This window comes from Streptomyces tropicalis (genome assembly GCF_029269835.1).
Taxonomy (GTDB): domain Bacteria; phylum Actinomycetota; class Actinomycetes; order Streptomycetales; family Streptomycetaceae; genus Streptomyces; species Streptomyces tropicalis.
In genome coordinates, this window is the sequence record NZ_JARJBB010000007.1 from 57,672 (window position 1) to 115,342 (window position 57,671).

The following is a 57,671-nucleotide window of genomic DNA, read 5'->3' on the forward strand; positions in this document are numbered from 1 at the left end:
TCGTTCGGGCTCACCCATGTCGTCTCACGCTGCGAGGCGGGGAGCTTCTTGCCGCCCTCGTAGGTTGAGGCGAACGGGTACTCATCACAGTAGGTGCGCCCGGCTCGCTTCATGTCCGGCGGCGCCGTGCGGCCCCCGCAGACTGCCCTGCGGTTGTCGTTCTTCTTCTTGGTGTTGATCATCCAGTGCAGGGGCTTGCCGCCGTTCGGGTCGCCGTAGTGGCCGCCGCGGGCACGGAGCTTGCGGATCCCGTCATCGATCCACGGGATACCCACCATCGACACGGCGGTGGGCGCGTCGGTCATGGCGCAGCCGGAGGTGCCGTAGTAGTTGTCACACCGCCAGGTCGCCGACTTGTAGCCCGTCGAGCCGGAGGTGTAACCCGGTTTGGTGAAGCTGAAGACGTACCGGGTCTGGGTCTTGCTGTTGATACGTCCCTTGCGCATGGCCCCGGTCGTGTAGGTGACGCTGCCGCTGGAGCCCGTGTCGAGCAGATGCGGCCCGTAGTGCGTCTTGGCGCTGGTGCCGTTCCCGGCCGTGGCGGTGACGTTGACGGTGATGCCCTTGCCCTCACCGGTGGTACGGGCCTTGGAGAGCTGGAACTTCTCGCTCCAGTTCGCCGATTTCGACTGCAGCGTCATCGAGTGGCGGGCGGTGAACGTGGCCGTGCCGACCTGTCGCGGCACGCCGTTGATGACGCGGACGACGTTGACGCGGACGGTGGCCCACTCGCATTCGCTGAACCGGTTGATCGAGATCGTGTCGACCCTGCAGGTGGCGTTCGCCGCCGGAGCCCCGGCCACCGCCCCCGCGGCGGTGGCCGGTGAGGCCGTCTGCACGGCCACCGGCGCGATGTCGGCCTGGATCACCGCCGAGCCGGCCGGCGGCTCCACGGCCGCCTGCGAGGCCGCGGCCGCCGGGACAAGCAGTCCGGCCGCCACGGCGGAAATGGTGAGACTCCTGACGATGTGTTTTCGCAAGACGTGTCTCCCTGAGTCGGTGGCGCGAGAAAAGCACAAGCAACTGCGTGCCTTTCGCACCGCGTGGGCCGCATCCAAGCACGGCCCTCCGACCAGAGGCATCCCACTTACGACAGTCCAGGACTTACTGTCCGGAGTTTCGGCCACACTGCCCCGCGTGACCACTGACCTCACCAACGACATCGCTTCAGGTGCGCGACACACAAAGCACGCCAGCCGCATGCGCGGCCAGGCCGCTCGCGTCAGCGGATACGCCGCGCGCACCACGCGCGCTCGACGCGTCCCGCGAACGCTCCGCAAGACGGCAGCCCGCTCCAGGAACAACCCCGGGGCGTCGCGACCGTATGAGCAGGCCCAAGCCCCGAGATCAGGGAATCCGTACACGCCAAGCACACCCCGAGTGGAAGTTGTCTCAACTACGACTCACTCCAAAGGGCACCTCTCCTGCAAACAGGTACTCCTGTACCAGTGCTGAACCAGGTGCACTGACTCCCTCCCGGCAGCCTGCCAATGCGGAGCGCCGGCAGCGCCGGAGGGTGGCGGCACCCAGCCGAACCCACTGCATCCGTACGGACGTCGGAGCGCAGAAGGAGCTGCTGTTCGGTGCAGGTGGCAGCAACACCTCCTCGCGAGCCTGGCCAGACCGTGGTCGAGGCCGCCTGCCTCCACCCTCCGGGACAGCGACCATCAAGGCCTCGTAGTCCACCAACAGCACCTGGGCTCCGGCCGTGTTCTGGCGGTGAGGCGGCGTCGCCCGGCGCAGACCCGGCGGCTTCCTCCGCGACGCGACGGGCGGCGGGCGCGTCCTCCGGGACAAACGCCTCCAGCTATCTCCAGGCTGATCACTCGGCGCCTCAGCACCTCTTGCACCTCTCAGCCAGTGCCGTCCGCGCTCCCTCCATCTCGGCTCCAAGATCCTCAACCCGTAGCGCCGTGGCCTTCTGCGACTCAAACACCGCCGCATCGATGGCATCCGCCCCCCAGGGGTCTCGGTCAGCAACGGACCTAGATATTCGTGCCAGCTGCCATCTCATGCCGGACCAGTGGAATCCGCACGCGGGATCGACGCCCGGCCGCCGGCGGCGGACTGGGTCATCGAGCAAGGGCAAGCGGGCCCGCCCGCTCACCCGGGAACAGGCGCTGCGGCACTGGCCGAGGGTGTGCCTGCGTGCCCGCACTGCCGGGCCGACTCCCGGCTCGGCTACCCGGACGGATGACGCCGGGGACGTGGCGCTCAGGCGGTCTTCGGCTTCCGCCCGCTCGCCTTCTTCGCCGTGGCCTTCTTGGCAGCCGTCTTTTTCGTGGCCTTCTTCGCCGCGGGCTTCTTCTTCGGCATCTCGTGAACCTCGGCGTCTTCCCCGCGGGCCGCGCGCGCCTGGGCCACGGACTCGTTCAACGCGGCCATCAGGTCCAGCACCTTCCCCGGCTCCTCGACAGGCTCCGGCGCCTGGGGCAGCGGCTGCTCGGCACGCTTGGCGTCGATGATCTCCTCCAGCGCCTCGGTGTAGGCGTCGGCGAAGTCGGGGCCCTCCAACGTGTCGCAGCTCATCGTGTCCATCAGCGCCAGCGCGCCCTCGATCTCGGACTCATCGATGTCGACGGCCGGCGGGGCCGCCTCGGCCCAGTCGCGGATCTCGTCGGGCCAGCGCATCAGCTGCAGTACCAGGACATCGCCGCGGACGCGCAGGATGCCGAGGCGCTCGCGGCCGTGCCACGCCCACTTCGCGACGGCGACCTTGGCGGAGCGGCCCAGGGCCTGGCGCAACAGCTTGTAGGGCTTGGCGGCGACCTGGCCGTCCGGGGCGAGGTAGTAGCCCTCGCCGATCCGGATCGGGTCGATCGAATCCAGCGGCACGAACGCTTCGATCTCGATCGCCTTCGCCGTGGGCAGCGGCAGCGCGCGGAGTTCCGCGTCGCTGATGGGGATGACCTGCGTCTTCGAGTATTCGTAGCCCTTGCCGATCTCCGCCTGGGAGACCTCCCGGTCCTCCAGCTCGCAGACCTTCCGGACGCGGACGCGGCCCATGTCCTTCAGGTGGTACTGGTGAAACCTGATGCTGTGGTCCTCGGTCGCCGACTCCACGTGCACGGGCACGGTGACCAGGCCGAACGACACGGCGCCGGCCCAGATGGCTCGGGGCATGGCTAGACCTCCGCGACGGCCCCGAGCACGCTCAGCCTATGAGCGGCCCGCCGGGGCCGCACGCGAGACGGCCACCACGGCACCCCCGTCGTACATGGCCCTGCCCGGCCGGCGCCGGCGTCCCTGCGGGTGATGTGCGGAGCGTCGTCTCCGCGCCGGCGGCGGGGGCCGTCAGGTGGGCGCCAGCAGGTCTTCGCTTTCCCCGACGACCAGCTCCAGGTGCCGTCGCAGGAGGCGCACGGCCCGCGCCTTGCTGTTCTTGGCGTGGGGGATGACCGTGCCGGTCAGGACGCGGTAGCTGCGCGTGCACTCGCTGCGGATCCACATGATCTCGTAGGCCTCCACGACGTCGACCAGGAACGCGGTCCGGTGGAGATGCCCGTGGGGTCGTAGGAGAAGACGGCCGAGCCTTTGGTGGCGGAGCGGACCCACGCACGAGTCCTCACGGGCGGATCCTGAGGCCGTCCAGGGTGAGGTCGAGCAGGCGCTCCGCTTGCTGTCGGTGTTCAGCACCTGCCGAGGTGAGGGCGATGCCTTCCAGGGCGGCGCCAATGTCGGAGGGCTGGATATCAGTGCGGATCGCCCCGGCGGCCATGCAAGCGTCCATGAGTGAGGTGATGGCGGCCTGGATCATTTCCCGGCTGTGACCAAAAGGATTGCTTCCCGTCGCAGCGATGGCGCGCAGGGCGTCGATCATGCCGTACTTGGCGGTGACGTAGTCCAGGTATAGGCGTGTCCACGTGCGCAGGGCCTCGTCGGGCGACTTCCGCGCGAGCAGAGCAGGGGCGGCATCGCACAGGTGGGCCACCTCGTTGCGGTAGACCGCCTCGATCAGTGCCTCCCGGGTCGGGAAGTTCCGGTAGAGGGTGCCGGAGCCTACGCCCGCTTCCTTGGCGATGCGCTCGAGGTGCGCGTCCAGCCCCTCTTCCGCAAAGACACGCACGGCCGCGGAGAGGATCTTGTCCCGATTGCGCCGCGCGTCGGCCCGCAACGGCCGTCCGGTGCCTGTGGTCACGTGGAGCTCTTTCGTCGACGAGTTGCTAAGCGGCGGCGCCTCCACTTACAGTCGAACGGAAAGCGGCGGCGCCTCCACTTCCGAGTGTAGAGCAGGCACCCCGCCGTCCGCATGGCGTGGACACACCCACCCTGAGGAGAAAACAATGAGCTCCCCGCTCGAAGGCAAGGTCACTGTGGTCACCGGCGGCGCGTCCGGCGTCGGCCTGGGCATCGCCCAGGAATTCGTAGCCCAGGGCGCCCACGTGGTCATCACCGACCTGCAACAGGACCCGCTGGACCAAGCGGTCGCCACGATCGGCCCGAACTGTTCGGGCATCGTGGCCGACGTCACCAAGCTCGCAGACATGGAGGCGGCGTACCAGGAGGTCATCGCCCGACACGGACACCTCGACGCGGTCATAGCCAACGCCGGCATCGGCGCACACGCCCCGCTCGGCCAGATCACCGAGGAACAGTTCGACCGGACCTTCGACGTCAACGCCAAGGGCGTCCTGTTCACCATCCAGCCGGCGATCCCCCTGCTGCCGTCCGGCGGCACGATCGTCATCATCGGGTCGACCGCGTCCATCCAGTCCCCCTACGGCATGGGCCTGTACGGCGGCTCCAAAGCCGCAGTACGCGCCTTCATTCGCTCCTGGATCCAGGACATCAAGGGCACCGGCATCCGCATGAACGTCCTCAGCCCCGGCGCCGTCGACACCGAGTCCCTGCGCCACGCCCTCGGCATGGCGCAGGGCGCCGACCAGGTCGACGCCGCCGTCAAGCGCATGGGCGAGGGCAACCCCACCGGTCGGATCGCCGACCCCCGCGAGATGGGCAAGGCCGCAGCCTTCCTCTCCAGCGACGCCTCCAGCTTCATCACCGGCATCGAACTCTTCGTCGACGGCGGCATGGCACAGGTCTGACGACACGCCACGCAGCCCGGCTGCCGCTCGATGGGCTGCCGGTATGAACCGCGTCAACGTCCCTCAGACTGCTGCAGCCCGAGCGTGATCGATCTCAGCGCCAGCCACAGGTTCGATTGATCCCCGGAGCCGAACTCCCGCAGCAGCGCCGCGGGGACCGCGACCGTCCTCCGCACCTGGAAGCCCTGACCGGCGGCACCGGGTGGGCGGCTGCACGAGAGCGGTGCCGCAGAGACGGGAAAGGCCCGCGCCGACCGCGAATGGGCAGGTCGGCGCGGGCCGACGACCAAGGGCAGACACGCGGAGGAGTCGCCTGGCCGGCTCGCGGGTGTGGTCCTACTTCAGGCCGAGCTTGGCTTCGGCACTCACCCAGTTCGTCGCGATGGCCTTCTGCGCCGCGGCGAGGGTGACGCGGCCGCTGCAGATGGCGGTGTGCAGGTGGGTCTCGACCTTGTCCTTGTCGTTGTTCGCCCCGGAGCCGGGCCGGTGGCCCGGGCTCGGCGGCTCGACCCACAGGTTCCTCGGATCGTTGGGGTCACCGCCGAGTTCGAGCGAGACGAGGTGGTCGTACTCCGCATCGTGCAGGCTGCCCGTGAAGCCGTAGGACCGGGCGTTCGCCGTCTTCTCCTTGCCCGTCACCGAGACCGGGGGCCGGATCCGGGACGTGTAGCCGTGCGGATTGCAGATGGTGGACGCAAGAGTCCTCGCGGTGACCTTGGGATTCAGGGCACCGGGCGTGCAGCGACCATCCGGCATCGCCTGCCCCTGATAGTGACGTACGTGGCAGGTGCCCGGCGCCGGCTGCTTCTGCACCGTGTAGTGACTCTGCGGCCCCGGCCCATAAGGCAGGCCCGTCCCAGCAGCCCCAGCGGGACCCGCTCCGAAAACCAGTGCAGCGCCGGCGGCAAGGGCCCCCGCGAGCATGCGTGAGTTGGTCATCAGCTCCCCGTTCTCAAGGCCGGCCCGCGGCAACCCGGGATGGTCTGCCCCGACCTCTACCGGGACCGGCACACGACTGCGACCGGGTGATCACCCGGTCCGGCCAGGAAGCTACCGCCCCGTGAACGAGCACACCAGCCCCTCCTCTTGAGGGCGGGTCACTCGTGCGGCGCTGCCTGTCGCCCTGGCTGGGTGCGGAGGGGGCGGCGGCCGTATCGACCGCGGCCGATCACAAGCGTTAGGTTCCTGAGCGGAGGTTCGAGTGAGGTTACGAGAAACGATCGACAGCGCGGGGATACCCGTGATCGGGCCCGGGTGTCCCGGTGGAGAGGGCATCGTTATGCAGCACGCCACGACCACCTGTGTGGCGGGCCCACTCACGAAGGCAGGAGGAGACCGGTGAGCGACCGCAGCGCGATCGAATGGACGGAAGCAACCTGGAATCCGACGACCGGCTGCGACCGCGTCTCTCCCGGCTGCGACAACTGCTACGCCCTGACCCTGGCCAAGCGGCTGAAGGCGATGGGCGCAGCGAAGTACCAGAACGATGGTGATCCCCGCACCTCCGGGCCAGGGTTCGGCGTCACCCTGCACCCGGAAGCCCTGGACGTCCCCTACGGGTGGAAGAGCCCACGGACGGTGTTCGTGAACTCGATGTCCGACCTGTTCCACGCGCGGGTGCCGCTCGACTACGTGCGCCGCGTCTTCGGCGTGGTCGCCGATACCCCGCAGCACACCTACCAGGTGCTCACCAAGCGGGCCCGGCGTCTGCGGCAACTCGCCCCGAAGCTCGACTGGCCGGACAACCTCTGGATGGGCGTGTCGGTGGAGTCCGAGAAGGAGCTGGCGCGCGTCGATGATCTGCGTGACGTTCCCGCGGCCGTGCGATTCCTGTCTTGTGAGCCGCTCCTGGGACCCCTGCCCGGCTTGAGCCTGGACGGCATCCAGTGGGTTATTGCGGGCGGCGAGTCCGGCCCGGGACACCGCCGGTTGGACGAAGCCTGGGTCACCCAGATCCGTGACACCTGCCAAGGCGCCGGCGTCGCCTTCTTCTTCAAGCAGTGGGGCGGCCGTACCCCGAAGGCTGGCGGCCGTCTCCTGCAGGGCCGTACCTGGGATCAGATGCCGCTGCCCGTTGCGGCCTGACGGCTCTGGTCGTGACGGCTGGGCCCGTTCGGGCCCGGCCACCGTTCACGCCACGAGATTGCCGGGGTGCAGGGTGATCTCCCGGGTCTTCACCCCCACCCCGTTGCTGAGCGTGCGTCCCTGCTGATGCAGCAGATGTACTGCCCTACGTACCACCGGCTCGGTGACCTGTCCGTAGAACGCCCCGAAGACCTCCAGCGTGTGGTCGACCAGTCGGATGGGCCGACGCACCCGTGTCAGCAGCTGCGTCAGGTTCGCGGCGATCTCCGGTACTGCCTTGGCCTCGACCTCTTTCGGGTCCGGACGCGAAACCGAGGCCATGGTGAACAGTGCGTCGTCGGCTTCACGTTCCTCGAGCGTCTCCCACCACGTGGCCCGGGCCCGAGCCACGGTGTCGCCGAAGACCCACAGGCCATACGGACTTCGGGTGGCGAACACCAGCCGGTACACGGCCCGCTTGCGCGGCGAGTGCGACACCGGCACCGACTGCACCAGCATCCCGGTGCGCCGTTCGAGACGGCGCGCGTACTCGGCCGCCACTGCCTCGATCGCGTCCGCGGCCGCGCCGTCGGTGTCGCGTGAGGCCACGGCGTCGGCGAAATACTCCCGCCACCACGAACCGCCGCACACGTCGTCGAACCGCTGCAGCGACCTGTCGTTGCCCCTCGGAGACCGGACGTGCCCGCCCAGCCGCCACACCGCCATCATGCTGAAGTTCATCAGCAACTCGGTCGCCGGCCGCTTCTGTGCGCGCTTGCGCGCGAGGACGTCCACGAGACGGTCTTGCGGCAGCACAAGCCCGCACGGGTCCAAGAAGAGGAACAGCGGCTCCCGGACAGCCCGCTCGACGACCTGGTCCAGGACCCCGTCCACCTCACCGCGGTGAGCGTGCGCCCGCACGCCCTGAGCCAGGTACTGCTGGACGACCTCGTGCAGCCGGTCGAACGACTTGGCCTGCGGCTCGGAGAAGAAGCACTCCAGCGTCAGCCCAGGCCTGCCACGCAGGAACGTAGCGACCCTCAGCGCGATCTCCGCCGACGCTGGATCACCGTTCTCGTAGCGGCCCTCGCCGGCGTACCCGTCCAGATACACCACGCGCCTGTCGTGAGACTGCGTGCCTGTCATCCCGCCGAACTGCGGCAGGTACCGCCTCAGTAACTCATGCTTGAAGACACTGGGCAGCGCCTTGTCCGCCCAATATCCTCCACCCGTTCCCGATGACATCTCGCCCCCCAGCAATGCTCACCTGGTCACAGATGGTGAAGCACGATGCTGTACCCGGCAAGACCGTGCCGTGTACTGCTGGTCCACCGGCGGCCGGTGTCGGAGAACCGGAGCGTGCGGATGGGCTATACAGTCCGGCATGAGCATCGTCGACACGTCCATAGCTGCGGCCTCAGCATTTCTCAGCGGCGCTGCCGCCTTGGCCGCGTGGAGGGCATCCCGCCAGGCCAACGAAGCCGCCACGAAGGCGAACGAAAACGGCCGATACCGTGTGGCGGTCGAGCAGGAGCGCTGGCACAAGGAACTGACGCCCCAGCTTCGAATCAAGCTCCAGGCGGAGCCCCATGAGATGTTGTACGTGCGCTTCGATGGTCCGGCCAAGCTCGGCGAACTCCACGTCGAACTGTGCATCCAGGACGACTTCGATGGGGCCAGGCCGCCCCACGCCGTCGGCGCTCTGACACCCGAGCAGCTAGCAGACGTCGTCTGGGGGCCGTACCACTTCAGGCCTGGAGTCGATGACGCGGACGCGCTGGGACGGGCAGTCCCGGCGTTTCCACTTCTCCCCGGCGGCCGCACTCGGCTCGCCGTCGACCCGTCCCTGAAACCGTCCTGGTACGACGGCGTCGACGGGGAGCAGAGGTGGCGCGACCGCTACCGCACCTCTCCCATCCGCCTGTGGGCAGTCTGTACCACCCCGGACCGCGATCCCTGGCACCTCGCCTTCGCAGTTCCCAGGGACGGCGGCTGGGCCCTGGGCGGCGCCTGACCCAAGACGGGTGTGGGAGAACATCCGCTCGTTCGTCCGGTTCGCCGCAGCAGTTCTGCACCCCGGCTCCCGGCACTATCGAGCACCTCGCGAGGAGCCCACCATTACCGGGACGTCGCCTTTGACCTGTGCAAGGCTGCCTTGGGGGCCTCACGCGGCATGATTCCGGCTCTGCAGTCAGTAGGCCGCTCTGCAAGAGCGTTATAGATCCAGGACAGTCCGCCAAGGTCCAGACGCTGGCGGGTACGGGTGACAGCTACGTAGGCCAGGCGGGCTTCGGCGTCGTCGATCGGCTCGTGGGGCGTCGCGGGGTCGTCCGATCCCTCCTGCTGGTGCTGCTTGGGACGGGCGAAGTCGTCGGCGATCAGGACGCAAGGCCATTCCCGCCCCTTGGCCTTGTGGGCGGTGGAGATGGTGACATGGGCGTCCTGTTCGGGGATGAGCCGGGCGACGGCGGTGAGGATGGCGTCGGTGCCGTGGGCGTCGACGAGGTTGACCAGCGGCTGCAGGTCGCGTCCTGCCGGGTCGTGGGCCGCGTAGTCCTGCAGGTCGCCCCAGCAGGGGAAGAGGATGAGTTCGGGATGGTGGGTGCGGCGTCCTTCTTTCAGGTCGCGGGCTGCCTGGGCCAGGGCGCGCAGCTCCTCTCCCCCACCGGTCAGAGCGACGTGGTGTCCCGCGGCCATGAGCTCCATCACGTGGGCCATGGCGCCGACGTTGGTGCGGCACAGGACGGCGTCTGGGCTGGTGACGGGGCCGATTTCGGTCGGCACGGCGGGGGTGCCGGTGAGTCGGATCGGGGCGTCGGCCAGGTGCAGCCAGCGGTTGGCTTCTTCGGCGAGGCGGGGGCCGAAGCGGAAGGACTGGGACAGGGTGAGATGGGTGCCGTCAAAGCCGGTCATGACGTCTTTGGCGCCGCGCCAGTGGTAGATGGCCTGGGCGGAGTCGCCGACCATGACGAGTTGGGCGTGGCTGCGCTGGCTGAGGAAGATTTGTTCGACGACTGGGTTGGTGTCCTGGGCCTCGTCCAGGAGGAGGAAGTCGGCGTTGAGTGTCGGCTGGGTGAGGGCCCAGATCTTCAGGTAGTGGTCGTGGTCGAAGCGCACGGCACCGTCGTCGGGATGTTGCAGGTCGCACCAGGCCTTGTGGGCGAAGGGCACGATGTGGGCGGCGAGTTCTCGGTGGAGGTCTGTGTCTTCCAGGCCGCGCAGCTTCGGTACGTGGTGGCGGGTGATCTTTTCGTCGGCTGTGTGGCAGAAGCGGGTCACGGTGCGCAAGACGGCGTTGGACAGAGCGCGTTGGGAGACCTCGCGGTTGCCGATGCGGACTGCTTTGGTCAGGTCGAGGGCCTGGCCGGTCTGCCAGGCGGGGCGGCGGGGTGCGTTCAGGCGGCTGGTGTAGCGGTGGCCGACCGCGGCGTAGGCGAGGGCGTGGGCGGTCTTGCACTGGACGGTGTTGGGGAATCGGGCAGTGGCGTCCTGTGCGATGGCGCGGTTGTAGGCGAGGTAGCGGCCGCGGCGTTTGGTGGCGCGGGCGAGCAGGGCAAGGGTGGCGGTCTTGCCGGTGCCGGCGCCGGCCTGCAGGGCCAGGTGGTCTCCGGCGTGGAAGGCATCGGCTGCGGCGGTCTGCTCGTCGGTGGGCTTCATGGGATGGCGTCCTTGGGGGCGTATGAGTGCATGGCTGGCGGCGGCAAGCAGATGGGGTGGTGCGAGCCGGCACTTGGCTCGTTTCCTGGTGGGGGCGGTCATTCTGCTGTTCAGACTGGTCTGCCCGGGCCGGTGCACAGCCGGTTGCATGAGGTGTTCCGGCGGCAGGCCCGTTCTATGGGCCTCAGCTTTGAGGTCGGCGAGGGTGGGGGTGGGAGCCCCACGTCGGACAACCCCTTGTGATCAGCGGCGAGCAACTCCACGCGGCCACGCCTTGCGCCTTGACACGCATTGGGACGTGAGTGGTGGCCGGTTCGTCGGGATGCAGGGCGACCTGGCGCTGGTCGGCGCGCTGATAGCGGTCGAAGCGGCGGGTGCGGCCGACACGTAGCTGGCTGGGGTCGGCAGGGGTGACCCGCGTGGAGCGGGGGTGTCGGTTGCTGCGTGGACTGCCATCCCAGTGACAGCCAGCAGCGGATGAGGTGGGGTGCATGGCGGGCACCGTGCCAGGTGGCGCGCTGACGGGCGCAATGTGTCGGCGTCGATGTCCCACGACCGGCCCAACCGATTCGAACATTTAGGCCGTGGATCGGTCAGGCGTTTGGTGCCGTTTCGTCGGTTCGGGTGATCTGCAACCCGGGAGCACCTCTGCCGGGACGGCGAGAATCAGGAGTTGCTTGCGTCGGGCGGGGCGTGTTCGTCGCAGAGGGTACCGAGCAGCTGCGCGATCGGTACGTCGAAGGTGTGGGCAAGGGTGTGCCAGGTGGTGAGGCTGCCCGTGGTGTGGCCGTGTTCGAGGTCGATGAGGGTGCGTCTGGCCAGGCCGCTGCGTTCGGCGAGTTCGTCGAAGGTCCAGCCGCGCTCGCTCCTCAGCCGCGCGAGTTTTACGCGCAGGGCGGTGAGGTTGGGGTCGGGCGGCAAGATCGTCACTCCACCATCCGACGGTGCAGACCCCTGCCCTGTCAGTGCAGACTTCTGCACTACTTGTCGGGATTGGAGTGACATTCGCGGTGCAGAGATCCGCACTACGGTGCGGTCGTCTTCAGCTACTGCTGCCGGGGACCCCTGACATCGCTGCATGGCCAGACGGGAGGACGACCAGCCGATGAGGCTTGCCGGCGCGCATTCGGCGGTGCGGCGCATCTGGACTGTGGAGCTGCGTCCGGGAACGGGTGGGCTGTCACTCGTCTGCGCGCACTGCAATCCACGCATCCCTGCACTTGAGGCTTCCTCCGCGCGTACTGCGGCCCTGGAACATCTGGCCGGTCATGCCCGGCGGGGCGTGCTGCCCGGGCACCTGCGCACCTGTCAGTGCCAGGAGCGCGGATGCATCTGGCATCCGCGGCGTCGCGGCTGCGCCGGTCCGGTACTTCTCGCTCTCACCCGCGATCGCAGCGCTCGTACCTGGCGACTGGCAGACACCTGCGCGGCGTGCGCGGCGGCCACGACCAACACCGCAGTCGTGCCGGACACCCTGATCGGCGCCCGGCAGTCAGCCGCTCCCCGTCGTGCCGCGGCACCCCGCTCCCACCATGACGAGCACCGGCGAGTGCGGGAAATGCTCACCTACCTCGCGGCGGCCCTGCCTCAGATCACTTCCCCCGCTGCGCGGCTGCTCGCCGTGCAATGCAGCCTGCGCTGCGACGCCCAGGGCCGCGTACGTCTACCCGCAGGGCTGCTGCGCGGCATGCGCCTGTACCAGCGCGGGGAGCTGTGGGAAGAACTAGCCGACGCCGCCTGGCTGCGCCTGCCCGGCAGCAGACCACCGCACAACGAGGCGTGGCTGCGCGATGCCGCCGTTCTGGACCAGGCCCCCGGGCGCAGCGCTCGCCGCCGAGCTGCCCACTGGGCCCTGCGCCCCACTCCGTTGCTGTGGCCTACCGCAGCGCCCCCCGCGCTGCGACTGGCTGCCCTGGCCTTGGCTGTACATGGCGTCGCGCCCGCGCGGGACCAGGCCGACATGGACACGCTGTCCCGCCTGTGCGGGCACTCGCCCCACCAGTTGGGAGAACTCTTCGACCGGCTGCTAGTCACAAACACTTTGAGCGCCTGCTATTACAACCGTGAATCCGGCGTAGTGCGATGGCAACTGCCCCTGCATCTGGGCCAGGAGTGAATTCGGCGGCCTCCGGCGCACAGCAGTCATCGGTGGAAGCTGTCACAGTGACCGTGCTGGAAAATCCTTACTCTCCCGGAGGGCAACCAACGTCGCTCGTCCGTACGATCTTCTCCATTTGATATCTGTAGTGCGGGTGACGCACGTGGGCTCACCCGCAGCGCACCCGGCATCCATCAGCCGATGAACTACGCCACGGCCGCGAACCCAGGAGGCCAGCATCATGTCCGAGACCACAGCTCCCACCACTGAACTGACATCGCAATACATCACCCAAGTGACCGGTGATCTCGAGCGCAACGTCAAAGAGCAGGAGCGTGTCGGCGCCGAAATTGTAGCCCTGCAAGAACAGTTGACCGCACTGCAGCGCGACCATGCCGTCCTGGTCAACGTGCACCAGGCGCTGAGACTCGCGCCCGCGCCCGCGAAGCCTACGGACCCCAGCCCCAGCGCCACCGTTCCGGCTCCGCGCACCAAGGCAGCTGCCAAGTCCGGCACACGCAAGCGGTCACAGGCCAAGAATCCGTCTGGAACCACGGACCGCTCAGCTTCCCGGAAGCGGGGTCCCGGGAAGCCGTCTGCGCCCGCGACGACGGCGCGGCCCACCCTGGTCCACCTCGTGCGGGAACACCTCGCCGAGCAGAGCGAGCCACGCTCCGTGGCAGAGATCGCGGAGACGCTCCAGCAGACTCACCCCGACCGGGGCATCCAGACCACCCCCGTACGCACCACCCTGGAAAATCTTGTCGCCAAGAGCCTTGCGCAGCGCAGCAAGCAAGGCTCCTCGGTCTTCTACACCGCTTCCAGCTCGGCGGAGGCGACGGCGGCCTCTGGCGAGGCCCGGCCCGAAGCATCCAGCTGAACCGCGTGTCGGGCGCCTACGAGGTCCTGCTTGGACGGCTAGGTGCCCTCAGACCGACATCACGATTCAACTTCAGTAGCTGCCTCCTGCCGCGTGATGCGCGGGGCCGGACCGGCAGGGACCAGTCACCGCGGGCGCCACGTGCGCACCTCAAGGTGGTTGATCTGGGCGTCGACACGGATGCGTCCGGTCTCGACCAGCCACTGATGCACCGCCGCGGTGACATCGCCGCCGGCTTCGTCCACGCGACGGGCGAAGTCGGCGGCGTCGAAGCCGCCGGTCTGGGCGGAGCCGTAGGAGCGTTCTTCGGTGTGGTCGGCGCGCTGGATGACGTCGCGGCGGATGCCGGGTGAGTCCGTGCGGCTGCCCGAGGGGTGCACGTAGGCGGTCTTGGCGAGGCGGACGGTGAAGGCCAGTCGCAAGCCCTGGCGGGCGGCTTCGGCGATCAGGGGGCGCAGGCGGGCGGAGCCGGAGGCGATGGCCTGGTGGCCGACACGGCCGGTGCCGGTTCCGGTGGGGGTGATCAGGACAGCTTTGGTGCGGACCCTGGCGCGTGCGCCGGATGCGGTGGTGCGGCGGGTGATGTGGCGGGCGGCGATGGCGGCGAGTTCGGGCAGGTCGGTGATGCCGCCGGCCTCCACTGCGGTGAGGACTTCGCGGAGGGCGGGGACGAAGGCTGCGCCTTTGTTGCGGGTGTAGAACTGCGAGACGAGGGAGGGGTCGCGGTTGATGATGCGGGCGATGTCTCGCTTGTTGTAGCCAGCGGTCTGGAGTCGCTCGGCGATCTGTGCCGCCTCGTTCAACTCTCTTTCGTTTCGGAGCCGGTTGCGGCGTGAGCGGGGCGGCATCAGGCCTCCTGGCCGGTGCTGGTGAGGGTGGCTCGTCCGGCGTCTCGGAGGGTGAGGAGTTCTTCCTCGGTGGTGGGTGCGGTGACGGGGCCGGCGAGGTGGCCGCGCAGGAGGTAGTCGCCGGGCTGGTGATGGTAGGGCCAGTTCTGCGGCTGGGTGAGGTAGAGGGCGTCGGTGCGGAAGGCGATGACGCTGCCGGGCGGGGTGTGCAGGGCGCCTGCGTGGGTTCCCTCGTCTCGGTGGCGTTGGGTGAGCAGCGCGGCTCGGGCGCCTGACCAGATGGCGGCGGCCCATTCGGGGTGGGCGTTGGGGTCGCGGCTGAACCCGGTGGGCTTCTGCCAGGTGATCAGCTGGTCGTTGAAGCCGATGATTTCGGCGTCTGGGGGTACGTCGCGTTCGGCGGTGCGGGGGGTGGTGCCGGTGACCATGCGGGGGCGCTGGGCGAAGGAGCCGATGCCGTACAGGAGGATGGAGCGCACAGCGCGGGAGGCGAGGTGGGCGGCCCTTGCTTGCTGGGCGTCGCCCTGGAAGTGGGCCTGGGCGGAGAGGTTGGTCCAGGTCTCTTTGAGTTTTTTGGCCCAGTCGTCGAGGGGTTTGCCGTCTTCCCAGAGGATGCCGTCGAGGATTTCGATCTTCCACGGCGTGAACGGGTTGGTCAGAGTGGTGTGGAGTTCGGGGCCGCCGGCCCAGGTGGTGAAAGTGGTGCCGGGTGTTGCCGGGTAGTGCCAGGCGCGGTCGCCGGGTGCGGGGGCGGGCAGGAGACCGACGTGGTTCCAGGTGTCGGGGACTGTCACGCGGACCTGCCAGTGTCCGCATCCGTACAGGGCCCGCATCTGCTCCTTTTCGCTCCAGGTGGCGAAGGTGGTGGCGGTGATGCGGCGGGGGGTGCCGACCGGGGACTTCCAGGTGTGCTTGGCGTAGGCAAAGGTGCGGTCGTATTCGACGAGCTGGGGCAGCTGCTCCGCAACGCGGGGTGGGGTGAGCAGTTCGTTGCGGCCCTGGCCCGCGGTGGCGTGCAGCAGGCTGCGCAGCTCTTGTGACAGGACGGGGAAGCCTTCGGCGTGCTGGCCGCGCTGCGGGATGGTGCGGGTCCACAGGTCCCGGCCTGTCTGTGAGGGAGAGCCCATGATGACGGCGTCGGGCCAGTGGCGGCGCAGGGCCTGCCACAGGAGCACGAACGCGTCGCGGATGACGTGCGGGTCGTCGCCGTCGACGTCGAACCACTCCCCCACCGAGCGGATCTCGACGTGGACGTCGCTGCTCTCGCGCTGGTAGCGGCCGACGGGGTTTCGGGCGTGGACGAAGTGCCCGGCCATGCGGTCGCGGCCGCGGCCGGTGTCGGTGCGCCAGCCCGGGATGGGGGCGTTGAGCCAGGCGGCGACGGCGTCACGCAGGTAGGGGTGGCGGTCGGTGTCGCGGTGCCAGGGGTCTCCGGCGGTGATGTAGATCCGCTCCACGCCCTCCGGGACGGTGTGGAAGACGGCGGTGAGGATGTCCGCGGCCGACCTGCTGCCGAGGTCGAGGTGGTGAGTCTGCTGGCGATGGACCAGGATCCCGGTGGTGGTGTCCAGGAAGACGGTGGAGCGGGCCTGCTGAGTGAAGTTGGGACGGGTGGAAGCCAGGCCCTGGGTGTGGGTGAACCATGCGTCACCCGCCTCGCTCCCGGGGATGGAGGGCAGCGTCCGCGACGTGTCCGGCTCATCCGAGGCAGCCGGGGCGGGGTCGGGGCTGTCGGCGGGGTCGGGGCTGTCGGCGGGGTCGGGCTGCGGCTGAACGGAGCACATAGTCGGGGCTTGTGCTGTGCGCTGCGTGGCGGCCTCGGGCTCGGTGTCCTTGACGGGTGGGGTTGCGGCGGGAGTGGGCTGCTTCGAGGCGCCGATATCCTCGGCGAGGCTGTCGGGGGCCAGGGCGGGAGCGAGGGAGACGATGTCGGCCACGCTCAGTCCAGCTGCCGGAGCGATGCGATCCGCTTTCGCCTTGGTGTAGGCGGCGAGCTGGGCGATCTTCTGGTCCCGACCGGCCTCCAGCCCTGCCAGTTTCTTGCGGATCTTCCTGATCTCGTCCCGCACGGTGCGCAGTTCGGCGAGCGCGGCGTTGTAGCTGTGTGCGTCCATCGGGAGATCCTTGTCCGGGTGGGCGGCTCAGGCGGCGTTGGTCGTGGGAACGTAGGCGACGGCCCCGCCGGAGTGGGAGGCGAGCCGGGCACCCAGCAGGAGTTCGGCGAGGTGCCGGTCGTCGCCGTTGCTGGAGGTTAGGGCGATCCGAGGTGTGGCGAGGTCGGTGACGTAGCCGGCCAGGCGGGCGTCGGGGAAGGCGTGCCGGCCGTCGCCGTTCTTCTCCCAGCGTTCCAGGCCCGTCAGGACGGCTACGACGTAGCCGGCCAGGGTCACGGGCAGCACTCCCCCGGCGGCGACGCTTGCCGCATCACACCGCCACCAGCCACGGAGCGCCTTGAGGAGATCATCGGGTGCAAGGGTGGCGGCGAAACCGATCCATTCACGATCCAACTCCTCGGCCGGCTGTGCCGTGTCGACCCTGAGAACAGCGATCTCGTCGGTGCTCAGCTTCTCCAGTCGTGCGGGCCGGCGGGTGCTGAGGGCCTGAACGACTGGGAGCGGGATCATCACACGCACGCCGCGGTGGGACAGGCCGGGCAGGAGGTCGGCCTGTACCAGACGACGGAAGGTTGTGACGGCGCAGCCCAGTTCCTGAGCCGCCTGCCCCGTGGTGAGCAGCATTCCATCCCCTCCGCCTGTCCGAACTCTGATATTAGATCAGGCATGTATCCTAGGGTCGTACGCGCGAAGCGGTCAACGACCACACCGGCACTCCACGCAATGCGAATTCGAGCAGCGACGCCATCGATCCCACATGCCCCTTGCCGACTGGGCTCTGTACGGAAGGCCTGTGAGTGATGTCCGCCGCGGTTCGAGCTTCGGACTGCAGCCGCTCGCCGGAAGGGAGCGGGATGAGGCCGCCGCCGAGGGCTGGCGCCTAGCGTCCGAGGCAGCGACAGGGACCGCGCTTGCGTCAAGGTCGCACGCTGCAGGCTGGACGCGCTGAGGCAGGCAGACAGACCACGGTCCCGAGCTTTGAGCATTCGGATAGCTGCTGAGCAGCGCACGGCGGAGAAAGCGAGGGCGCGGCACCCACGGGGGAAGGCGCCGCACCCACGCTCCGACGATAGCGATCCGTCCTCCTTCAGCGCGGCACATACCGGCCACGGCCCTGGTGTCGTCGCCCTGAGGCGGGGAGCAACAGGAAGCGCTCGCTTCTCCACACCCCAGCGCAGCCATGCGTTGCCCAGCGCGGCGAGACCTGCATCGGGCAGCGAATTGCCTGACTGGCGGCGTGAGCCGACCGTGCTGACAGGCGCGGCCGGTTCTATCGGTAGAAGACGGCTACGCCGCCGTGATGCGAGCAGGCTCCCTGATGGTGTGCGGCGTAGGAGTAGGTCCCGTCATTACACATCGCCGTGGCGCCGCCCGCCGCGTCACTGGAACCGCCCGAAGAGCTCGAGCCCTCGCTTCCCGAAGTCCCGCCCGACGACGTACCGCCGTCGGCCCCCGAGCCCGACGGCGCGTACGCAGTGACGGTCACCTTGACCTTCACGGTCTTCGTTACCGTCGGACCAGGCTCCGGCGCAGCGGTCTGCGTGGCTGTGGCGGTCGCGGTGACCGTGGCAGCCGGCTGCACCTTCTCGACTGCCGGCTTCGCGTCCGTGCCATTGCTCGCGTTGCCCTGCCCCCCGGCACCGGCGCCAATGCCGAGGAAGAAGGCGAAGCCGATCGTCGGGAGCACGTACCGCTTGCGCGCCCACTTCGGAGCCGGTCTCGCAGGTGGCTGCGGCGGCATGGTGTACGGATTCCTCATGGTCCCCCCTGGGCGTATTTGAAAGCACTGACCGTAGCGTCAGCAGTGACACCTGATACGTCGCTTCGATGTAGCAGTCACCTATTCGTGACACATGCCAGTGCCCGTGCCCGCCCCGCTGTCGACCGCCGCGTGAAGGCGGCCTGACAGCTGGCCGAGCACTCAGCATGCAGTGAGAAGCCGAGCAAGGATGCCGACGGGGTCGTGCAATATCCGGGCGCCGTCCGCAACGACGCGCTGCGTCCCAGGGTCGACCGGATCCGTCCGTGCCCACTCCGGGGACCCGATACCCATCTCGACCTCCAAGCCGGAGGCCCTCAGATAGCGCCGCTCTGACATCGGCCCCCAAGACCGCGTACGGATCAGCCCGCCCAGCCCGATTTCCAGCGCCCAGGCATCCTCGCCCAGGTACTCGCGCGGGTTCCTGGTGAGCAGAACGATGTCAACGTCGGAGTCCGGGCGCGCGGCACCGCGGGCACAGGACCCGACCAGGAGCACGCCGGCGATGTCACGGCGATCCCTCGCCCAGCCAGCCACCCTCCCGACCACTGCATCGATCTCCGCGCTTCGTTCCGGCGCCACGCCGGCCTGATGATGCACAGGATCGCCGTCAGAAAGCATGTGAAGTCTCCTTGCCGCGCCCGGGCGGATCTGACTACGACAGCTTCCCCCTCCTGGAATGGAGATTCGCAGGTGGTCACGCCAGCGCGCTACCGAAACAGTTCGGCGCAGCCGCACTGTAGGACAGGGCGATGGCCACCCAGAGGCCGGCGAAGGGCGCAGCCGAGGAAGTGCTGGTTCGAGGCCCCGCGGTCGCGTAACCCCGATGTCGGTGGTCCCGCGCGGCGTGCGAACGGAACGCGGGACCACCACGTCCCACCGTCCTGTAGAGCGAGACAAGGCCAACGTATGAGCAGCCATCAGATAGCGCACACTCAGGGCCCCGCACGAGTGAGCTGCCGCCCGATAGTCCGCCACCGCTTCGCCTCTCGATCGCCAGAGCGCAGGAGGCACGGCGAAGTGGCGCGTCCGCTGATGGTCCGATTCGGTGAACCGTTCCGCACACTCCGCCGCTTTGGGAGCCGCATCGGTCGGTCCCCCGAAGCTGGCATGGAGGTACTGGCTCGGCACCCGGCTCTGAACTCCTTGGGAGGAGGCTCCTGGGCGCTGCCCGAATGTATGGGTGACGAGCCGAGGTGAGTCTCATACTGAGCAGATGCATCGCATCGGGGGGTTTGCCGTCGAGCGCACGCTCGGCGAGGGCGGTATGGGGACGGTCTTCCTGGCGCGGACGCGTGGGGGACGCGCGGTGGCAGTAAAGGTGGCCAAGCCAGAACTCGCTGCGGACCCCCTCTTTCGTGAGCGCTTTCGCGCGGAGGTGGCAGCGGCACGCACCGTGGGCGGCTTTCACACGGCACCTGTGGTCGAAGCCGACGTCGACGGTAATCCGCCCTGGCTGGCCACGGCCTACATCCCCGGCCCGACCCTCGCCGAACAGTTGGCCACGTGGGGGCCGATGAGTGAGCCGCAGTTGCGCATCCTCGCCGCGGCACTCGCCGAAGCCTTGGCGTCCGTTCACGCCTGCGGCCTGGTCCATCGAGATCTCAAGCCAGGCAACATCATCATGGCTGGCGACGGCCCGCGCGTGCTCGACTTCGGCATCGCCCGAGCCTTGGAGACATCACGGCTTACCGCGACCGGCACAGCCTTCGGCACCCCTGGCTACCTCTCCCCCGAACAAGCCCTGGGACAGGACGTAACCGGGGCCAGCGATGTATTCGCACTGGGCTCCGTACTGGTCGCTGCCGCCGGCGGCAGTGCTTGGGGAGAAGGCAACTCCATGGCACTGATGTACCGATCAGTTCATGAAAGCCCTGACCTCACCGCAGTGCCTCCCGGCCTGCGCCACCTGATATCAGCTTGCCTGCACAAGGACCCAGCAGCCCGCCCCACGCCCAATGCCCTACTCGACGCAATCGCAGGGCGCGAACACCACAAGCCAGGCGGACCTACACCGACACTCGCAGCCCCAACACCGCCCACCCCACCGGCCTACCCACCGACACAGCCTGCACGCCCGCCGGCCCTCCCGTCAGCATCGGCGACACCGCAACCCGAGCAGCTCGTCATCGGTGACCTGTCAGCGAGCCTGACCGCAGACAGCAACGGAATCACCCTGCGAGTTGACGCAGATGAAGCGGACTTCGAATGGCCCGAAATCTCCGCCATCACCTGCTCCCCCGACCATCGAGGACGCTTCACCGCCACCGTCCACCTACACGACGGCACCTCCTACCCCTGTGAACTCAACGCCCGGCGCACGAATCTGCGCAATGAATGGATCAACCAGCTCCACCACATCGTCAGCTGCTACCTCCCCCGCTGACAGGACCAAAAAAGCATGTGGCCGCACCCAGACGAAGAACACAACGCCCCTGCCGCTCCGGCTCGATCCTCGAAATCGAAGGGACGGTTCAGCGTGCGGTGACGGGGTCTGCCGCGTGGCCTGGGAACCGCCAAGCAGCACCCCTTCGGCATCCCGCTCCGCTTCCCCCAGTCATGGGTGGGGTTCGCCTGGCACCCTCGCCACGACGCTGACTCTGCTCACGCCTGGCTGCGCGGCCCAGCGGCTCGTCGCCAACCGGCTGCTGTGGGAAGGGCGGGCCGAGCGCAGCGTAAGCGCCTCGTCCCCTGCATTGAAGCGGCTGGTGAAAGAAGCGGGAGAGCCAGGGCGTCAGGAGTTCCGGCCGCTCTTGAGGACCTTGTAGTAGTCGCCGGATCCGAGCTCGAGCCGGAATACCATGCCATGCTCCTTGCGAAGGGCCGAGACTGTTCCCGAGACTGGCTCGCGCAGGAACCGCTGCAGCGGCGGATCGCTCTTCAGAATGAGAGGTTCATCGACCAGGCGCTTGGGATTGTGGTCACGCACCGGATCCCAAGTGAGCATGCCTCCCCAGGCGAAGATTTCGCTTGGATCAAGCGCTCCCGGCCCGTTTGGGTTGGCTCCCTCGTCTCGGTAGTAGGCGAGTAGTCGCTTGCCGGTGTCATCATGGGTGAACGGTATCTGCGGGTCGCTGTCGCCTGCGGTGAGGATGCTGTCGATGACATCGCCCATGCGGTGCGGGTTGGCGCCGTAGTAGGCGGTCACGCGCATCGAGCACTTGATTTTGTAGCTGTCGCTGCCGTCCTGGAAGAACGCCTGCTTGCGCAGACCCGTTTGGCAGGTGTCCTGCACCGCGACCAGTCCGAGGCTCAGGCGGGTGTGGTCCGCGTAGGCCTGAACGACCTTCCGGAGTTTCTGCTCAGCTTGCTGCCGGGCCTCGACCGCTGGAGGGCTGCCGGCCAGTGTCCGGGCCTCCTTCGGGCTGACGGCGCGATCTCCGGACGAACACGCGGTCAGCGCGAGCAGCAGAAGGACGGCGACGCCGCCTTTCGCCTTGTTTTTCATCGGGCCTCTCATCGCTGGGGGCTACCTCCAAAGGGTTCCGCAGGGGCTACTGTCCAGCAGACCTTTGGGGCAGGGCATGAGTACGGGTACTCATGCAGGTCCGGGGCAGCCCTCACGGGCTGCCCCGGAATGATCACTAGAGCTCGTTACAAGCCCATGCCGGACATGGTCCGCTCCAGAGAGTTCGCGTACAGTCGCGCGCCCCCGATCTTCGGGTGAAACGACTGGGCCGACAGGCCGAAGTTCCTGAGCCATGGCCAGTCATTGCTGGGATCGTCGGACTGCACGAGGGTCTTGACGATGCCGTGCACCTGTTCCGGGTTACCGCACACGCCCTTGCCCGCGAAGTCGCTCGTCGGATCGGAGAACCATACGTTCGCGCCCTGCTTGTTGGCGTCGTCGGCAGCGCCCTGCATCGCCGTCGCCAGCGTGCCGGCGGTCGCGTTGAGCCAGTCCGCGGAATCCGAGGACAGGCCGATGGTTCCGATGCTCAGACAGGAGCCTTTGTCGGAGAGCAACGGCGGGTACCCCATGAGGACAATCTTCGCAAACGGCGCCTTGCCGTGAATCTGGAGCAATGTCTTGGTGATGTCCGGGCGGACAATCTCGTTGATTATGCCCGGAATCGCGGTCTCCAGTTTCTGGCCAACGAACTTCGCGTCCCGGCCGCCGATCTCCTTGTCCTTGTCTCCTTCGTCGAACGTTTTTTCCTTGCAGTTGCCGCTTCCGAAGGAGACCAGGCATTTCTGGAAGATGTTGGAGAACCGGGAGTCGTTGCCGCCGATGGATATCGTGACCAGGCTGGTGTTGTGGTCCAGATATCCCTTGTCGATCTGCGGCATCTCTCGGCTGTTGTCCTGCGTCACACCTTGTTGCAGCACGTTGTAGGTGCGCGCACCCGAGCAGGCGATCAGGTGGTAGTCCATGCTGGGGTCCAGCGAGTCGTCCAGCTGACCGATCGACTTCGACGCACCGGGCATCGTGGCCTGACGCGACCATGCCTGGGTGGACCGGTGGCAGGCGTTGCGAGCTGTGTCGTCCAGCTTGCTGCGGTAGTTGGTCTCCGGGTAGTAGTCCCGGTCGCCCTCGGATGCGCCCTCGCCGGAGGAGTAGGAGTCGCCCATCGCGACGACCGCGTTCTTCGGCTTGCCCGGTAGCGGCTGGAATGCGACGGATCCCCAGGCGATGTCCTCGTCGGCCGTACCGTCATCGGTGACGTTGGACAGCACGACCATCGGCCGTCCCGTGAAGTGGAATGCGCCCAGGCTCACCCAGCGTCCCGCACGCTGCTGCACGGACCTATCGGGGCTCGTGCTGTCGTTGTTGAGGACGTGGTACTTGGCCTGTCTCGTCTGCGCTCCGGTGTCGGGCAGATGCACCAGGACACGTGCCCAGCTGAGATCCTGCCCGAGGGTCCAGACGCCGTTGATGGCCATAGGGCCGCCGTCACCGCCGAGGTGGTCCGCGTTGCGGGTCTGGGCGTACCAGTAGTGGCCGCCGTATCCGCCGCCGATTTGGTGCAGGTCTTCCTTGCCCTCGTAGTTGCCGTCGGAGTCAGGGAAGAAGCGGAAGCCGAAGGTTCCCGCCGAACTTGTGTTGCCGCAGTCGGACCATGTCGGTGTGCCGTTCGGGACCGAGGCCACGACCTTGGCCCCGGAGGGGGCTCCGGTGCAGACCGGGGTGCCGTCCTTCAGGCGATGCCCCTGCCCTGGCTCCGAGATCAGCGTCTGGTATTTGATGTTCTCGTGGCCGCAGGTGGTCTTGCACGTGGACTTCCAGGTCGCGTTGGACTGGTTCCACCAGTACTGCTTGTAGCAGTCCTCGTTCGGGCAGTTCGGTGGAACGTTCGGGTCGCAGTTGTTCTTGGTGTTGCAGAACGTGTCCAGCGGCGGGGAGACATTGCTGCGGTCGCCCTTGGTGATCCACCAGGCGGGCTGGAAGCCTGCCGAGTTGAAACCGGATTCGCCGGGCCAGTCTTGCTTGCCGTCGGTGCCGTAGGAGAAGCCGGTGTCCATGGACCAGGCAGCCCAGCCCATCACCTTCTCCTCGTAGGGCCAGTCCTGCGGATGGGCGGCGTCCTTGTTCGCGGTCGGGCCGTCCACGTCGGTATCCATGAACGGATGGCCCCAGCTCTTCTTGTAGAAGGGGTTGGCCGGGTTGTTGTACCAGCCCAGGCCCCAGTGGCCGGTGTTCTTGCCCGCGTCGGCGGACGGGTTGAAGCCGAGGTTGTAGTTCCACACGGCGGTGAACCAGTTCTCGACCATGGACGGGTCGTCGTCGTTGACGGTGACTGTCTGCCCGGCGGCGTGGACCTCGTTCCATTTGTCGGCCAGGATCTGCATCGCGGCGGCGATGTTCGTGGCGTAGTCGATGGCGATGGCCTTCTGCAGGCCCGGCGACAGGGCCTTCTCCTTGTGCCCGTTGGCGTCCGTCTTCTCGTGGCCGGCCAGGCGCATGCCGTCGGTGACCTGTCCCACGCCGTACCCACAGTCGGACTTGTCCCAGTGGATCTTCCAGTAGGCGTCCGGGTCGTTCTGCACGGCCTTGCGGCCGTAGTAGCCGTCCATCGCGGCGAGCGGGTTGCCCATCTGGCCGGGGATCGAACCGCCCTCGGCCTGCCACAGGTTGGACTCCTGCGCCATGATGCCGAGCAGCACGTTCGCCGGAATGCGTCCCTTGCCGTCACCGCCCGCCAGTTTCGGCACCGGGAACAGGCCCTGGGGGTCGATCGTGCCCAGTCCGGTCTGGCTGCGGTAGCCGCCCTGCCGCAGGTACTGGGAGTGCAGCTGGCCGCGTACGGCCATGTCGACGGCCCACTCGACCTGGTTCGGTGTCGGCTGCAGCGCCTGTGCGTCGACGTCGTTGCGGGAGATGGCGCAGATGCGGTCGGTGTCCCGCGGGTCCAGCGCCGTGGTGGGGTCGTTGACCCGAGCCACCGAGGATCCCTTGCTCCTGCGGCCGGCGATGGGGAGAGCGGGGCTGGGGTTCTTCCCGCTCGGTGCCGTCGTGTCCGCGATGGACTGGGTGATCTTCTCACCGGTGGCGGTGGCCGTGCTGGTGACGGTCACGGGCTGGTCCGCGGCCACGGTCTGGGGGGTCGGCCTGGTGTCCTGCGGGGCGGGCTCGTTCCTGGTGAACCCCTTGCCCGCGGTCTTGATGTGCGCCAGACCCGCGCGGATGCCCGGCGTGAGGACCGGTTCGACGGCGAGGCGTCCGAGCGTGGAGATGTCCATGTTGGCCGGGGCGTTGATGCGGGTGATGCCGGTGTCCCGCACCTTGGGGGCTCCCCTGGGATGACCGGTGAGGAAGACCCGGCCCGCCTCGCCCGGCATCAGGTCGAGGTCGCCCAGCTTCCCGGAGGCGACGAGGGCCGGCCTGTCGTGCCCGGACCACACCTTCGCTTGCGAGGTCTTCGTGTCCTTGCGATCGACGAAGGCGATCTTCCCGTCCTGCGCGGGCCGGATATCGAACGGGACACTGTCCCCGGTGGCGAGGTCCTTCACCTTGCCCGCGCGGTCGATGTGCACCAGGTTGTGGCCGCGCGCGGCCACCGCCCCGTCCTCGACCGGAACGGCGCTGGTGATCTCACCCTTCAACGCCGCCCTGCCCAGCGGTTTCCCGGCCGCGTCGACGGTCACTACACGGGTCTTCGTCCGGGACGGGTCGTTCATATCCCGGAAGGCAGTGAACGCGGCCGTGTGCGTCCGGCTGTTGCAGGACGGGTCGAAATAGGCCAGGGACACCGTGAACGGCAGCTTCGTCACGTGCCCCGTGGCGGTGTCGACGATGGCGGCGAACGCGCCGCCCTGCATCAGGTCAGGCTTGTTCGTGAAGGCGCGCGGCGCGTACACGGCCGCGACACGACCGCGGTCCATCATGCACTGATTGCCGATCCACGAATCGGCCGTGAAACCCGGCTCGGACAGGGCGGCGGCCGTCTTCCACACGTACGCCTGGCTGCTGTCAGCGGTCAGGATCTTGAAGCCGTCGGCGTCGGCCGCCCCGGTCACCACTCGGTCCGTGGAGGTGTTCCAGCCGGCGCCGAGCTTCTTGCCCGGATCCGTCACGCGGCCGGGAGGGACCGGCGTGACCTGTGCGTTGTTGCCGTGGCCGGGGCTGGGTGTCGGCGCGGCAGTAGCGGGTGCTGCCTGCAGCAGGCCGCCGGTCAAGGCCGCGCAGGCTGCCAGGGCAGCTATAGGCAGGTGTGCTCTTTTTATGCGCCTCAAGAGAGCGCTTCCCCGTTTCTGGTTGAGAGGATCCCCTGCCTGGTCGGGGCAGGGATCGGCCGCCCACCCCCGGCGAGAGGACCGGAGGGTGGGCGCGAGTGCGAAGAGAGTTGGCCGGCGATGGAGGCGGCAACAGCGCGGCCGGCGGACCCGGTCTTCTCCAGCCGGGTCCGCCGGCCCTGGAAGCGTGGTGGCAATGGCCAAGTAGGCGTCCATGCCAGTACTGGAGAACGAGCCGACCGCGGACTCGGGAGAGTCGCTGAACTTTGGTGGGCGGAGGCGCCGTCGGTGCCGGCCCCATGGGCGTAGGCGCGCATCAGCGCATGCGTTTCACATTGGGGCCAGTCAGGCGACGGCAGGCCCCGCCCCAGGCCGACTCAGCAAACAGCTCGCGCGAGCAGGGCATCCTGGATGGCGGTCGGTCGGGAAGAGAGCCGAGGTCGGGGTTCTCTAGGCCTTGTACTCGTTCCGCTCGATGCTCTCGATGGTGATGTGCGGATGCACGGGAGGCGTGTGACCGGGGTCGCTTACCGTCAGCTGCATGGGCCACGAGGTCCCCGGATACAGGCCTACGACTTCCGCCGATTCGCTGACTGTTGCGTCGAAACCTCCCGGCCCCGCAATCCGAAGGCGGAACCGATAGAAAGCACGCTTGGTACCACTGTTGACCACCTCGACAGGGACCGTCAGCGCATCTCCGTCCCGCCTAGCCGTGTACACGGTCAGGTCTCCTTGTCGGATGACCGGAGTTCCGAAGTGCTCACTGCCCTTGGCGATACCGGGCACCGGGGACGGCGTGATGGTCACCCCAGGCGGTGCCGCCCGCCTGCGCTCTCTTTCCGCCTTCTGCCTGGCCGCCTCCACCCTGTCAGGACTTGGGGTGGCAGTGGCCGAAGAGGTGGCGGAAACCGGCGTTGAGGGCCGGGCGGCTGAAGTATCTGGGCCATGGCTCGCCGATTCGTGCCCGCACGCAGCGGTCATCGCTCCGGCAACGATGAGCAGGGCAAGGAACCGGCGAGTTACCGGCGTACGTACGGGCATGAGATGCACCTAGGAGATGGAGAGGGACGGGTGACGGTCAGTCGCAGCCATAGACGGTCGTCTGCCGGTCGATGATCGCAACATTGCCCTCCCACATCAGGGCGTTCACCATGGCGCAGCCGGGATCGAAGTCGCCCTCGACCTTGACCGGACCCGCGTAGTCAGAGAACCAGCCTTCATCGACCTTGCATGTGCTCCCGCACAGCTTCAGCTTCATGTGCTTCTTGACGCCGAGGTTGTTGTCGAACACGGCGCATGCCCCGTTCGCCCCGCGCGCCGGCCCCCACTTGACGTACGTGAAGAGGGTGCCGAACCGGCGGGAGTCCGGAAGCTGGTTTGCCAGAGCCAGCTTGTATCCGCTTCCGCACAGCAGGCCGCCGGCTTGTACCGCGGCGGGAGCGGCCGCCGCGAGGGCACGCGTCTGCCGATCTGCGCTCGACGACAGCTTCACGCTGGTGCCGGGCACCTTCTCCGGCAATGGCCTTGAGTCCAGCGCCACGGCATGTGGAGCCGCCAGAACAGAAGAGATGAAAGCTACCGATAGAGAAAGAGCAGGCAGCCATTTACGCATGGCGAAGTTCCCCCGTGTAGAAGACACAAGGAGACCAGCCTGTTGCGGCACGTGGTCCCCGTTGCGCTGAGTGTGTTGGTCGTCCGCTCCCGTCCCGCCCGAACCACGCGGGCAGGCAGTTCCCCAACTGACCGGGAGCAGGTCGTCACTCTAAGCCCACCGTCAGCAGGAGCCGCAAGGGCATACGGCTTGATATGGCGAGAAGGTGGCCCTGCCGGACAGTAAGCGGAATCAGGGGGACACGGTGCGCCCTCTACGGTCTACGGCGGAAGCGGAGGTTGTGGGTATGCGCAAACCATGGCAGAAATACGCACCAGCCCGCTTGCAACCTGACTGCAGAACACACCACTGCCGCATCGTCCGCGCTGCCGTGCAGGCGGATCATGCGCATGCAGCCCAGTGTGCCGCAACCTCGGCCTGACCCGGGTGGTCAGGACGCGGGCGACGACAACGATCTGGGCGGGGCGCAGCGGCAGGTGCGGGATGCCCACTCCCCCGGCCCCAAAGGGAGGAGGAGGCAGGGCCGGGTCGGCGGCTGGCCTTCGACCCTGGAGCGGCACGGCGGCCGACGCCCGAGATGGCGGACCGTGGGTGTCCTGCGGGCGGTGCAGTGACGGTGGTCGGGCCCCTCGCCGCCCCCGCTGGTGGCCTCGGTGATATCAGCGGTACGCGACGAACGCAGCCCCACGATCCGCTCATCCGGTCCAGCCTCGCGGGCACGGCCGCACTGGCCGAGGGCGAGATGACCTCACGCTTCGGCAAGCAGGTAGCGGCGATGGAAATGCCTGCCAGAGTGTCCCTTCGATGACCGGGACCCCCAGCCACGATGCGGGATGCCGCAAAGCGGTGCCCATCCGCAAGCGGGGGCTGGCGGTGCAGGTGCCGGGCTTGGCCATCACGCTGCTCGGCCAGGTCGCCGAGCACGCGGTCAGCGTAGAGAAAGCACTGGTCGACCAGGGCTTCGTGACGGCCATAGAGCCAAACGGCCCCACGCTCGGAAGCGATGTGGAGATCGTCGAGCGAAACCAACAGTGCAAGCGACGCCGAGCTGACCGACCAGATCACTGACATTCACACCCGCTCGCGCGGCATCTATGGAGCCCCCCGCGCGCAGCCGTGCTCAAAGGTTCTCAATTCGGTCGCCGCCAGGTCGCCCGGCTGTTGCGGACCTCCGGACCGCTGGGCCGGCATAGCCGGCCACGGCCCTCGATTCGCGGGCCTCCTCACGGCCCGACCTGATCATCCGCGAGTTCGAGCCCGATCCCGCCGGGCTCGGTGCCCGATGGTGCGGCGACATCATCCACGTCAGCGGATCGCTCCCGGCTGATCCACCCGCCCTGCCCGGACGCCCGGCTCAACGGACGAGACCCTCTCCTGGAAGGACTACCGCGACCTGCTCCAGACCCGCGCACCACTACTTGGCGGCCCGATCGTGCTCCTTTGCAGCGACCTGGACACCCACCAAACGGCCAGGATGTGCCGCTACATCGCCGAACGGGACCGCTCACCGTCTGCCGACTCCCGTCCCACGCACCGGCCACGCGGTCGAGGGCATCTGGCCGGGGCTGCGGCCCGCCAGTACCGTCAACCGCACGTTCGCCGACCCGCAAGCCCTGATCACCGCCATCCGGCGGGCTTACGCCAGTTCCAGTACCGCCGCGACGTCATCTACGGCAGTCTCACCGGCGCCGAAGTGACACCCGCCCCACCATGACAACATCGCGCATTCAAGGGCGGCAGGGGTTTTCTAGACACCGAAACGATCACATCAAGACAACCTGCTCCACGATCCATGGCTGCGCCTGCTTCCGCTTCACAGAAAATTCGCAGATCTGGCCCGGGTTCACCTGCTCGAGGACCCAGCGGCTGAACTTCCGCCTACAGGTCGGCCCTCGCCACGCTGTCATTTCCGGTTCTGCATTTTGATGAAGCAGTGCCTAGAGTTGCCGGACGTCCGGCGCCGTGGATCCCAAAGGTGATCGGTGCAGGTGTGTACAACTCCGCGGGGAGTTCAGCACAGCGTTAGGCCTCGACCTTCCTGTGCGACTTGTGACGGCAGGCGGTTATGGGGGCTGCGGCTAGCCGGCGTTGCCGGTTTAGCGGCGTCGCGATCGTAGATGCGCCCTAGTCGTATGTCTGGAGCAGTCGGTGACTGAACGTCGACCCCGCTAACAGCAACACGAGAGATACGGTGGCCGCCGTTGAGAGCGGCTACTGGGAACGGTAACGGAAGGGATTCTCATGCATAGGACACTTATCTCGGCAGGTCTCGGTGTGTCTGCCTTTGTAGTCGCTGCGCTGATGACAAGTCCGGCTTCAGCTGCAGTCAACGTAACGTCCTTTGACGTCAACTTTCCAGGAAAGAAGCCTCCGACGATGTATCACGTGGACAACAGCACAGCGGTGAAGGGAGGAGCTATATCGGCTAAGTCAATGACATATTGGCAGATTCTAGACGACCAAGTCATTGACACCTCCAAGCGGTTCACCAGCTTCAAGATCACCACACGTCTGGAAGAGCGCCTCACCAAGACCAGCGAGGACCACGTCGTCACCTCCAAGACATGCGACTTGACCAACCTTGTCAATGACAATTACACGTGGCTGCAGGACGAGCCAGCCAACAACTGCGTCGCCCCGTCGTCGACTTATGATGGTGAGGTCTGGTGGTCGTCGGACTCTACAGTCGTCTATGACGTAGAAGGAGATGGACGCGGTCCCATAACACAGCAACTGATGGGCTCTCCGCTAGTACATGGCTGACCTTCGTCGTGCGGTCGGTGCCGGAGACTACTGTGGCACCCTCGTGTTCAGCAGTTACGCCACAGAGCGAAGCAGCTGCTAGGGGGACCCCTACCCGAATCACCGTAATAGGTCAGCCGTTGGTGAAGATCTCCTCGTTCGTTTCAAAGAGGTGCTCGTCCGCAGGAAGATCTGGGAAGTATTCGGATTCGATCTCACCGGTCATCAGCGACAACAAGAATGAAGTGCAGGGGCCCTGGTGTCGCTCCCATTCGGGGCCGCGGCCCTCGTTGATCAGGATGGGCCAGTTTTCGGGCTTCTGACCGGGTGTGGACAGCAGGTAGAGCACTTCGCCGCCCTCGTCTTCGTAGGCCCAGGGGATGAGCCGGGCACCTTCTTGTTCCAGCTCCTCGGGGCGTGCCTCGCCCCGCTCCCACAATTGTTGCAGGGACTCGCGGCACTGGGTGTCCATGGCGAGCAGGTCGTAGCGCGGGCGGGGGCAGCCGGGTTCCAGCAGCCAGACACTCTCGTCGAAGAGGCCGCCGCCGTAGGTGTCCACCAGTTCCTTGTAGTCGTCGGGCAGCTGGGTGCCCAGTTGCCCCTCGATGGCGTCCCAGTCCTTGGGTGCCGTTTCAGGTGGCGGGGCCAGTTCGGTGATGCGGGTGAGCGACGGGTTCATCAGCGTTCCTCGGGTCGGGGTTCATTCAGGATAGTGACGGCGTTGGTGGAGGTGCTCGAGCCCAGGGGGGTGAACTGGAATCCTCGGTTCCCGTGGGCCTCGAGCGTTACGCCGACGGGTACCACGTCGCTGGGGTGGTTGGTTCGGTAGATCGGTGTGACGTGGTAGGTGATGGTTTCGCCGGCGTCCACCGCTGCGCGTACGTCGTTCTCGACCTGTCGCATGACAGGGCTGTTGGCGTAGGCGTGCATGGCGACGAAGTTTCGGGGGTCGCGGTTGGATCCGCCGAGCTGGGCGCCCAGCAGGTGTCCCTTGTTCCAGGCCCCGCCACGTTGGTAGCCGGGCACGTTGACCCGGGGGCGGGTTTTGCCGCCCATCATGTCGGGCTCCAATGTGGCGCGGATGCCGGTCGCCCGGTTGCCGGGGCCGAGAGGGCCGTAGTGGACACGGCCGCCCCAGGTGACTTCCTGTTCGTTGCACCTGGCCAGTCCGAGCGGGTCGATCTCGGATTGTGGGTTGGTCACATAGGTGAGCGGGTTGGGCGCGGGGGCCAGGCCGAGCGGGTCGGGACTGGTGTAGCGGGCGGTCTCGGGGTCGTAGTGGCGGAAGTAGTTGTAGTGCAGGCTGGTTTCGGGGTCGGCGTACTGGCCCGGGAAGCGCAGTGGGGTGTAGGCGGTGGCGTCGGTGTTCCAGGCGGTGGTGCCCCAGGCGGTGGTGCGCGTGTGCCAAGCCACCGTGTCCTCGTCGACCAGGTCGGTTGGTGTTCCGACCAGGTCTGTGACGATCGCGAAGAAGCGGGCGTCGGTCTCGTCGGGTGAGAGCTGCTTGCGTTCGTACTGGGCCAGCGGCCGGTAGCCGTCGTAGTCCCAGGTGAGTGTGGTGCCGGTGGCGGTGTCGTGTTGCTCGGCGAGTCGGGTGCCGTCCCAGCTGAAGAGCGTTTCCTCGACGGGAGTGATGCCGTCGTCGGCAGTACGGTGCTTGGCGGTGCGCCGTCCCAGGGCGTCGTAGCGGTAGTGCCATACGTTGCCGTCAGGCGTGGTGCAGGAGGTGAGCCGGTTCTCCTCGTCCCACGAGTAGCGCCAGGTGTCAGGCTTGCGAGACAGCCGCTTGCGGCTGCGTTCGATGAGGCGGCCGGCGCTGTCGTAGCGGTAGCTGAGGCGCCCCGCGGACTGTATCCGGGTTCCCTCGAGGAGGCGGCTTCCAGCCGCGGCGGAGGGTGCGGAGCCAGCGGTCCAGGTTGCGGTGGCCTGGTTGCCTGCTCGGTCGTAGCGGTAGGTCTCGATGGTGCCGCGTCGCGTGGTGACGCCCAGGGGGCGCCCCAGGGGGTCGAGCTCGTAGCTGAGCTGACGGCCGGTGGCGTGATCGGTGACGGAGGTGAGGTGGCCGTCGGGTCGGTAGGTGAATTCCTTCTCGTGGGGCCGGTTCCTGGCCAGGGTGAGAGTCTGGCCGGTCATCCGGCCTATCGCGTCCCAATCCGAGGTGAGGGATGCCTGCTCGCCCCAGGTCCGTCGGGTTTCCCGGCCCAGCAGGTCATAGTCGAAGGCAAGTCGGTGGGCGTCCTGGACGGTCAGGGAGGTGCAGTTGCCAGCCGAGTCCCAGAACGATTCGGTGATGGCTCCGGTGGGTGTCGTGCGTGTGGTGCGCCGTCCGACGGCGTCGTAGCGGTAGCGCGTAGTGCGGCCGTCGACAGTCTCGGCCAGCGTCCGTCCGGCGGGGTCGTATTCGAGGCTGACCTGTGACGTTGCGGAGGTAGCGGTAGCCAGGCGTCCGGCGCGGTCGTAGGTGTATTCGGTGCGTGCGCCGTTGGCTTCCTTGGCTCGCAGGTCTCCGACCGCGTCGTATTCGAAGGCAAAGGTGGCGCCTGCGGGGGTGTGGCGGGCCGTGAGCTGACCGGCGGCGTCATAGCTGCTGGTAGTGGTGCGGTCGTCGAAGTCCGTCTCGGCGACCAGAGCCCCTCGCTCGTCGTAGTGGTAGCTCCAGGTGAGTCCCGCCGGGTCGGTGACGGTGGTCAGGCGCATCTCGGTGTCGTGGGCGAAGGTGTAGACGGCGCCGTCCGGGGTGGTGCGCGTGTGCAGCAGATCGAATGGGCCGTAGGTGAACTCGTTGCGGCCGCCGACCTGGTCGGTGTGAGAGAGGCAGTTGTTCTCACCGTCCCAGGTCCAGCTCTCACGGGCGCCGTCGGCGGCTACTCGCTCCAGAAGGCGGCTTTCCGAGTCCCAGACCAGACGCGTCGTGGCTCCGAGGGCGTCGGTAAGGAGGGTGGGGCGGCCAAAGCTGTCGCGTTGGCAGGTGGTGCGGGCTCCGCGGCTGTCTTCGACGGCGGTGAGCAGTCCGGCGTGGTCTGCTTCCATGTGTACCTGGGCGCCGAGCGCGTCGGTCAATGTGGCCGGGGCGCCTGTGGGGTGTTGGGTGAAGCGGGTGATCGCACCGTCTGGGCCGTGGACGGCGGTGCGATTGCCTCGGGCGTCGAATTCCTGCCGAATTCGTGTGCCGTCCGGCCCTGTCCAGTGCGTGGGCAAGTGCAGGTCGTTGTATTCGGTACGGCTGACGGTGCCGTCCGGGGACGTGGTGCTTACCAGGTCGCCCGAGTCGTTCCACTCCCAGTGAGTGGTGCGGCCCAGTGCGTCCGTGCGGGAGAGAAGATGGTCGTGGTGGTCCCATTCCTGGGAAACAGTTGCCCCGAGTGGGTCCGTGACGGAAATGACCTGACCTTTGCGGTTGGCGCGGTAGACAGTCGCGTGGCCCAGGGCGTCGGTGTAGGTGGTCCTGGTGACGCCGTGGTCGTCCGGGCCGGTGTAGGCAAGGTTGGAGTTGAGGATGCCGTCAGTGCCGTGGGTAGCCGTCACCCGGCCTTGCACGTCGTATTCGTAGGCGAAGGCCGTGCCGTTGGAGTCGCGCCATCCGGTGACGCGGTGGGAGTTGTCGTAGGTCAGGTGGAGAGGGGCGTCGACTGCGTTGCGTACCTCCACCAGGTCCGTGCCTGTGCCGTCATAGGCGAAGACGCGCATGGTGACAGGACGATCGTCGGTCGGAATGTGTAGGGCGGTGACTCGGCGCTGCCCGCCAAGGGTGTCGGCGGTGACGTCAACGTGGTAGCCGCCAGTGTGGGTGACGGCGAGCGGGGTGCCGTCCTCGCCGCGATCGATGCTGATGGTGTTGTGGTTTCGGTCCTCAAGGGCCGTGAGCCACCAGATGCTCTGGCTGGCGGCGGGCTCGAAGTGGCGCAGGAGACCGGTGTAAGGGTCGGCCACCGTCAGCACGTAGGAGGTGTCGCGGGTGATGTATGTCAGAGGCAGGGGGAAACCCGCGGCCGGCTGGACACGGTCGCCGGGCAGGTCGGGGCGGCGGGGGTAGACCAGGATGGAGCCATCTTCGCGGTACCACCACAGTCCGCCGAGTTCATGGTTCTCTTCGATGCGTTCATCGAGGGTGGAGGCCCAGGACGGTCCGAAGAACCGTCCTGCCTCGTAACCCGTCAGGTGGGTGCGCCGCAGCGTCAGCGGCAGCACTCCTGGCATGTCAGCATCGGTGTAGGCCAGCATCATCTGGCCACTGGCCATGTCGATCGGATCGCCGCACCACTCCCTGCTGTTGAGAGCGTGCGCCTGCTTGGACAGCCGGGACGAGTTGATCTTCAGACCGTCGCCCCTCTTGAGCCCGGACGCGAGGATGCCTCCCGGTCCCCTCGAATCTGCACCTGTCTCTGCCCTGTTGAGATGGACGTTCTTGACTTTGTTGCTGATATCGATGTCGGTGTGCTTGTGGAGTAGCGAGGTGGCCCGCACCCGTTCAGGGACGGTGTCGGTTATGTGTGTGGCGATCTTCTTCAGGGCCTTCTCAGAGCCCTTGAGCGCACCGTGCAGCACGCTGTCGAAGAGCCTGGTGAATGGGTCGCGGCCCTTGCTCCGTCCGAACGCGCCCCGAGCCCTCCGCAGCGGCGAACCCGCTGCCAGATGCATCTCGCTACCGTGCTTGGAGACCCTTCCCGCGCCGTTCTCGAGCTCGACATGGTCGATCCTGGTGATGGTTCCGGCGCCAATGCTGGAGCCGCCCGCGTCGCCGGCTGAGGCCAGGTGCATTCCTCCGTGGCCGCCGGCCTTGCCGGCGTGCCCACCGCTGCTGTGCGCCGGCGGCATGGAGAATGCGCCGTCGACCAGGTCGAGGACCATGTCCTGAACCATCGCCTCCAGCTTGGCATCGACCGGCTCGGTGACCTTGGCAATCACCTCGTCGACGATCCGGTCCACTGCCGCATCGAGGATTCGCTTGACCGCTTGTCTCATCGCCGCGATCTCGGCCGCGCCGAGCACCGCCGACAGACCGCCTGTCACCCAGGCAAGCCCGATCGACAACCCCACCGACGCCGCCATGGCCGCCAGTTCGGCCTCGGCCTTGGTCTTCATCCAGAAGATGATCTCAGCGAGCGCATCGCACGCATCTGCGAACAGACGTGCCAGTTCTGGAAGTTTCTCCAGGTGGCTGGCCTTCACCTGGTTCCAGTGCTTCTCCATCGCATCGACGGCCCAGCCCTGAGAGGAGGCCAGGATCCGGGACACTGCCTTGTGCGCGTCCGCGCCATGGCCCTCGAACTTGTCCGCGAAGTCCCTCATGGCCTCAGCCATGTCGCGGTAGTCGTCCTCGTCCACGTTGGGGAACTTGATGCCGATGAAGTCCAGGACCTCATCGAGCCAGCCCGGAATCGTGTAACCCATCCCCCGTACCCCTCCCCCGTACGCACTCCCAGCCCACGGGCACAGCCACCAACATCGCGATCATGAACCCTAGCCTCGCGCTTTCACGAAGTGGGCTGTCCGAGGCTTGATCAAAAACGCGGGAAGTGCTCCTGACCTGCAACGATAGGACTTGCTGAGGGTCCTGTTGGCTGCGAGGAAAGAAGCACTTCCCAGGTGAAGAAGCGTATCGGGTCCTACCCGCATGTCCGTGTCGAGGGCGGCGGCAGGGGGGTGGTCTCCCAGGCCGGGTCCGTGCTGCTGATGGAGACGGTCCGCAAGACCGGCCTTGATCAGGCGATATCCGCCGCGCTCGCCCCGTGGCGCAAGCCGCGGGCCGTTCACGACCCGGGGAAGGTCCTCTTGGATGTCACGCTCGCGGTCGCGCTGGGCGGGAACTGCCTGGCCGATGGGGACATGTTGCGGGCGGAGCCGGCCGTGTTCGGGCCAGTGGCCTCCGATCCGACGGTCTCCCGCCTGGTCGGCCAGCTGGCCGCAGAAGGGAAGCGGGTTCTGACCGCGCTGCGCACGGCCCGGGCCGAAGCACGCGAACACGTCTGGAAGTTGGCCGGTGACGCGGCGCCGGACGCGGACGGGCGGGTGATCGTGGACATCGACGGGGTGCTCGTGCTGGCGCACTCCGAGAAGGAGGACGCCGCCGCGACCTGGAAGAAGACCTTCGGCCACCACCCGCTGATGGGGTTCGTCGACCACGGCCGGGGCGGGTCCGGCGAGCCGGTCGTGGGCCTGCTGCGGCCCGGCAACGCGGGCTCCAACACCGCCGCCGACCACATCGAGGCCACGACGCTGGCCCTGGCCCAGCTGCCGAAACGCCTCCGGCGGGGACGGCAGACCTTGATCCGTACCGACTCCGGCGGCGGCACCCACGAGTTCGTCGCCTGGCTCGCCAAGCGCGGGCGATGGCTGTCGTATTCGGTGGGCATGACCATCACCGACGCCATCCACCAAGCCGTCCTGAAGGTCCCCGCCTCGGCCTGGATGCCAGCCGTCGAACCCGACGGCGACATCCGCGACGGCGCCTGGGTCGCCGAACTCGCCGGCGACTGCCTGACGGGCTGGCCGAAGGGGCTACGGCTGATCGTGCGAAAGGAACGACCGCACCCCGGCGCGCAATTGCGCTTCACCGACGCCGACGGCATGCGGCTGACCTGCTTCGCCACCAACACAGCGGGCGAGGCGATCGCCGCCCTCGAACTGCGCCACCGGCAGCGGGCCCGGGCCGAGGACCGCATCCGCGCCGCCCGCGCCACCGGCCTGCGCAACCTCCCCCTCCACGACACTGCACAGAACCAGATCTGGCTGGAGATCATCCAGATGGCGCTCGACCTGCTTGCCTGGATGCCCCTGCTCGCGTTGACCGGCAAAGCCCGACTCTGGGAACCCCGCCGACTGCGGCTTCGGCTGTTCTCCACCGCCGCCCAGCTCATCACCACCGGCCGCCGCTGCTACCTCCGCCTCGCGGCGCACTGGCCCTGGACCGACGTGATCACCGATGCCCTGGACCGGCTCCACGCTCTCCCGAACCCCGGCTGACCAGCACCTTCCCGTCCCTACGAACAGCACCACCCCACCGGAGCCGTGGAACCCGGCGCACACCCGGCACGACAGCCGGGCCATCAGCCTGCCCACAGGCAGAAATCTCCGCCCCGAATGAGCAGAAAGGGTCAGTCAGCAAGCTGACGGACCCTCATGCAAGATCGAGGCTAGTAGACGGCGCCGCCGGCGAACGCGGATGGAATCCAAGCCAGCCACGCCGGTGTCGCGGAGAAGGTGCCGGTTGGGATTCGCAGAAGATGACGCACCGGCACCCCGCAGGCCACGGCACCATGGACTCATTGCCGGGTGAGCTGCTCGACCAACCGGATAACTGCTGAGCCAGCTATCTGCCGTAGCGCCGGCGCGTTGTTGGCGTCGGCTGCAGGGTTCCGGGCATGGTTGCTGGCGCCCTAAGGCTTGTCCCGTAACAATCTTGGGTTGGTGTTCAGGCTGCTGACGCCCCTACGCGGGGGTCGGTGACGGGCAAGCTGATGAAAGATCACGAACAGGGGACGGCGTCGAGGTCAATCGCCTGATCGACCGCCAAGATCCGCGGGCAGCGCCGCGTAGATGTACTCGCTGCCCCAGCGGTCCCCGTCGAGGTCGTTCTCGACCAGGTGCGCCTCCCGGCGCATCCTGAGGCGCTCACAGACCCGCACAGACCCAGTGTTCTCCACATCCAGCCGTGCGTAGAGCCGGTGCACGCCCAGCGCGTCGAAGGCAAACTCGGCCAGCGCCGTGGCCGCCTCGGTCGCGTAGCCGTGCCCCTGGTGACCTGGGTGGACAGTCCAGCCGATCTCGGCCTGGGCGGCGCGGGCATCGGCCAGGGCGAGGCTCACCTCGCCCAGGACGCCGGGCTCATCGCGTCGGCAGACAGCGAGCGACAGCTTGTCCCCGTCGGCGCGCCAGGCCGTCTGCGCCGCGCGCTCGGCGGCAACCTGCTCGCTGCGCTCACGCGTGTGCACCGGCCGGTACAAGTAGCGGGCCACGCTCGGCAGGCTCTGGTAGGCGTACAGGCCGTCGGCGTCGCCAGGAGTGAACAGACGCAGCGACAACCGGGCCGTGGACAACGGCAGCAGCGAGGCGACGTCCATGCGGACCTCCGGGACACGGATGTGGATCAAGTTGCGCACTGATTTTCGCATCACGACTGCCCGGCAGCCACGCCTTTTCAAGAGCAGCGCTCGGCAGCCGCACTTCACCACGAGACGCGGCATTCCAGGAGTTGTCTACTGACCCACACTCCTAAGGCTTGTCCTGTAACTACTGTAATCTCGAGGTCGATGCGTGCGGTAAGCGGCAACGAGATCCGCCCCGCTATCGGGCGAGGGCGAGGTTGTACAGGCGTGCGATGCCGAGCATGGCGTGGTGTACTCCATCGCCCTTGAGGCGGCAGTCGCGAAGGATCTTCCAGGTCTTCATGTGGCGAAGACGTGCTCGACGCGGGCCCGGACTTGCTTGTGTGAGCGGTTGTGTTCTTCCTTCCAAGCGGGGAGCTCTTCGCCTTTGCGTCGGCGGTGCGGCATCACAAGCCCGGTGCCGAGATAGCCGCCGTCGGCGATCGTGGTCGCCTGCCCAACGGCGGCCTTCGCTCCGGACTCAGCCCATGCCTTGCAGTCGTTGCGGTTGCCCCGGAGCGGTCGGCCGATCATCACGACCAGGCGGGTGTCAGCGTCGACGACGACCTGATGATTGGTGGAGTACCGATAGTTCTTGGACTGCTCGGCCACCGTGTGGTCGCGGGTGGGCACCAGGGTGCCGTCCACGGTGAGCACGGTGCCCTTGCGGAACCGCTTGCGGGGCTGAAGCGCCAGCAGCGGACCAAGCTGGTCGACTATGCGGTCCGCAGCGGACTTCGAGAAGCCGAACAAGGGGGCGAGCTGGCGCAGTGTCAAGTTCGTGCGCCAATAGGCCGTGACCAGCAGGACGCGGTCGTCCAGCGGCAGGCCCCACGGTCGGCCCGTCCGGCCTCTGTCGGCGCCCTCGCGGCCAAGTGCGGTCACCAACTTGGCGAAGCAGCGCGGGTTCAGTCCGGTGAAGGGAGAAATCCAGGACGGCTCCGAGGCCGTGATCACAGCAGCCACGCCTTGATGATGTCACCGCGTCTGCACGGTCCATGCGGAGCTTAACGGCGGGCCACAGTGGGAAGGGCAGCCTCGTGACGGACCTGGGAGATCTGGAACTGGTGCACCGCCTGGCCGATGAGGCGGATGCCATCGCCCGACGTTACTTCTCGAGCGCCACCATCGAATCCCGGGCCAAGAGCGACGGCAGCCCTGTCACTGATGCCGACAGGGAGATCGAAATCGTCCTTCGCTCCTTGATCCGCCAGCAGTATCCCGGCGACGCGTTCATCGGTGAGGAGTTCGGCGCCCATGGACACGGCAGACGGCGCTGGATCATCGACGCCATCGACGGCACCGCGAGCTTCCTCGCCGGCGAACCGGAGTGGAGCACACTGATCGCCCTGGAGGAGGACAGCCGCATCACCCTGGGCATGGTCTCCGCCCCTGCCCTGGGCCGTCGGTGGTGGGCCAGGCCAGACTCGGGCTCCTGGACAGGGCCATGCCCCTCCAACCCGGACGCACCGGCACACCGGTTGGCCCTCACCGAAGGCGGAAGTGCCCAGAACGCAGCCATCGGCATCTGGCCACCTCCGTCCAGACTGAACCAGCAGGAACGCGCCGCGGCCGCAAGACTCGCCCGGGGCGTCACGCAGGTCCGGCCGCTGCTGGACTGGACCACAGCGGATCCCACCGCGCCAGCGCCCCACAAACCGTCCACCGGGTCCGGCACCTGCCATGGCGCCCTTCTCGTCGCGACCGGTCAGCTGGACGCCTTCCTCCTCCTGGGAGCCGGCCTGTGGGACATCGCCCCTCTCATTCCCATCGTCCAAGAAGCGGGCGGCACCTTCAGCGACCTCACCGGCCAGCACCGGACCGACACCGGAGCCGCACTTTTCGCGCGCCCCGGACTCCACCAACAACTCCTGGACATCGCCGTCGCCGACAACTGAGCGAAGCACGCCCCCTGATACATGGCCTCGCCCTGAACAGGGGTTACGGGACAAGCCTTAGACGACGAAGCCGCAACCTGAGCCGGTCTCCCTACCGGAATCACCAAAGGGGTGAAAAAATCCCGAACGTACATGCCTGGGGTGCGCGGAAGGGAGGCGACACCCGACGGGTTCAGGGGTGGCAGGAGCACGCTCGTCAGGGCGGGTGCGGGGGGATGAATGGACAGACAGCAGCGGGCGGACGCGGTGGACCGGGAGATGGCCGTGCGTCTACTTCCCGACGAGGCCGTCGGGGCCCTGGTGCTCTGGTGGAGTCAGAGCGCGGAACGGTACGCGGATGCGACGCCGGGAGCGCACGCCATCGACTACACCCCCAGCCGGTGGGCACAGGTCACCCCGTGGCCTGCCTCGCTCGCACCCACCTCCACCAGCGGTGATGTCCAGGTGAGCCGGGCTGATGTGGCGTTGATCGTCGCGGATGCACTGAAGCGCGAGGCTTTCACCGAGGCCCTGGTCGCCACCTACGTATGGGGGAAGGGCAAGCGTGGCACCCGCGGCGGGAGCGGCCCGGCCACGCTGCAGAACATCCTTGCCCCCGTTGGTCAGGACGCTGTGCTCGGCAAGGCGGTCACCGCGCTGGGCGAGCACGGTTCACAGCATGCCTACGCGGCACTCCACCGGCGGATTGCCGGGCTGGGGCCGTCGTTCTTCACCAAGTTCCTGTACTTCGCCGGCAAGGCGCTGCGTCCTGCACACGGGCCCGGGCCGCTCATCCTCGATCACGTCCTGTCCCAGCGGCTGCGCTCTCTGGCGACCGTGGTCGGCCGGGAAACCGGCTACGACCCCGACGGGGAGGTAGCGGCCTGGGTATGGGCGGACTGGGACTGGTCACCTCACCGCTACGAGGTCTACCTGTCATTCATGCAGGCGGCATCCCGGCAGATGGCAGCCACCAGCGGCTGGCCGTCCGACGCCGAACCTGACCTGCTCGAATGCGCCATGTTCAACACCGACTGGAAGCTGACCCGCTGACCGCACGGCACTGGTCGACACACGGGGGATGCTGTCCTTATTAGGGGTCCCTGCAGAATGATCTTCCTGTGGCATGGTGGAGGTGGAACTGATTCCGTTCCTTTGAGCGTGACCCGTGGCACGGCGGAAGCCGTGGGAGATCAATGACGAACCGTGGGCAGTGATCGAGCCGCTACTGCCGAAGGTGGAGCGTCGGACCCGGCATCCGGGGCGCAAACGGCACCCGGACCGGCTGGTGTTCAGGGCATCCTGTTCGTGCTGTACACCGGGATCGCCTGGGAACATCTTCCGCAGGACTCGGCTTCGGCTCGGCCATGACCTGCTGGCGGCGGTTGGCCGAGTGGACTGAAGCAGGGGTGTGGCCCCGGCTGCACGAGGTCCTGTTCACCCAGCTGCGCGGCGCGAACGCCGTGGACTTCTCCCGGGCGGCGGTCGACGGCTCCCACATCCGGGCGGTAAAAGGGGATCCAAGACCGGACGAAGCCCCGTCGACCGGGGCAGGACGGGCAGCAAGCACCACCCGATCACCGACCCAACCGGCATCCCCCTCGCCGCCACCCTGACCGGCGGCAACCGCAACGACGTCACCCAGCTGATCCCACTCCTCAGGGCCATGCCGCCGGTACGGGGCAACCGCGGCCGGCCCCGGCGCCGCCCTGACGTGGTGCTCGGGGACCATGGCTACGACCACGACAAGTACCGCCGCGCGTCCGGGACCTCGGCGTGAAACCACTGATCGCCCGCCGCGGCACCGAACACGGCTCCGGCCTGAGCACCCAACGCTGGATCGCGGAGCGCGCCTTCGCCCACCTGGACTGGTTCCGCCGCCCACGCATACGCCGGGAGATACGAGACGACATCCACGAAGCCTTCCTCACCTTCGGCTGCGCACTCTTATCTGCTGGCGACGCCTGAACGCGCCCCGCCTGGTTCCGGCCGAGGCCGCTGGTGCAGGATCCTGGGGTCGGGATCCGGCTCCAGGAGGCACCCCATCACCGTGATCACACACGAAGACCCGATTGGCCGGGGCCCCAGCAACTACATGATCCACGCCGACCTGTCGGATCGGCAGGACGGCTGGCGCGAGCAGCTTTGGACCCGGCAGCTCGCGCCTGACCGGTTCGAGGTGGCCTGCCTGCCCTTCTTCACCTACGGCATCTGCTACCGCGACGTGGTGACCATTGACAGCAACCACCTGGTAACAGCCGTGCTGGAGAAGTCCGGCCACCGGACACTTCGGGTCGCTCTGGTCGTCGACCACCCGGATCGGGACCAGTTGCACGAACTCCTGCACGGCAGCGCCGTTCAGACCGGCCTGCCCCACGAATGGCTCCAGGCGACCTACCTCGCGGTCGATCTCCCGCCGGACACGGATCCGACGGCACTCGTGAAGATCCTGGAGGCACCCGCTCGGACCAGCGCTGTCCACTGGGAGATCGACTCCTGAGCCGAAAGCTCATTCCGTTATGAGTTCTGAAGTGCGTCGGGGTGTGTGGCGGGCGCGGGCCGCGACGAGGCAGCAGGACTCGGTGGCGTGGGCGACATCGCTGCTATCCCGGGCTCTCACCTGGAAGGGCTTGTTGGCACCCGCATGGTGGGCGGGCAGATCGTGGCGGATGAATGAGTACAGGTCGGTGTGGATGCGGGCGGCTTCCTGGAGGAGGCGTGCCCAGTCAGGAAGATCGGTGGAGAGGTCGCCGTGTGGGTGTTGTGGGGTGGCGAGGGTGAGCTGGGGCAGTTGGTCAGTGTCGTAGCCGGTCAGGACTCGGATGGCGACAGCTGCAGCGTGTACGGGGTGGGCGATGCGGGTGTGGATGCGCCGAGCCACGATTTCATGGTGTGGGTTGGGCGGGTCGGCGCGCGTGAACCGTGGCAGAGCAATGACGGGCGGCGACTTGCTGGTGGAACGCAGCCGGGTGGAAGAGCGGTGGGCGCTGGAGGAGGCTTCACCGGACTTGCCGGCGGGGTGCCGAGGGCGTGGGGGAAGTTCGTACCAGAACTCGTTGCGATGTCCGGGAAACGGTGCGCGCTGCCACCAGGGGTAGCCCTCGGGAGTGTGTGAGGTGAGGCCTTGATCTGTGGTCAGGTGCTGTCGAGTGTCTTTGAGGGTGCCGATCTGCTGATGGGCGACAGCGCTGAGGACGGTAGCCAGGGCAGCTGGTGGTGGGCCGCTGACGACGAGCGTGAGCCGTATGTGGGTGCGTTCGCGCAGTGCCATGAGGTGTTCGAGGTGGCGGCTCGTGATGCGGTGAGCGCGGCAGATGATGTAGTGGCTGATGTTGAGGGCTTGAGTCCATGCGACCGCTATACGCCAGGATTCGTCGGCGTTGCCGGTCCACCAGGGCAGGTCGCTGTCTGGGGGCGGAAGGTGTTTACCCAGGGCTCGGATGAGGTCGTGAGCCAGGTAGGCCGGCGCAGTTGCCAGGGGTGTGGGGTGGACGGCGATCTGGCCGAGCGCGGGCTGGTGTGCGGCAAGTGCGGATGTGGTGTAGGCGGGCTGGTCGTCGGTGTCGGTGATCAGGGTGATGGGGGGCAGACCGGGGTCGGTGTGACCTGGTGACCAGGTGGGGGTCCATTGGCGGGGGGTCTCGTCTGGTGCGGCGTTGGATGACGATGAAGTCATGAGGTGGGGGCCAGACGGGGTTGGAGGCGGCGCAGGAGGGCGCCGGGGTCTGGAAGGTGGCCGGGGTGGCGGCGCCGGTGGGCTTGGAGCTGGTGGGTCAGGGCGGCCCAGCGGCGGAGGTTGCCGTGGCCCCACATGTCGTCGAGGTGGGCGAGGGTTCGGCTGGGTGCGTTCTGCCACAGGGGGTGGAAGGCAGGCAGCATGGTGAGGACTTCGTCCGGGGCGAGGGGTTCCATGTAGTGCCAGGTGGCGACGCGGCTGAGCAGCGCGCGCTGTGAACGTAGGGCCCTGAGACGGGGCCGGCTGGCGAGCAGCAGGATGGTGACCTGGGGGACAGGATCGTCGTGGAGGTAGCGCAGGTACTCGATGCAGGAGGCGGACAGCTGGTGGGCTTCGTCTATGGCGAGGAGGCGGGGTGGGCGAGCCAGGGCGTGGCGCAGATAGTCGTCGCAAATGCCAGCGTCCTGCGGCGGGTCGCCCGGCAGGTTGAGGGCGTGGTGGAGGCTGTGGCGCAGGTCTTCGGGGCGTGCCTGTGGGCGCGGCAGTAGACGTAGCGCGGGCAGGGTGGGGCGCTGCTCGCACAGGATGTACAGGGTGAAGGTTTTGCCGACTCCCGGGTCAGCGGTTAGGCACATCATGCTCTGCTCGTGCAGCGCGTTGTCGAGGGCGTGGGTGGCTGCCCGCACGGCCTGGGTGGTGACGGGGCGGGCGTCGGGCAGGCTGAGGTAATGGGGCGCGGACGGGGTGCTGTTGAGGGTGGTCATCCGGCGTCCTGCTGGGGGCGGCGGGAGCGGCGGCGGTGAGGCAGGGCGCGGCGGATAGCCCAGCGGGCGATGGCTTCATCGACTTTCTCGAGGCCGCGGCGCTTCATGCCTTCGAGGACGTGGTAGGTGATCTTGGACCAGACGCGGAAGGTTCCGCCGGCGCCTTCTTCGTAGACGTAGTCGATGAGTTCGGGTGAGGCGTCGGCCCAGACGGGGTGGAAGAGGGGGATGTTGCGCTGGACCTCGTCGGCTTCCATGGGGGCGAATTCCTGCCAGATGTAGATGCGGGAGGCGAGGGCGGGTTCGCTGTAGAGGGTTTTGTAGGCCTCTTCGCCGCCGACGAAGAGGACGGCGGGGCGGTTCTTGTTCTTGCCGGTGTCCCACAGGTGGCGGACGAACTCGAAGCATTCGCGGCTGAACTGCTGGGCTTCGTCGCAGACTAGGACGTAGGGCTTGCGGGCGAGGGTTCGCTTGAGCAGGCGGTCGAACTCGCTGGGGTGGGAGGGGGGTTCGCCTTCGAGGCGGAGTTCGGTGAACAGTTCCTGGCGGATGTCGCGGGGGGTGGGGCGGGAGCGGAACTGCAGGAGCAGGACGCGTTCGGCGGAGACTTCCTTCAGGGCGGCCAGGACGGAGAAGGTTTTGCCGAGGCCGGCGTCTCCGTAGATGCAGGACATCGCCCGGGCTTCGATGGTGTCGGCGATGTTCTCGCTGGCTTCGAGGAGGGCTTCGGTGGCGACGATGCGGGCGTCGGCGAGGTTGAGGTAGAAGTCGGGTTCGCCGACGACCTCGTCCTGGTCGGGGCGGGGTGTCGTCTGCGTGGTGTCGGTGTCGGTCACGTCTGTGTCCTTCGTGGTCATCGGGGCGGTGTGGGTGTCGTCAGGTGCGGGGTGGGTGGGCTGGCCGTGGGCTGTGCCGAGCTGCTGGCCGGTGGCGGCGTCGTACACGTCGACGGTGTCGGGGCCGCGGGGTCGGATACGGACGGTGCACTGGGCGTGGGCGGTCATCCAGGTGGCTGTGTAGGGGCGGCCTCGCCAGCGCACCTGCTGGCCGCGGATGATCCGGGTGGCCCGGTTGGAGGGCGGGTCGGGGCAGTGAGCGGGGTGGTCACGTGCGTTCCTCGGGTTGGGTGGGTTCGGGGGTGCTGGGGACGGCCCAGCGACCCGGGGGGATGACCCGGCGGGGCATGTAGTCGGGGGGCAGGTCATCGGCGGGCCGGTTGGAGCGCAGGGTGCGCAGTTCTTTCACGGCCTGCTGGCGGGTCATGGCTGCGTCTGCGCGGGCCGGGCCCGCGGTGGTGTGCGGCTTGAAGCGTCGGCGGCGCAGGGCCTCGGCCCGGCGCAGGTCGCGGCGCAGGCGGCGGGCGCGTTCGGTACGGGCCTGGTAGACCTGCTCGATCTGCTCGTCGGTGGCCCGGTCGGCGAGGTAGGCGGTGCCCAGGTGGTGGCGGTTGTCGGCGTCGAAGACCTCGATCTGCTCGAGGTGGTGGGGCTGGAAGCGGACGTGGACGCGGGTGCCGGAGCGGCCGGTCATCCAGCCGGCCATGTAGTCGCGCCCCTGGAAGCGGATGCCATGGCCGTGGATGACGCGGGTGGAACGGTCTCCTTCCAGGAGGAAGGCGTGCAGGTCTTCGGCGCTGACCTCGCGGAGCGGGGTGTCCTCGCTGTTCCACCATTCCAGCGGGGTGAGACCGCCGTAGTCGGCCATCTTGTGTTCGGTGTTGCGCTCGTGAACCCACTTCGCGAAGCGCTCGACGAAGCCCTCGAAGGTCAGGGGTGGGTCCTTCTCCCCCGAGCGGCGACGAGTATCGAGCTTCTGGGCCTTGGTATAGCGGGGCAACTTGGAGAAGAACATGCTGGTGGCGGCACGGTTGAGGTTTTCGATGCTGCCCTTGAGGTAGGGCGTGTAGGGAGGCAGGACATCGACCTGGACGGCGAAGGCGCCGAGGGCCTCCTGGACGGCACGCGACAGGAAATCCTTGCCGCGGTCGATACGGATTCTGGTGGGCAGGCCTCCTGCCGGGCCGTAGGTGTCGCCGCGCAGGATGCAGGATCTGAGAGCGGCCAGGACGGAGCCGCGGTGCGGGAAGTGGGGAGTGACGGCCCAGCCCATGATCATGCCTGTGTGGCAGTCGCAGAACCAGGTCACCCACGGTTTGACCAGCCGCCCGTCAGCCCATACCCAGACGGGGGCTTGCTTGTGGTCGCCTTCCCACTCCTCGTTGCGTGCTGTAGGCGGGCGACGCAGGTGCGGGTCATGGCTGCGGGAAGCCGGCAGCCCGGCTCGTAGGCCGGCCAGGTCGCCGGGCGTCAGGTCGCGTTTGACGGCCCGGTGCAAGGTGGACAGGCCCACCGGGGTGGCACCCGTCTTCTCGGCATCCATGGCGAGTTCACCGTGGACAGCTTTGACATTGCCGCGGTGGTAGGCCAGCAGAACCCGGATGTCGTCGGTGATCTCGAAGCGGTCCCGGCTGCGCTGCAAGGGCTCGCCGAGCCGGGCGCGGGCCAGGTTGCGCCACACCGTTCTGACGTGCACTCCGAGAGTGTGGGCGGAGAGCTGGACATGCGCGGTGGTGAGCTCGCCCCGCTTCGACAACTCCAGTAGGGCCCGGATGGCGGGACCCATAAGTTCGTCACGTTCGCGCCGTCGTCGGACTGTGCCGTCGGCTGCAGGGTGATCACTTGGGTCAGGAACCACCACAGGGACCATGTCTTTCTGTAGGCGCCGGGCACGCGGACGGCAGCTGAATTCTCAAGTCGGGGTAGGGGATGTGTTCGATGGCGACGCAGGCCGGCTTCACGTCGGTCAGAGTGGTTTGCTGCTGGTGGGTTGGGGTGTACGAGTCGCTTCGTGGCAGAGCAGCGAACGTTGTAGAAGGGCTTGTCGGCTCTGTTCCGTCCCCTTGCGCCAGGGCCATGCATGGATCTGGCCGGGGTGCGCGGCTTTGCCAGGCGCGTGCAGTGCCTCTCCTCTAGTGGTGAGAGGACACAAGCTGGTTGAACAGGCGGTGCCCCATAGCTCCCCCGATGATGGTCGGCCGAAGGCAGGGGCGGCCCACGCCACAGCGGGTGGGCGCATGGCATGAGGGCCGGGGTGTGCTGGACGCGGTCGGCGTGCCGAACACGGCTCGAACTTAGAGCGAGCTGGTGAGGCTCAAGATTTTTCCGGTCATCTGTTCCGCTGTTCCAGGCTGCCATGCAACGCGCGTAGCAGCGGTGAGGACTTCGCGCGATCCGTCGCCAGGCGATTGGCCGGCCTGACCTCCCGGCAGGTCGCCATCGCAGGTCGGAGCGGTTCCTGGCCGGGTAACCAGTGTGTTCGGTAAAACGCTGCGGGGAAGAGGGCGGGGCACTGTAGAGGCAGGGTCTGACAACGGGCCTGGTGCCGATGAAACGGGGATGACGCGAAAATTCGGCTACCGTTCGGTACGGCGTACGGGCACGAGCTGGTGGTTGGCTGAGTGCGCCAGGATGCGGGCATGAGCCTCACCTCATCCCTCAGCGACCCCACATCAACGATGTCCCGGTTCCTGAGCGAACATCTACCCAACGCCCATGACCTGTTACGCGACTGCCGCAAGCGCCTGACCCACTATCCCGCGCCGGTAAAGCCCGAGATCGGACCAGATCAGCGCCAGGAATACCGGACGCTTGGCCGCACCATCGACCACCGGCTGCGCATCAGCCTCGGCGCCCCCACCGGGCAGCCGATCAAAGACGGAATCGTACGGGCAGTTATCCAAGATGACGGCTGGCCGAGGCCCGAAGTCATCAACACGGTGCAGGCCGCCGGCTTGGTGATGCTGAAAGAGCTGGACCGGTACACAAACAGCGACGGCCAGCCGCTGGTGCTCGATGCAAAGGACGAGGACCGGCTGGTACGGCTATGCCACATCGCTTCGAGCTTCGAGGCGATCTACCGCCTCGGGGGCTGGGCGCGCGGCAACAGCCTGGGGGCAAGCAGGCCTGCAGCAACACTGGAGGACCTCGTCGATGCCGTGCCGCCCTACGTTGTCGACGACATCCGCCGGCAGATGAAACTGGCCGCACACCCCGGCCCCTTCGACCGCCTGCGACAACTGCCCGCAGCACAACGGGTCTGTGGGCCCGTCTTCGACGGCAGCATGGACGTCGACGGAGCCGATGCCGACTTCATCCTGGACGGACAGCTGATCGACTGCAAAGCCACCACCCGCCCCGACCGGATGGGCCGCGCCGAGTTCTACCAGCTCGCCGGCTACCTCCTGCTCGACTACCACAACAACTACGCCATCAAATCCGTAGGGCTGTACCTCTCCCGCCAAGGCGCCCTCATCGACTGGAGCATCGCGGACTTCCTCGGCCTCATGGGCGCACAACTGGAACTGCCTGACCTGCGCGCCGCCTGCCAGTACGCGCTGACCAACGGCGCGGCCGGAACACCTCCCCCACCGAAGGAACAGCGCCGACCCCTCCCCCGCCCGCGCAGCGCTCCCCCGGTCCAGGACACGCTCTTCGGTGATCTGTCCTGACCTCACAGCTCTGGCGGGGCCTGTGCTCGCCGCAGCCGACTACGGCGCGGGCTGGACACGGCGTTGCCGTGCCCGGTGCGCGGGGGCCGGGTCAGGGGGTGCTGTCGCTGAGCCAGTACGGGTCCCAGCGGTGCCGGTGTGGCCGGGTGACCTGGTGCATGCGCAGGCCGCGGGGCCTGCGGTCGCCGGCGCGGGGCGGGTCGATGAGCCAGTCGAGCACAGGACCAGGAACGTGGCCGGGAGCGTCGAGGTCTGCCAGCAGGGCATCCGGGCCGTACTGGTCATAGGGCGGTGGCAGGGGCAGACCAGCGGCGGTGGAATCGTCGATGATGCGGCGGCAGCGACCCTGCCCCCACCAGGAGTCGGTGTAGCTGGTGGAGTCTCCGATGCTCATCAGAATCAACGTGGTCTCGGCGCCGAGTACTTCGTGGTCGAGCTGGCGCCAGCGGTCGAGTTCTGCGGTGACAGTGGCGGCTACGTCCCCCCAGCCCGGCCCGAACAGGGAATGGACCGGGGTGCCGTCGGCAAGGGCCCACTGCGGATCCATCAGGGCGTCCTTGATGCTGTCCCAGTCGATACCCTCGACGGGGCAGATGTGCTGCTGAGTGATGCGGGTGACGGCGATGTTGACCCGGGCCATCAGCACGTCGGTGTCCAGATGATGATCTTCCACCGCAGTGTTGTTGCGCCAGCACCAAGCGGCCACGCCCAGCGCGGCCGCGTCCGGCACGATGTCGGGCGCGACGTCCCGGCCGTCCATACCGACCAGCCCTGGCCGTGGGGGATGTCGCCCCGCCCTCACCTGGCTTTTGGCTCGTGTCCGGCCACTTCTGGGGGCCAGGTCAGCCTGCCCGGTGCGTCGCCACCCTTCCTGTCCTCGCGAGGCTACGGGATCACCGGAACGCACCGTGCCGCCGCGGCCAGGCCGGAGCTGCGAGCGATGCTCCCGTCACTGAACTGAGCAACACCCGGCAGGTAGACAATCTCTGCGGCTGCGCCCTGAGCGCCGGTTCGCGGCAGCTCCGCGGATCTCCCCGCCCGTCTCTCGCCGCGGTCGCAGAGTGAGCGAGGACGCAGCGTTTAAGGAATGTGCACGCACGCCGAAATTGATCCATCAGTGCTGCTTGGTGTGGCGCCAGATGTTCTGGTGGTCCTGGTAGAGCTCCCGCAGAGCACCGGACGGCTTTTCGGGCCAGGCGGTTTTGATGGCCCGCTCTCCCCAGCAGAAGGTGACGATCGCACGACTGGCCGCGTAGCGTCGCAGGAGGTCGGCGCGTAGGTACAGCAGTTGGCCCTTGTATCCGGAAGGGGCTGCGAAAGACCGCGCGGCCAGTGCGCCGCTGGCCTCGCACTGGTCGAAGCCTGCCGGAAGAGCACGCAGGTCGAAGGCTTTTGAGAAGAGCCAGCTGGGGACGTAGGCGGTCGTCTGGTTCTGGCTGCTGTGGTGGGGTTCCCAGGCAAATTGATGGGCCAGCCTCTCGAAGCGGAGGTCAGGCCGGTTGTAGCTCAGCGTGCCGCTGTAAAGGTTTTCTATCAGGTCCAGTCCCGGCTCGGGCGCAGCGAATCGGGTGTGCCACGGGATCTCACCGGCGAAGAGGTAGTACTCGGCCGGCAGGTTGATCACGTCCCGTCCCGGGTGGGGCAAGGCATGGAAGGCATCCAGGAATCCGGTCAGGTTCTCCTGGTTGACGAGGACGGTGTTGAACAGGCCGAACGTGTCGCGTCCGGTGGTCACGTCCTCGGTGTCGATCTCTGCATGGACGAGAAGCCATGGCCCTTCGACCTCGTCGAGGATGTGGGGGGCAAGGAAGTCGTCCGGCACGTCGACGGTTCCGTGGCGCAGCCATTCGAGGTCGTCAGCCGGTGTCCGCGGTGTCCACGTGCCGAGCGGGACCGGGGCGGGCTGCAGGGGCTGCGGGAAGGTCGGGTCGATGTCTACTTCGAGGTCCTCGGGTGGCTGGCCGCGGTCGGCCAGTATGCCCGCCACGGTGTTGAAACCGATCCAGCCGTATTTCTTGCCGTACCGGTCGATACGCCCACCTGAAGGGTGCCGCTGCCGAGAGAGTGTTGAGGTGATGCGGCGTTCCACCTCTTCGAACAGGTCTGGGCGCCACCCGAGCGCGTGGACCACGGCGAGGACGAGGGCTGTAGCCTCCTGGTGCCCGGGGTGGGAGTCGTCGTAGTTCTGTCGGTCCCGGAACAGACGCCCAAGAGTGTAGTTACCGAAGTCCATGCCAATCGTCTGGCGAACCTCCTCCCGGCGCGGATCACCGTCAACAAGCGGACTGATCTCCAGTGCGGCAGTGAACTTCAACGGCAGTTCGGCTTCAGCGGGAATCGTTTCGGGATAGTGGCGATGGGCGAAGTCGAACGTTGAGGAGATGTAGTAGCGGATCAGCGCGTGGCAGGTGGGGTGGGTGGCCTCGGGCCCAGTGAAGGCGTTGAGCAGCCCCGTCAGGTAGGCGGGCAGGGCGACTTTCAGGTCCGCATCGTGCAGCTGACAGGCCGTCGCGACGCCGTAGGAGGCAGCAACCATGCGTTCTGCGACGTAGGCGTCGTTGACGGCGATCGCTTCCAGGGACAGGGTGAACAGGCCGCCCATGTTGTGGCGGCCATACCAGTACAGGGCCGCCGTGGCGGCGTCACGAAGGTCGCGGTTGGTGCTCGTCAGCGTCCACATCAGCCACCGGGCTCGCAGCTGGTCGGCCGTGGTGCGCTGGGGATCCGCGCGCCAGCGTGTGGCCAGGGCGGTCGCGTCGGCGAGGAGGGGGCGGCTGCGGGCGCGTAGCCACTCGCTCCAGCGCAGGTCGCGGTCGGCCACTGATCGAGCACGCAGAATCCGGTCGAGGAAGTTGGCGTCGAGAGGGTGGCCAGGGGCTGCTCGGGTGCTGTAGAGCCGCTGGAAAATGTCGTCTCGTCCACCGCGGAGATCGTCGCTGTGCGTGGCGAGGGCCTGAACCGTTGCGGAGTCGAGGTGGGCTGCCTCGAGCCCTGCGGCGTGCAGGAGAGCAGGCAGCCGAAGGGGTTCGGGAACGGCCTGCCACAGTTGCCCGGCGCCGGCGCGGGGCATGACGCCTGCCAAGGCCTGGAAGATGTCGGCGGCGAGAGGGTGCCGTACGTCTGACCTGCCGGTGAAGAGGGCCGTGGCAGCGTCCTGGCTCAGCAACCGCACGATGCCCCTGCCATGAGCGCGTACAAAGCTGGTGGCGATGACGTGACCCGCCATGAGGTCATATACAAACGACCAGGTCGCTCCGCCCGTGCCGTCGGGGTGACGCAGGAGAACACCTTCGTGTTCGAGGGCGGCGAGAAGGCTCTCCTGCCAGCGGCGCTGGGTGTCCTGGCACAGCTGCCTCGCCTGGGCGTCGGGAAGATCTCGTCCCCGGTCTTCCCACAGGGCATTTCCGAGCGCATCGAGTGCCTGGTTGACATCGTTGGGGTGGATGGACGGGATGAGCTCGTAAACGCGGCGAGCCACGGAGGCGAGGTATCCACTGAAGATGCCGGTCAGGGAACTGGGCAGGCCGGCGGCGCTGACAGGGTGCCTGCGGTCGCGGTTGGCCATGGAGCAGTAGATCTTCAGTGTTAGCGGGTGGCTGAGAAGTTCGCGCGGCAGGCCGGTCCCGGCTGGTTCGATCTTGTAGTGGGAGAAGTAACGGGCGATGGCCTCGTCGAGATCTTCCTCGAACCCGTCGAGCTTGAGGATGTCGTTCACGTCGGCAGGTATCGCGTCTTCGAGGAATGCCTCGCGGACCGTGCACACCACGAGCACGGACGGGTATCGCCTGAGGGTTACCTGCAAGCTGCGCAGCAACGGCGGCCACAGGGTTGGGCTTTCCGCCTCGTTCAGGCCGTCGATGACGATGGGTAGGCGGCATCCGGCGCGCTGCGCGGCCGCGTCGACGGCGGCAAGGAGTTCCTCGAAGGAGGCCAGTGGCCTGCCTGCGGCCGTGAACTGGCCGGCGAGATCGTCGAGGGTCTGGCGGATGCTCAGGCGCCTGCCGTAGAGCAGGACACCTGCGGGGCGTGCCGTTGTCGGCGCGGTGAGGGTCGCTGACAGTTGGGTCTTGCCGAATCCGGCGTCGCCGGTGACCACCGCGAGCTGGGTCGACAGATGACCTGTGACGTGATGGGCGAGGGCCACGGCGTCGCGGATGTGCGCGATCAGATTGGTCAGCGGCAGGGCGGCGGGGTGTCGTAGCGCACGCAGCCGCCGGAGCACGGCGTGCTGCGTACCGGGCGCCTGGAGCACGGTGCGGTCTGTGGCGCCCAGCAGTGGGGAGGGTCGGCTGTCGGTGATCTGCTGATGCGCCTCGTGCAGGACGGCAACGACGTCATGTCCCGTTGCGACGATCGCGGCGGTCTGCTCTGCCAGGGGGCTTGGCAGCGTCGTGGCGGCGGGGTCGAGGGCTGCTTCGAAGCGGGCGATATTGCCGCTGGCGTCGCCCAGGTCGTCCCACGCATCGGGTTCGGCGAGCATCCGCCGAAGCCGGTGTTCGGCGGCCGAGGTCTGATGCACCTCGGGGATCCAGCGTTCGCCGGCCTCGGCAGCGGCCCGCGCATGCTGTTCGGCGAGACGCTCCGGGGTCAAGACGAGGGAGCCGAAGTAAGCCTCCCGCAACAGCACCGCCTCGCCGACAAGCAGATGACCTAGATCGACCTCCGTGGCCAGATGCAGCGTCATCCGGGTGGACTGGCCGTAGGACCATTCCTGGTCACCGGCGGTGAGAGGGTGCCGGGTCCACAGAACGAAGTCCGTGATATCCGGAAAGTACTTCTCGGTTTTCTTGAGGGAGTCCTCGACATCTTCGCGGCGCCCCTTGCCGATAGCGCGGCCCGGCTGGATGTCCCACCACTTGGTCTGCCATCCAAAACAGCGGCCGGGGTCGCCGAGCGGGCATCCCGGCTCGTCGATGTAGAGGTGGAACTCGACTCCGGGCTGCTGGGCCAGGGCGATGAAGCGGCCGAAGCGGGCGTAGGCGTGAGCAACGGCCCCCCGGCACAGCAGCTCGAAGTTGTCCCGAGGGCTGCCGGGCAGCACGGCGAACTTCTCCCAGTCCAGCGGAATCATCGACTCGTTCGTCCTCAATCTCCTCGGCCGTGCCCGGTGCCGGGATAGTCGTGTGCGGAGTACACCTCGATGCGCGCCCCCTTGTCGAGGAGGACTTTCAGCAGCGCCTGGACGTCGTTCTCGTCGGTGGTCACCACGACGGAGTCGCCATCGCGCTGCAGGGTGAGGTCATACAGGAACTGCTCGAGTTCGCGCGGACCGATGCTGTGGATGTTGAGGTCACTGAGGAGTTTGAGGACTTCATCGCTGTAGCGGTCGCTTGGCTCGCCGATGATCAGGCGGCCAGCTTCTTCCTCCGCCTGCAGGGCCCTCGTCAGCTCTTTGATGAGGGCGTGCGCTCGTTCGGCGCTGGTGACATCCTTGAACCGGCCGATCATGACGAGGTTCATGGAATGCTCGGTGCCGTACCCGTACCAGACCTTCATGCGACATCTTTCTGCTGCAGACGCTCGAGCGCGGCGAGGACGCCACGTTCGTCGACCGGCTCACCGGTCGAGTGATAGGAGGATCGCCGGAGCGTCCCTGAGGCGTCGATGTGTGCATACGTGCGCAGTCCCGTCTCGCTCGGCAGCGGCTGAGCGATCGGCAATGAGCCGCTGTCGCCCGCTCCGAGGGTGAGGGCGACGGGACCGCGGTAGTCGGTGATCCATTGGTGCAACGCGGCGACGACGTTCGGGCTGCTTCCCGGACGGCCCCGTGCCGGACGCTCAGGCAGCAGCAGGAGTTCCTCTGCTCCGGTCGTGGCGGCCAGGTCGGAGACGGCGTCGAGGTCCGGCAACGTCCGCAGATTCACCACGCAGTTGAGCCCGAACCGGAACGCTCGCCCGATCCAGGTAAGCCGCTGAACAAGCTCGACGAAGGGGCGGCCGCGCAGTTCCTCGTAGATGGGGCCGACTCCGTCGACGCTGACGCGGACGAAGTTGACCGCTCCGGCCAGCGCGTCGATCAGACGGGGTGTGAAGCGGTGCGCGTGAGTTGTCATGGTCACCGCAAGGCTAGTGTGCTCGGCGACGTGACGGCACACCTGGGGAAGGCGGCGGTAAAGGGTTGGTTCTCCGCCTCCAAACCCGATGCCGAGGCAGCCTTCCGCGTTCAGCTCGTCGGCCCATGCGCATAGCCGGTCGGCATCCAGCATGGCGGCGGCCTTGGGTGCGTAGCAGAACGGACACGCCAGATCGCAGGCGTTGGTCAGGGCGATCGACACCTGGCGGGGGGCACGGGTCCACTGCGTCTCGGGGACGTCGACCTCATCGAAGAGCACGTTCAGACCGGTGCGGCGGTCGAAGAGGTGAATCCCGTCGGGGCCGACACGACGTTTCACCGGCAGCCCCGCATCACTCGCGTCTCCCATCTACGTTTTCGTCCCAAAGTATGGCAGGGCGCAACAGGCCCAGTCATCCAGTTCCTCACCAGTCGCTGCAGGACGACGTGGCGGGCGGAGGTGCTACCGCCGAGCGGGGCTGGGCATGGGACAGGGGGAACGCAGACAGCGTCACACCGTCGCCTCGGCCGAAGCGTGAGGGCACTGCTGCTCCCTTTGTGGGCCGCCGCTCTGCCACCACAACAGCACCGGCGCCGCCGGTGCTCTCTTCAGATCCCTGAGGTAGGCGCAGCCGCCGTCCGACGGGCTGGGCGAAACAAAGGGAACCTGACCGGACCGCATCGTTCTGCACAGAAGCGGTCCTGGTGGGCGTGGTGGGTCGGGACCGGGGGCGGCCGTGTCAGTCGCCCCCGGGCGCATGCAGTGGGCTGGGTCCGGGTGGGGCGCCATTGGACTGCGGTGTGCCTGCAGACTGGGCGGGCAGGGACGCGGCCAGGGAGGCAGCAGGCGCGGCGTTCACGACGAGGTAGGCGGCGTCCAGGAAGGCTTCGAGGTGGTCCTGCATGCGCCGGACGGAGTCCTGCCAGTCCCTGAGGTTCTCGCAACGCCTGTTCTGCTGAGCGGCGCGAATACGCTCGTCAGAGTAGTTGAGGTACTCGTTCATGACCAGGCTGAGGTTCTGGGCATGCCTGGCCACGTCGCGCGGGCCCGCGAGCCGGACCACTTGTGCCTGCTGGAAGGCCGCCTCGTACAGGGTGTGGATATGCTCCTGGGTCGCGGTCAGACGGCTCAGCTCGCTGGGCTGCAGTGATCCGCCGGCGACCGGGGAAGTGCCGCTGAGTAGGCGGGCCAGCGCAGCGACGGTGTCTCGCAGCCTTTCGGCTGCCGTGACGTAGTCGACGTAGGTCTTCTGTCGCGCTTCAAGACGCCATTGCTCGCGTTCGGCGTGTCGCTGTTCGAATTCCCGCTGCCGCTGGGCGTCGATGTCCAGGCGGCCGCGTTCTGCCTGGGCTTCCAGCGCAGCGAGACTGTCGCGTTGTTGGGCCTGGAGCTGCTCGCTGTGCTGTCTGAGTTGCGCTTGCACTTGGGTGGTGTGCTGTTCGCGCTGAGCATCGAGCTGCTTGTCGAGCATGGCTTCCTGCCGTTCCAACTGCTGTTTGAGTTGTTTGCGGCTGGACCGGTTGTTGAGAACCGCGACAACGGACGAGACAATGCCGGCACCGATGGCTCCGATGCCCGCTCCCAGTGCCGTTCCCCACCACGGAGCGGTTGTGGTAGGCACGGCACCGCCTGCCGCGAGGATGGCGTGTTGCGTGTGGATGGCGAGCATGCGCGTCAGTTTGCCTCAACTGCAGGGCTGGTGTGGTCGTTCCGGGTAGGTGCCGTGATGTCAGAGATTGTTTGGAGGTATGGGCGGTACTCCATTTTTGATCTTGAAGAGATCGATTCTTCAGATCACGTCCCACTGCAGTCCACTTTTTCAACAGATCTGCCGCATCCGGGCGTTACGAGGCCCTACGCTTCGTCGCACGCAGGCGACCGCGCCTTGATCGGGGAGTGTGCATGTCACCGGAGTCGACACAGCCTGGCGGGGTGAGTCTTTCCGCGGCCGTCGCAGGAGTCCGCCACGCGCTCACGAAAGCCCTCTCGGATGCCGGGGATCAGCAGGTCCGCTTCGGGGTGTCCGGCCTGGATCTGGAGTTTCACGTCGAAGTCTTGCCCGGTGCGTCTGAGGACGATCCGGCAGCGCTGCGCGTCATCCAGTCCACCGCCGACCCGGCCACGGGACATCGCATCAAACTGTCCCTGCGGCCGGTGCACGTGAACAACAACAGACTAGATGAGTTGTTCATCGGCGAATTCACCCAGGATCCTTCA

General features: G+C 67.4%; 43 protein-coding genes and 3 pseudogenes (3 of these 46 running past the window's edge). 17 read left to right on the top strand and 29 right to left on the bottom strand.

Annotated features, from left to right (window positions below):
- From P3H78_RS15760 to P3H78_RS15775, 4 genes are all read right to left on the bottom strand, one after another.
- Window positions 1-941, bottom strand: the 5' portion of a protein-coding gene (locus tag P3H78_RS15760) for a NucA/NucB deoxyribonuclease domain-containing protein (protein WP_276109615.1). It extends 85 nt beyond the left edge of the window; 941 of the gene's 1,026 nt are visible here — the first part of the coding sequence; its start codon is at window positions 939-941; its stop codon lies off the left edge, out of view.
- Between the two features lie 1,273 nt (window positions 942-2,214).
- The gene (gene ku / locus P3H78_RS15765; protein WP_276109616.1) at window positions 2,215-3,123 is read right to left on the bottom strand and encodes a non-homologous end joining protein Ku; all 909 of its coding nucleotides are present in this window, start codon (window positions 3,121-3,123) and stop codon (window positions 2,215-2,217) included.
- Between the two features lie 171 nt (window positions 3,124-3,294).
- Complete coding sequence (locus P3H78_RS15770) at window positions 3,295-3,555, bottom strand: hypothetical protein (protein WP_276109617.1); 261 nt, start codon at window positions 3,553-3,555, stop codon at window positions 3,295-3,297.
- Between the two features lie 10 nt (window positions 3,556-3,565).
- Window positions 3,566-4,138, bottom strand: a complete 573-nt coding sequence (locus tag P3H78_RS15775) for a TetR/AcrR family transcriptional regulator (RefSeq protein ID WP_276109618.1) — start codon at window positions 4,136-4,138, stop codon at window positions 3,566-3,568.
- Between the two features lie 145 nt (window positions 4,139-4,283).
- Between P3H78_RS15775 and P3H78_RS15780 the strand changes: the two genes are divergently transcribed.
- Window positions 4,284-5,045 (top strand): SDR family NAD(P)-dependent oxidoreductase, encoded by a 762-nt coding sequence (locus P3H78_RS15780; protein WP_276109619.1) that lies wholly within the window; start codon window positions 4,284-4,286, stop codon window positions 5,043-5,045.
- 336 nt (window positions 5,046-5,381) lie between these two features.
- Here P3H78_RS15780 and P3H78_RS15785 read toward each other — a convergent pair whose 3' ends face one another.
- A complete protein-coding gene (locus tag P3H78_RS15785) occupies window positions 5,382-5,801 on the bottom strand; it encodes a hypothetical protein (protein ID WP_438827975.1) in 420 nt (139 codons plus the stop codon).
- A 582-nt stretch (window positions 5,802-6,383) separates the two neighbouring features.
- Between P3H78_RS15785 and P3H78_RS15790 the strand changes: the two genes are divergently transcribed.
- Window positions 6,384-7,130: a DUF5131 family protein gene (locus tag P3H78_RS15790; protein WP_276109620.1), complete on the top strand. Its 747-nt coding sequence runs from the start codon at window positions 6,384-6,386 to the stop codon at window positions 7,128-7,130.
- A gap of 45 nt (window positions 7,131-7,175) precedes the next feature.
- Here P3H78_RS15790 and tcmP read toward each other — a convergent pair whose 3' ends face one another.
- Window positions 7,176-8,354: a three-Cys-motif partner protein TcmP gene (tcmP, locus tag P3H78_RS15795; RefSeq protein WP_276109621.1), complete on the bottom strand. Its 1,179-nt coding sequence runs from the start codon at window positions 8,352-8,354 to the stop codon at window positions 7,176-7,178.
- A 139-nt stretch (window positions 8,355-8,493) separates the two neighbouring features.
- On the opposite strand from tcmP, the gene P3H78_RS15800 reads away from it, so the two are divergent.
- Window positions 8,494-9,123 carry a hypothetical protein gene (locus tag P3H78_RS15800; RefSeq protein ID WP_276109622.1) on the top strand — a complete coding sequence of 210 codons (630 nt, stop codon included), beginning with the start codon at window positions 8,494-8,496 and terminating at the stop codon, window positions 9,121-9,123.
- Between the two features lie 104 nt (window positions 9,124-9,227).
- Here P3H78_RS15800 and P3H78_RS15805 read toward each other — a convergent pair whose 3' ends face one another.
- Together P3H78_RS15805 and P3H78_RS15810 are read right to left on the bottom strand one after the other, a co-directional pair.
- The gene (locus tag P3H78_RS15805; RefSeq protein ID WP_276109623.1) at window positions 9,228-10,766 is read right to left on the bottom strand and encodes a UvrD-helicase domain-containing protein; all 1,539 of its coding nucleotides are present in this window, start codon (window positions 10,764-10,766) and stop codon (window positions 9,228-9,230) included.
- A 666-nt stretch (window positions 10,767-11,432) separates the two neighbouring features.
- Window positions 11,433-11,696: a helix-turn-helix transcriptional regulator gene (locus P3H78_RS15810; protein WP_276109624.1), complete on the bottom strand. Its 264-nt coding sequence runs from the start codon at window positions 11,694-11,696 to the stop codon at window positions 11,433-11,435.
- A 148-nt stretch (window positions 11,697-11,844) separates the two neighbouring features.
- Here P3H78_RS15810 and P3H78_RS15815 point away from each other — a divergent pair, with 148 nt between their 5' ends.
- The gene (locus tag P3H78_RS15815) at window positions 11,845-12,882 is read left to right on the top strand and encodes a hypothetical protein (RefSeq protein WP_276109625.1); all 1,038 of its coding nucleotides are present in this window, start codon (window positions 11,845-11,847) and stop codon (window positions 12,880-12,882) included.
- Between the two features lie 223 nt (window positions 12,883-13,105).
- Window positions 13,106-13,744, top strand: a complete 639-nt coding sequence (locus tag P3H78_RS15820) for a BlaI/MecI/CopY family transcriptional regulator (protein WP_276109626.1) — start codon at window positions 13,106-13,108, stop codon at window positions 13,742-13,744.
- Between the two features lie 125 nt (window positions 13,745-13,869).
- Here P3H78_RS15820 and P3H78_RS15825 read toward each other — a convergent pair whose 3' ends face one another.
- From P3H78_RS15825 to P3H78_RS15845, 5 genes are all read right to left on the bottom strand, one after another.
- Window positions 13,870-14,592: a helix-turn-helix domain containing protein gene (locus tag P3H78_RS15825; RefSeq protein ID WP_276109627.1), complete on the bottom strand. Its 723-nt coding sequence runs from the start codon at window positions 14,590-14,592 to the stop codon at window positions 13,870-13,872.
- A complete protein-coding gene (locus P3H78_RS15830) occupies window positions 14,592-16,706 on the bottom strand; it encodes a coiled-coil domain-containing protein (RefSeq protein WP_276109628.1) in 2,115 nt (704 codons plus the stop codon). The genes P3H78_RS15825 and P3H78_RS15830 overlap by 1 nt, the downstream gene beginning before the upstream one ends.
- Before the next feature lie 27 nt (window positions 16,707-16,733).
- Window positions 16,734-17,330: a DNA-binding protein gene (locus tag P3H78_RS15835; RefSeq protein WP_276109629.1), complete on the bottom strand. Its 597-nt coding sequence runs from the start codon at window positions 17,328-17,330 to the stop codon at window positions 16,734-16,736.
- Window positions 17,331-17,976: 646 nt separating this feature from the next.
- Window positions 17,977-18,465 (bottom strand): DUF3761 domain-containing protein, encoded by a 489-nt coding sequence (locus P3H78_RS15840; RefSeq protein ID WP_276109630.1) that lies wholly within the window; start codon window positions 18,463-18,465, stop codon window positions 17,977-17,979.
- A gap of 162 nt (window positions 18,466-18,627) precedes the next feature.
- Entirely contained in the window at window positions 18,628-19,086 is a 459-nt protein-coding gene (locus P3H78_RS15845) for a nucleotidyltransferase domain-containing protein (RefSeq protein ID WP_276109631.1), read from the bottom strand.
- A 595-nt stretch (window positions 19,087-19,681) separates the two neighbouring features.
- Between P3H78_RS15845 and P3H78_RS15850 the strand changes: the two genes are divergently transcribed.
- Both P3H78_RS15850 and P3H78_RS33525 read left to right on the top strand, forming a co-directional pair.
- Window positions 19,682-20,851 (top strand): serine/threonine-protein kinase, encoded by a 1,170-nt coding sequence (locus P3H78_RS15850; RefSeq protein WP_276109632.1) that lies wholly within the window; start codon window positions 19,682-19,684, stop codon window positions 20,849-20,851.
- Window positions 20,852-20,995: 144 nt separating this feature from the next.
- Window positions 20,996-21,088 (top strand): annotated as a pseudogene (locus P3H78_RS33525) (LysR family transcriptional regulator); the annotation flags it as partial.
- Window positions 21,089-21,199: 111 nt separating this feature from the next.
- Here P3H78_RS33525 and P3H78_RS15855 read toward each other — a convergent pair.
- The 3 genes from P3H78_RS15855 to P3H78_RS15865 form a co-directional block, all read right to left on the bottom strand.
- Window positions 21,200-21,913, bottom strand: coding sequence for a hypothetical protein (locus P3H78_RS15855; RefSeq protein WP_276109633.1), 714 nt, complete (start codon window positions 21,911-21,913; stop codon window positions 21,200-21,202).
- Between the two features lie 146 nt (window positions 21,914-22,059).
- Window positions 22,060-25,980 carry an SGNH/GDSL hydrolase family protein gene (locus P3H78_RS15860; RefSeq protein ID WP_276109634.1) on the bottom strand — a complete coding sequence of 1,307 codons (3,921 nt, stop codon included), beginning with the start codon at window positions 25,978-25,980 and terminating at the stop codon, window positions 22,060-22,062.
- 1,237 nt (window positions 25,981-27,217) lie between these two features.
- Window positions 27,218-27,751 carry a hypothetical protein gene (locus P3H78_RS15865; RefSeq protein ID WP_276109635.1) on the bottom strand — a complete coding sequence of 178 codons (534 nt, stop codon included), beginning with the start codon at window positions 27,749-27,751 and terminating at the stop codon, window positions 27,218-27,220.
- A gap of 804 nt (window positions 27,752-28,555) precedes the next feature.
- Between P3H78_RS15865 and P3H78_RS15870 the strand changes: the two genes are divergently transcribed.
- Window positions 28,556-28,819 carry a hypothetical protein gene (locus tag P3H78_RS15870; RefSeq protein WP_276109636.1) on the top strand — a complete coding sequence of 88 codons (264 nt, stop codon included), beginning with the start codon at window positions 28,556-28,558 and terminating at the stop codon, window positions 28,817-28,819.
- 1,317 nt (window positions 28,820-30,136) lie between these two features.
- Window positions 30,137-30,514, top strand: coding sequence for a hypothetical protein (locus P3H78_RS15875; protein ID WP_276109637.1), 378 nt, complete (start codon window positions 30,137-30,139; stop codon window positions 30,512-30,514).
- A gap of 112 nt (window positions 30,515-30,626) precedes the next feature.
- Here P3H78_RS15875 and P3H78_RS15880 read toward each other — a convergent pair whose 3' ends face one another.
- Both P3H78_RS15880 and P3H78_RS15885 read right to left on the bottom strand, forming a co-directional pair.
- A complete protein-coding gene (locus P3H78_RS15880; protein ID WP_276109638.1) occupies window positions 30,627-31,172 on the bottom strand; it encodes an SMI1/KNR4 family protein in 546 nt (181 codons plus the stop codon).
- The gene (locus P3H78_RS15885; protein ID WP_276109639.1) at window positions 31,172-35,884 is read right to left on the bottom strand and encodes an RHS repeat-associated core domain-containing protein; all 4,713 of its coding nucleotides are present in this window, start codon (window positions 35,882-35,884) and stop codon (window positions 31,172-31,174) included. The genes P3H78_RS15880 and P3H78_RS15885 overlap by 1 nt, the downstream gene beginning before the upstream one ends.
- Window positions 35,885-36,079: 195 nt before the next feature.
- Between P3H78_RS15885 and P3H78_RS15890 the strand changes: the two genes are divergently transcribed.
- The gene (locus tag P3H78_RS15890) at window positions 36,080-37,456 is read left to right on the top strand and encodes an IS1380 family transposase (protein ID WP_276109640.1); all 1,377 of its coding nucleotides are present in this window, start codon (window positions 36,080-36,082) and stop codon (window positions 37,454-37,456) included.
- A gap of 527 nt (window positions 37,457-37,983) precedes the next feature.
- On the opposite strand, the gene P3H78_RS15895 is transcribed toward P3H78_RS15890, so the two are convergent.
- Both P3H78_RS15895 and P3H78_RS15900 read right to left on the bottom strand, forming a co-directional pair.
- A complete protein-coding gene (locus P3H78_RS15895; RefSeq protein WP_276109641.1) occupies window positions 37,984-38,553 on the bottom strand; it encodes a GNAT family N-acetyltransferase in 570 nt (189 codons plus the stop codon).
- 223 nt (window positions 38,554-38,776) lie between these two features.
- A pseudogene (locus tag P3H78_RS15900) lies at window positions 38,777-39,543 on the bottom strand (transposase).
- A gap of 74 nt (window positions 39,544-39,617) precedes the next feature.
- On the opposite strand from P3H78_RS15900, the gene P3H78_RS15905 reads away from it, so the two are divergent.
- The 4 genes and pseudogenes from P3H78_RS15905 to P3H78_RS15920 all read left to right on the top strand — a co-directional run bounded on the left by P3H78_RS15905 (window position 39,618) and on the right by P3H78_RS15920 (window position 42,954).
- A complete protein-coding gene (locus P3H78_RS15905) occupies window positions 39,618-40,475 on the top strand; it encodes an inositol monophosphatase family protein (protein WP_276109642.1) in 858 nt (285 codons plus the stop codon).
- Window positions 40,476-40,694: 219 nt separating this feature from the next.
- Window positions 40,695-41,507, top strand: a complete 813-nt coding sequence (locus P3H78_RS15910) for an 8-oxoguanine DNA glycosylase OGG fold protein (protein WP_276109643.1) — start codon at window positions 40,695-40,697, stop codon at window positions 41,505-41,507.
- A gap of 115 nt (window positions 41,508-41,622) precedes the next feature.
- Window positions 41,623-42,427, top strand: a pseudogene (locus P3H78_RS15915) (IS5 family transposase); the annotation flags it as partial.
- A gap of 77 nt (window positions 42,428-42,504) precedes the next feature.
- A complete protein-coding gene (locus tag P3H78_RS15920) occupies window positions 42,505-42,954 on the top strand; it encodes a DUF4265 domain-containing protein (protein ID WP_276109644.1) in 450 nt (149 codons plus the stop codon).
- A 9-nt stretch (window positions 42,955-42,963) separates the two neighbouring features.
- Here P3H78_RS15920 and P3H78_RS15925 read toward each other — a convergent pair whose 3' ends face one another.
- From P3H78_RS15925 to P3H78_RS15940, 4 genes are all read right to left on the bottom strand, one after another.
- Entirely contained in the window at window positions 42,964-44,130 is a 1,167-nt protein-coding gene (locus P3H78_RS15925; protein WP_276109645.1) for a hypothetical protein, read from the bottom strand.
- Window positions 44,127-44,894 carry an AAA family ATPase gene (locus tag P3H78_RS15930; protein ID WP_276109646.1) on the bottom strand — a complete coding sequence of 256 codons (768 nt, stop codon included), beginning with the start codon at window positions 44,892-44,894 and terminating at the stop codon, window positions 44,127-44,129. Before P3H78_RS15930 ends, P3H78_RS15925 begins: the two co-directional genes overlap by 4 nt.
- Window positions 44,891-45,898, bottom strand: a complete 1,008-nt coding sequence (locus P3H78_RS15935; protein WP_276109647.1) for an AAA family ATPase — start codon at window positions 45,896-45,898, stop codon at window positions 44,891-44,893. Before P3H78_RS15935 ends, P3H78_RS15930 begins: the two co-directional genes overlap by 4 nt.
- Before the next feature lie 100 nt (window positions 45,899-45,998).
- Window positions 45,999-47,426, bottom strand: coding sequence for a TnsB C-terminal domain-containing protein (locus tag P3H78_RS15940; protein WP_276109648.1), 1,428 nt, complete (start codon window positions 47,424-47,426; stop codon window positions 45,999-46,001).
- Window positions 47,427-48,369: 943 nt separating this feature from the next.
- Between P3H78_RS15940 and P3H78_RS15945 the strand changes: the two genes are divergently transcribed.
- Window positions 48,370-49,401, top strand: a complete 1,032-nt coding sequence (locus P3H78_RS15945; protein ID WP_276109649.1) for a hypothetical protein — start codon at window positions 48,370-48,372, stop codon at window positions 49,399-49,401.
- 91 nt (window positions 49,402-49,492) lie between these two features.
- Here the strand turns inward: P3H78_RS15945 and P3H78_RS15950 are convergent, their stop codons facing one another.
- From P3H78_RS15950 to P3H78_RS15970, 5 genes are all read right to left on the bottom strand, one after another.
- Entirely contained in the window at window positions 49,493-50,161 is a 669-nt protein-coding gene (locus tag P3H78_RS15950; RefSeq protein ID WP_276109650.1) for a hypothetical protein, read from the bottom strand.
- A gap of 354 nt (window positions 50,162-50,515) precedes the next feature.
- Window positions 50,516-54,472 carry an NACHT domain-containing protein gene (locus tag P3H78_RS15955; RefSeq protein WP_276109651.1) on the bottom strand — a complete coding sequence of 1,319 codons (3,957 nt, stop codon included), beginning with the start codon at window positions 54,470-54,472 and terminating at the stop codon, window positions 50,516-50,518.
- Between the two features lie 14 nt (window positions 54,473-54,486).
- Complete coding sequence (locus P3H78_RS15960) at window positions 54,487-54,897, bottom strand: DUF6375 family protein (RefSeq protein ID WP_276109652.1); 411 nt, start codon at window positions 54,895-54,897, stop codon at window positions 54,487-54,489.
- Window positions 54,894-55,823 (bottom strand): radical SAM protein, encoded by a 930-nt coding sequence (locus P3H78_RS15965; RefSeq protein ID WP_276109653.1) that lies wholly within the window; start codon window positions 55,821-55,823, stop codon window positions 54,894-54,896. Before P3H78_RS15965 ends, P3H78_RS15960 begins: the two co-directional genes overlap by 4 nt.
- Window positions 55,824-56,193: 370 nt before the next feature.
- Complete coding sequence (locus P3H78_RS15970; protein WP_276109654.1) at window positions 56,194-57,123, bottom strand: hypothetical protein; 930 nt, start codon at window positions 57,121-57,123, stop codon at window positions 56,194-56,196.
- A 263-nt stretch (window positions 57,124-57,386) separates the two neighbouring features.
- On the opposite strand from P3H78_RS15970, the gene P3H78_RS15975 reads away from it, so the two are divergent.
- Window positions 57,387-57,671, top strand: the 5' portion of a protein-coding gene (locus P3H78_RS15975; protein WP_276109655.1) for a trypco2 family protein. Its footprint extends 3 nt past the window's final position; the window shows 285 of its 288 coding nt (coding positions 1-285); it begins with the start codon at window positions 57,387-57,389; its stop codon lies beyond the right edge, outside the window.
- Window position 57,671: a 1-nt sliver of a trypsin-like serine protease gene (locus P3H78_RS15980; RefSeq protein ID WP_276109656.1), read on the top strand. It continues 2,747 nt past the right edge of the window; a 1-nt sliver of its 2,748-nt coding sequence is all that appears in the window; only part of the start codon is in view: it crosses the right edge, with 1 base visible at window position 57,671; the stop codon falls past the right edge of the window. The genes P3H78_RS15975 and P3H78_RS15980 overlap by 4 nt, the downstream gene beginning before the upstream one ends.

Bases quoted from the DNA above. Each gene is read 5' to 3' on its own strand.
- P3H78_RS15830 (WP_276109628.1), bottom strand. From the start codon at position 16,706: ATGGACGCACACAGCTACAACGCCGCGCTCGCCGAACTGCGCACCGTG.
- P3H78_RS15965 (WP_276109653.1), bottom strand. From the start codon at position 55,823: ATGGGAGACGCGAGTGATGCGGGGCTGCCGGTGAAACGTCGTGTCGGC.
- P3H78_RS15925 (WP_276109645.1), bottom strand. From the start codon at position 44,130: ATGACTTCATCGTCATCCAACGCCGCACCAGACGAGACCCCCCGCCAA.
- P3H78_RS15960 (WP_276109652.1), bottom strand. From the start codon at position 54,897: ATGAAGGTCTGGTACGGGTACGGCACCGAGCATTCCATGAACCTCGTC.
- P3H78_RS15785 (WP_438827975.1), bottom strand. From the start codon at position 5,801: ATGCCGGATGGTCGCTGCACGCCCGGTGCCCTGAATCCCAAGGTCACC.
- P3H78_RS15955 (WP_276109651.1), bottom strand. From the start codon at position 54,472: ATGATTCCGCTGGACTGGGAGAAGTTCGCCGTGCTGCCCGGCAGCCCT.
- P3H78_RS15930 (WP_276109646.1), bottom strand. From the start codon at position 44,894: ATGACCACCCTCAACAGCACCCCGTCCGCGCCCCATTACCTCAGCCTG.
- P3H78_RS15895 (WP_276109641.1), bottom strand. From the start codon at position 38,553: ATGGACGTCGCCTCGCTGCTGCCGTTGTCCACGGCCCGGTTGTCGCTG.
- P3H78_RS15885 (WP_276109639.1), bottom strand. From the start codon at position 35,884: ATGGGTTACACGATTCCGGGCTGGCTCGATGAGGTCCTGGACTTCATC.
- P3H78_RS15825 (WP_276109627.1), bottom strand. From the start codon at position 14,592: ATGCCGCCCCGCTCACGCCGCAACCGGCTCCGAAACGAAAGAGAGTTG.
- P3H78_RS15835 (WP_276109629.1), bottom strand. From the start codon at position 17,330: ATGCTGCTCACCACGGGGCAGGCGGCTCAGGAACTGGGCTGCGCCGTC.
- P3H78_RS15935 (WP_276109647.1), bottom strand. From the start codon at position 45,898: ATGACCGCCCACGCCCAGTGCACCGTCCGTATCCGACCCCGCGGCCCC.
- P3H78_RS15850 (WP_276109632.1), top strand. From the start codon at position 19,682: ATGCATCGCATCGGGGGGTTTGCCGTCGAGCGCACGCTCGGCGAGGGC.
- P3H78_RS15780 (WP_276109619.1), top strand. From the start codon at position 4,284: ATGAGCTCCCCGCTCGAAGGCAAGGTCACTGTGGTCACCGGCGGCGCG.
- P3H78_RS15970 (WP_276109654.1), bottom strand. From the start codon at position 57,123: ATGCTCGCCATCCACACGCAACACGCCATCCTCGCGGCAGGCGGTGCC.
- P3H78_RS15820 (WP_276109626.1), top strand. From the start codon at position 13,106: ATGTCCGAGACCACAGCTCCCACCACTGAACTGACATCGCAATACATC.
- P3H78_RS15910 (WP_276109643.1), top strand. From the start codon at position 40,695: ATGGACAGACAGCAGCGGGCGGACGCGGTGGACCGGGAGATGGCCGTG.
- P3H78_RS15870 (WP_276109636.1), top strand. From the start codon at position 28,556: ATGACCGGGACCCCCAGCCACGATGCGGGATGCCGCAAAGCGGTGCCC.
- P3H78_RS15815 (WP_276109625.1), top strand. From the start codon at position 11,845: ATGGCCAGACGGGAGGACGACCAGCCGATGAGGCTTGCCGGCGCGCAT.
- P3H78_RS15840 (WP_276109630.1), bottom strand. From the start codon at position 18,465: ATGAGGAATCCGTACACCATGCCGCCGCAGCCACCTGCGAGACCGGCT.
- tcmP (WP_276109621.1), bottom strand. From the start codon at position 8,354: ATGTCATCGGGAACGGGTGGAGGATATTGGGCGGACAAGGCGCTGCCC.
- P3H78_RS15950 (WP_276109650.1), bottom strand. From the start codon at position 50,161: ATGGACGGCCGGGACGTCGCGCCCGACATCGTGCCGGACGCGGCCGCG.
- P3H78_RS15805 (WP_276109623.1), bottom strand. From the start codon at position 10,766: ATGAAGCCCACCGACGAGCAGACCGCCGCAGCCGATGCCTTCCACGCC.
- P3H78_RS15865 (WP_276109635.1), bottom strand. From the start codon at position 27,751: ATGCGTAAATGGCTGCCTGCTCTTTCTCTATCGGTAGCTTTCATCTCT.
- P3H78_RS15855 (WP_276109633.1), bottom strand. From the start codon at position 21,913: ATGAAAAACAAGGCGAAAGGCGGCGTCGCCGTCCTTCTGCTGCTCGCG.
- P3H78_RS15880 (WP_276109638.1), bottom strand. From the start codon at position 31,172: ATGAACCCGTCGCTCACCCGCATCACCGAACTGGCCCCGCCACCTGAA.
- ku (WP_276109616.1), bottom strand. From the start codon at position 3,123: ATGCCCCGAGCCATCTGGGCCGGCGCCGTGTCGTTCGGCCTGGTCACC.
- P3H78_RS15945 (WP_276109649.1), top strand. From the start codon at position 48,370: ATGAGCCTCACCTCATCCCTCAGCGACCCCACATCAACGATGTCCCGG.
- P3H78_RS15845 (WP_276109631.1), bottom strand. From the start codon at position 19,086: ATGCTTTCTGACGGCGATCCTGTGCATCATCAGGCCGGCGTGGCGCCG.
- P3H78_RS15800 (WP_276109622.1), top strand. From the start codon at position 8,494: ATGAGCATCGTCGACACGTCCATAGCTGCGGCCTCAGCATTTCTCAGC.